Origin of the sequence: Bacillus sp. Au-Bac7 (genome assembly GCF_021341655.1) — a bacterium.
In the GTDB taxonomy this organism is placed as follows: domain Bacteria; phylum Bacillota; class Bacilli; order Bacillales; family Cytobacillaceae; genus Niallia.
Genome location: NZ_JAJTTG010000012.1, coordinates 1 through 57,671, shown reverse-complemented (window position 1 = coordinate 57,671; position 57,671 = coordinate 1). Strand labels below are relative to the sequence as shown.

The following is a 57,671-nucleotide window of genomic DNA, read 5'->3' as shown; positions in this document are numbered from 1 at the left end:
TCCAAGCTTACGAAGAGTATCATTAATGCTTTCCATATTCGTTCACCACCTATTTCCTTAAGTTTTTTATTTCCTCTTCTAATTCTTTTAGAACGTCGTTATCTACATTCTCCGTATTTGCTTTTTCCGGGGCATCCACTTTTGCATCAGCGGTTTTGTCCACTCCAAACCATTCCGGAATTTTCTCTTTCCGAATGACTTTCCTCGCTGCTTTATTATTGCTGGTTGTATTTTTTCCATTTGCCCAATCTGAATACTGCTGATGCTCTCGTTTAGCGAGCTCCATCGCAGCCTTAACAGTTTGGATTTTCTTTCTCACCCATTGGCCAGCGATTTTTTCTACGTAGCCCTTCGTCAGCTTCATATCTGTTTTCAGCATGACATAATGTATCAAAACGTTAATGACACCAGGAGGGAGCTTTTGGGAAAACATAATTTCTTCAATAATTTGAAGGTCTGCTTTTGAGGGTTCCGCTCCGCCTCCAATATCTTTCAAGAACTGCCTTGGTGAAGTATTATCGAGATAATAAAGGAATTCTTCTTCTTTTGATTTTGGGGCTTCTGTCTGTGTCTGCCACTGAACTGGCTGCGTTCTGTCCACTAACAGCGGATATTTTCCTCCATGCTGAAATTGATACCAGTCTCTTGCGGCTATTCTCAGCTCTTCTATATCAATTTCATCGTTTGGATTAATGGCACTCATCACGATATTCTTCATTTCAATCGGATTAATTCCATACAAAAAGGATAATGTTTGAATGGCTTCCTTTACCTTAGTTGTTATCGCCTTTTTGGAAAGGAAGGATTCATTCAATCCTGCAAGAAGAAGATCAAAATCAAAATCGTTGTTCTCGATTTTAATGCTTTTCTGCTCTCTTTTGCCGATAAGGATGGTTTCCTCATCTAACATCTCGCCGCCTTCCCATTCATATGTCGATCGAACGACACTGGAATGATCAGACATGAATACATCCTGAAACGCCTTCGTGACCGGCTTGTACTCTTTCTCATCAAGCTTGCGTTCTTCTGCAAAGAAGTTCTTCAGCCTGTTATATTGGGCTTTCCCTATTTTTCGAAAAAGATAAACATTTAGTATGCCATCAAGAAAAAACTGTTCAGGTGTTAATGGCGGCTGTAACTCATAAATGAAGGAGCGATTTTCTCCTTCCTTTTTCATATATGTCTTAAGAAGTCCGATTCCTTCCAGCTTTGATCTTGCAGCATATATTTCCTTCAAGCCGCAATCCATAAAGTTCATGAGGCTGTGATGGGAATGATCAGTTGACCATAGACGGTTTTCCTCTACCTCTCCCCATAAGGTCATATACAGGCCAAGACAGGATGTCCCGATAAGCGGCTGATACAAAAAGGTGATTACCTTCCGGTCATACTCACTTAATAGTCCGTTTGTCGATACTTGATATCTGTCGATTGGAAGCAAGTCCTGCCAATGCTGTGACATAACCGTCACTCCTTTGCTATTATTGCTTAAAAAGGCTGTAAAGACTTAGCAGGTTAGAGCCTAAAACAAAGTCAAAAAAGAGCCAAAGAATCCTTCAGCTCCTTTTTCATTTTCAAGTGACCGCTCGAAGTGTCACCTGTGCAGCACCGGTTTGCCTTAATTCTTTTTTATCAGCTCTTTCAGTTCCTCTATAAAAACATTTATATCTTTAAATTGACGGTAAACAGATGCAAAGCGGACATATGCCACTTCATCGACTTCCGCCAAACGATCCATGACCATTTCACCGATGTCTTCACTATTAATCTCCGAAACGGCGTTGCTTCTAAGTTCCTTTTCAATTTCTGCCGTAATGTCTTCTAGCTGCTTTAAAGCAACAGGCCTTTTTTCGCATGCCCTAATGAGACCACGCAGAATCTTGTCACGGCTGAACTCTTCTCGAGTTCCTTCTTTTTTCACAACGATCAACGGTATTTCTTCTACTTTTTCGAAAGTAGTAAAGCGGTAACCGCACTCTTCGCATTCTCTTCTTCTGCGGATTGAGCGGCTGTCATCAACAGGTCGTGAATCAAGAACACGGTTATTATTATGTTGACATGAAGGACATCTCATCTATATCAGCTCCGAATTCATTGTTCGCAATGTATTGATTCCCATTAATATTATCTTATAAAAAAGTGCTAGTTTGTACAAGTGATAGAATGAATTAATTATTTCCTGCTTAAAATTTTATGTCCATTTTTTATGGAAACAATGGAAAATGCAGCATATTTCTTCATGAAAAACTGCCCCATTAAAGCTATGGGGCAACGTAACACATTTTTTAAAGGACCTTCCAGTCATGCAAAATCTGAAGAGCTTGAGCTTGGGAATCTTCAACAGTTCCATTATTGTCGATTATTCTATCTGCCAGCACTCGCTTCTCTTCTAAAGGCATTTGCGCTGCAACTCTTAATTGTGCCTGTTCAAGGCTTAGAGCGTTTCTGTCCATCAGCCGCTGTATTTGAGTATCTTTTTCCACATAGACAAGGACTGTTTTCTCAACTGTGGCATCCAGCTTATTTTCAAACAGTAAAGGTATATCAAGAATTACTGCCGGGCTGCCTGCTTTAACGGCCTCCTCTTGCTTGGCGTTCATTCGGTTTCTTACCTCTGGATGTACAATTCCATTAAGCACAGCCCGCTGTTTTTCATCGCTGAAGACGATTTCGCCGAGCCTAGCCCGATTTAGACTGCCGTCTTCGAGCAAAATTCCAGAGCCAAAATGGGCAACGATTTCACGGTATGCCGGCTCCCCCTTTTCTACAGCTAAACGGGCTTCAACATCAGCATCAATAACGACTAAGCCCAGAGAGCTGAAATAGTTGGATATGGTGCTTTTACCGCTGGCGATGCCGCCTGTCAAGCCTATAATTAAAGTCATTTGTTCTCCTGCCTTTTATTCAATGGTTTCTTTTTTACAGCTTAAAAATACCAATAATAATTAAAATAATTCCTGGGATAAAGGAGAATTTCTCCATATAGCTTTTTTTAGACAGCATTCGTCCGCCAAACATTCCTAACGAAACAAAGGATGTACTCATAATGATGACAGCAAGTGTCAAAAAGAATGGAGAGAATCCTAGCATGGATGCTCCTATTCCTGCCCCAAATGCATCTAATGACAGCGCAAACCCAAGGACTATTGCCTCAACTCCTGTTATAGTTCCAGAGTTGTCAAAATCAGCTGACATCGGTTTTCTTAAAATGTTAATCACAATTCCCAATGACTTAATTTCAAAATTCACCAAGTTTTTTTCTGTGGTAATAATTTCTCTTTCTTTATCCGGCCGAAAAAACTGATATAAGATCCAGATTCCTAAAATAATAAGAATTCCGCCGCCGATTTGTTCGGCAAAATCAGAAGAGAACACTTGTGCAATAACATGGCCTAACAGCATCGAAAGCAGCAGTGTGAATCCAGAACAGCAGGCAATGATGAAAATGGATTTAAAAGGAATCTTCATCTTTCGTAAACCATAAGTGAACCCGACACTGAAATTATCAATACTGACAGCAAGCGCTAATAGGATAAGAGAAAGTACTTGTGACATTTTAAAAAAGCTCCTTCCTAACGGATAGTAATATACTATATGGAAGGAGCCCATCCAATGTTAATGCTAATACTGGCTGCTATTTTTGACAATGCGGACAAAAAACAGTCCCTCTGCCTCCAACAATGATTCTTTCTAATTCGGAGCCGCATTTTTTGCAAGCTTCCCCTTTTCTGCCGTAAACAAAAAGTTCAAGCTGGAACATTCCGATTTGCCCTTGTGTATTAACATAAGAGCGTATCGTGCTTCCGCCTTTTTCCACCGCTTCTGACAATGTCGCTATAATTTCTCTGTACAGAGTCTCTGCTTCTAGATCATTGATCGTGCTCGCAATTCGTTCTGGATGAATGCCGCTGCGGAACAATGCCTCATCTACATAAATATTTCCGAGTCCAACGACAATCTTTTGATCAAGCAAGGCTGTTTTGATGCTTCTTGTCGTGCGTCCAAGCCTTTCCTTGAAGTTCCCGATTGTAAATTCAGAGTCAAAAGGCTCCGGACCAAGCTGGGAAAGGGGAAGGGTATGGTGCTCCTCCCCTTTTTTAAATAGATGCATCGTTCCGAATTTGCGGACATCCTTATATCGCAACTGTGAGTCGTCTTCAAAATAAAAAATTACATGTGTATGCTTGTCAACAGGATCGTCCTTTTGGAACAACCCGTACCGTCCTTCCATCCGCAAATGAGAGACAATTGTAAAATCAGTTGTTTCAATGAGAAGGAACTTGCCTCTCCGTTTAATATCTTCAATCCTTTGTCCAACAAGAGCATCGGAAAACTCCTCGACATTTTCCGGTCTTTTTATCATCTTCGCCCACGATACAGCAACCTCTTTGATTACCTTATGCTGTGTGAGCTCCTTTAACGTCCGTCTGACTGTTTCTACTTCTGGTAATTCAGGCAACTTCATTTACCTCTTTTCTATTACTTAGCATCAAACCATGTGTCACCATACGAATAGTCCACCTTCAACGGAACACTAAGTTCCACTGCGTTTTCCATCACGTCTGGCACAATTTCTTTCAGCTTTTCGATTTCATTCTTTGGTGCTTCAAAGATCAATTCATCATGCACCTGCAGCAGCAGTTTTGCTTGCAAGCCTTCTGATTCCAAACGCTTCGCCATTTCAATCATCGCTTTTTTAATAATATCTGCCGCACTGCCCTGTATTGGCGTATTCATCGCAGTTCTTTCTGCAAAGCTGCGCAAATTGAAGTTTCGGCTTGTAATATCAGGCAAGTATCTTCTTCTATGAAGCAATGTGGACACATAGCCTTGCTGCTTTGCGTCTGCCACAATCTCCTCCATATAGTTCTTAACGCCAGGATAGCTCTCCAAATATCTTTCAATAAACTTCCCAGCTTCCTTTCTCGTGATACTCAAGCTCTGTGATAAGCCGTAATCACTGATACCATAAACAATGCCAAAGTTAACTGCTTTAGCGTGTCTTCTCATATTAGAGGTTACTTCATCTGCTTCCACATGGAAAACAGACATTGCTGTTTCTGTATGGATATCATGATCCTCCCTAAAGGCCTCAATCAGCTTCTCATCATTGGCAATATGAGCAAGCACCCGAAGCTCAATTTGGCTATAGTCAGCAGCAAATATAATCCAATCCTTCTCAGAAGGAACGAATGCTTGCCTAATTTTTCTGCCTTCCTCAAGTCTGATTGGAATGTTTTGCAGATTTGGATCAATGGAGCTCAATCGGCCTGTTTGTGTCAACACCTGATTAAAGCGAGTGTGAATTTTGCCGTTGTGAACCACTTTTTGCAATCCTTCAATATATGTGGACTGAAGCTTTCCAAGCTGTCTGTATTCAAGAATTTCCTTAATCACATCATGGGAGCTCGCCAGCTGTTCTAAGACATCTGCTGAAGTGGAATAACCTGTCTTTGTCTTTTTAACGACAGGAAGACCAAGCTTTTCAAACAGGATAACCCCCAGCTGCTTAGGAGAATTGATGTTGAACGTTTCGCCAGCCAATTCATAAATACGCTCTTCAATACTTTTAAGCCTGTCATTGATTTCTGCACCCATCTTTTGAAGTCTTTCTACATCAACCTCTACTCCTGTTGATTCCATATCTGCTAGTACAAGACTAAGTGGCATTTCCAGCTCATAGAATAGTTCCTCTTGACCATTCTTCTTAAGCTCTTCTTCCATTTTGTCCTGAATGGCAGAAAGGGCAAATGTTTTGCGGACAAGATGGTCTGAAAGCATGTCTTCCTCTGGCACCTTTCGTTTAGCTCCTTTACCATAAAACGCTTCATCCGATTGAATATTCGTGAAGCCGTACTTTTTAGAAACAGACGCAACATCCTCGATGGATGCAGATGGATCTGCAAGATACGCCGCAATTAAACAGTCGAATGTGATGCCTTTCAAATGAATGCCCTTATGTCGGAGAGCTACCTCTGATCTTTTCGCGTCATACACTGTCTTCTGCTTTGACTCATCCTCTGCCCATTCCTTAAAGGCTGCTGATTCTAGGGCTGATTCAATCGGCAAATAAAATGCCCCTTTTTCATTCACTAACGAGATTCCGATAATTGGCGCATAATGATAGTTATCTTCTAACACTTCCACATACAGGACGTTCTCGTCGGCAAAAATATCTGCCGTAATCTCCTTCACATGTTCAAATTCAATTTGTTCCAGCTCTGCAGCTTCTTCCACAGGTGCATCTCCAAGCTTGTCCAAAAGAGAATTAAAGCCGAGCTCCTTGAAAAATGGGCGGAGCTTCTCTTCGTTCATGCCCGGAAATTCCAGTTCCCCTAATCCTACAGTTAACGGAGCCTCTCTTGTAATCGTGGCCAGCTCCTTGCTCATTAACGCTTGGTCTTTGAATTCCTCGAGTTTTTCTTTCAGCTTTTTACCACTGACTTGATCGATGGACTGCAGAAGATTTTCAAGTGTTTCAAATTCCTTCAACAGCTTAATCGCCGTCTTTTCTCCGACTCCTGGCACCCCAGGAATATTATCAGAACTATCACCCATTAATCCCTTCATGTCAATAATCCGGTCTGGAGTCAAGCCGTATTTTTCTTGAATATGATCAGGCGTATATGATTCAATATCTGTAATCCCTTTTCTCGTAATGTAAACAGTCGTTTTATCTGAGCTCAGTTGAGTCAAGTCTTTGTCACCTGATATAACAACAACCTCATATCCATCCTGTTCGCCTTGCAAGGAAAGTGTACCGATAATATCATCTGCTTCATAATTCTCCAGCTCATAGTGGCGGATGCCATATGACTGTAAGAGCTCCCTTATATATGGAAACTGCTCCGATAATTCAGGCGGAGTCTTTTGACGACCTCCCTTATATTCACTGAAGGTTTTATGCCGGAATGTTGTTTTGCCAGCATCAAAAGCAACGAGCATATGTGTCGGCTTTTCATCCTCCAATATTTTCATCAGCATCATTGTAAAACCGTAAACTGCATTTGTATGTACACCTTTGTCGTTGTTCAGCAGGGGCAAGGCAAAAAACGCCCTGTATGCAATGCTGTTCCCGTCAATCAGAATCAGTTTTTTCTTCAAATTCAGTTCCTCCATTCCTTATGTTCCTCTATATCAGCCGCCTTTGCTTTAACAGCAAAATAAGTAATATTATTATGGTCTAATCTCTTTTATTTTACCATGAGTAGATAAAGATTGTAAGGAATAGCCCTTGTTCATAGCCTGCTCATGCTAATCCCTTTTATAAGACAGAAAAGCATTTACTACCGTTAAAAAATAGAAAAAGTGCAGAAAACAATTCTGCACTAAAAAGATTATGTATAGATGCACCTAATTAATTGATTTTCAACGATAGGATCTCTTTTAAGTAGATTAACTCTTGTAAATGTAAGAAGCCGAAAGCGGGGTGGCTTTCGGCTTCAGCTCTTAACCTAATGGATAAGGGGGGTCTTCACTAGTATTTTAGCAAACCCTTGTAAATACTTTGCAAACCATATGTAAAAGTAATGTAAACTTGTACAATTAATATGGGAACTTTTTATGCAGCAATATGGTGAAAGTTGTTCCTTCGCCAACTTCACTATCCACCTTTATTAATCCTTTATGGAGTTCAACAAGATGCTTTACAATTGCCAATCCAAGGCCAGTTCCGCCAGAGTTCCTGCTTCTTGCTTTATCGACTCTGTAAAAGCGTTCAAAAATCCTTGGAATTTCACTTCTTTCAATACCTATTCCCGTATCTGCTACAAAAACTAATACATCCCTTTCCTTGTTTTCGACAGAAACGGAAACCTTGCCGCCGCTTGGTGTATAAGAAATCGCATTAGATATCAGATTCATAAACACTTGAATAAGACGGGCCCTGTCACCTTCAATCCAAACTTCCTCACTAGGACGTTGAAAATCAAGAATTAAATTCTTGGCATCCGCTTTATTCGCAAGAAGTTTGCTGACCTCTTCCAAAATATCCAGGATATTAATTGGCTCCTTAACTAATGAGAAGTTATGCTGCTCCAGCTTTGTTAAGTCAAGTAAGTCCTGAATAAGCGATTGCAGCCTGTCACTCTCTTTTAATATGATTTGCAAAAACTCTACTAATGCCTCTCTATTATCCATCGCCCCGTCCAATAGAGTTTCCGAAAATCCTTTAATAGAGGTGATTGGTGTCTTCAGTTCATGAGATACATTGGCGACAAAATCTTTTCTGATTTGTTCGAGTTTTTTCAACTCTGTAATGTCATGGAAGACGAGCAATATGCCCATCCACATATCATTTGTCCCGATTATAGGCACACCATAAACTTGGAAGCTTTTTTTCTCAAAATTAATAGTAAGCTGTAATTGCTTAACAACCTTATGCTCCGTCATAAAAATTTCTTCAACTAAATCAGATATTTCTCTATGTTCTATAACGTGATAGTAAAGCTTGTATAAATAATCAGATGAATTAACAGTAAATAAATCCTTGTAAGCTCTGTTTACTAGATTTATATACCCTCTGCTGTCAATCAGCAACAGCCCGCTCCCAATATTTTCAATAAGAGTTCCAAGCCGGTCCTGCTGAATCTCCTGAGCCTTAACCATCTCTTGCAGGTTTTTTGCCAGCTTATTTAAAGAGGAGCTGAGCATACCTGTCTCATCCATATTATCCTCATATGTACGTGCATGATAATTGCCTTTTGCCAAATCAACCGCTACCTTTGCAGCAGATTCGATTGGTCTCATATAGCGGAACACAAGTGTTAAACCAATAACAAAGATTAAAACAAAAGCAATGAGCAATGCAGCAAGGACATATGTATTCATCTGCTGATAGGCATCCTTCTGTGATGACAAATCAAGACCTAAAAAAAGATAGCCTTGCTTGTCCCCATTAAACTTCAGCTCTTGCCAATAATAATGGAAACTCGTATCTCCGCCAGTAAAGTCATCTTGCGGCTGGCTCGATGCTTTGCTGACGACTGAACTCAGTGATTGTAAAAATTCATCATGCGCCTTTTCTCCCTCATCAATGAGGATATTTCCTTTTGTGTCTGTTACTGTTATTTGGATATCCAAAAGCCTGCTGTATTCTGCCATCTCACTTGCATCTATATCCTCAATAGAATCAGCATTGGCCATTTGAGCTACAAGCAAACTGCTTTCCCTTTCCAGCCTCGTATCAGACGAATTTATGTAAGAAGATTTATTTAACTGGTAAATAAACAAACCCAGCACCAAAAAGACAATGGCGACGACCAGAAGTAAACTGGCCAGCAGCCTGGATTTAAATGTTTTCATTTTATTTTGGTTCCTCTAGTTTATATCCTAATCCACGAATCGTTTTAATGTAGATCGGCTTCTTCGTGTTATGCTCCATTTTTTCACGCAAATGGCTTATATGAACATCAACGATTCTTGTGTCTCCAACAAAATCGTAGTTCCAAACCGCACTTAACAGCTGATCTCTAGTTAGAACACGTCCTTTGTTTCTCGCCAAATACAGAAGCAGTTCAAATTCCTTTGGAGTAAGCTCTAAAAGTTCTTCCTTGAAATATGCTTCATAGTGGTTTGGCATGACTTTAAGCTCCCCAATTTTAAGCGTATCTCTTTCTTCCTTTTCCTGCTCTGATGATTCTGATATTAGCTGAGAGCGTCTTAATACTGCTTTAATACGGGCAATAACTTCCCTTGGGCTGAATGGTTTTGTCATATAATCATCTGCACCGAGCTCCAAGCCAAGAACCTTATCGAACTCATCATCCTTTGCAGTCAGCATAAGAATGGGTGTAAATATTCTTTGCTGCCTCAAGTTTTTGCAGACATCCATCCCGTCCATCTTCGGAAGCATCAAATCAAGGAGGATGACATCAGGATTTGACGTAACCGCAAGATTCAGCCCTTCCTCACCATCCATTGCTGTTATAACATCATAGCCCGCCTGTTGCAGGTTATATTTTAGTAGTGTTACGATAGACTGCTCATCATCAACCACAAGAACTTTCTTCTTCATAAATGCCTCCAAGTTTAAAAAATTCCCCTAAGTCCCCCAAAATTTACATGTCTATTATAGTATAAATCAGCAGCAGACGAACAACAAGCTAAGCTTGCTCTATCCTTCCTACTTCCTGCATATTTTTGGTCCGTATTGGAGAGTAGGTAAAAAAGACCCATCTAGTACTAGATGGGTCTTTTTATAATACATTTTATGTAAGCACATTAAGAACATTTTTCACGGAAATTACTGACTTGTCCAATGCTGCTTTCTCTTCTTTTGTCAGTTCAAGTTCAATTACCTGCTCGATACCGTTTCCGCCAAGTATGGTCGGAACTCCCAAGTATATATTAGAATAGCCGTATTCTCCATCAAGATAAGCAACTGCAGGCAAGACTCTTCTTTGGTTTTTGATTATCGCTTCGCACATTTCGGCAAGTGATGCTGCCGGAGCGTAATAAGCGCTTCCATTTCCGAGCAGATTAACGATTTCAGCACCGCCGTTTCTTGTTCGGTCAATAATCTCATCCAAGCGATGCTTTGGTATCAATGTTTCCAGCGGAATACCACCAGCATAGGAATAACGGATTAAAGGAACCATATCATCTCCGTGGCCGCCAAGAACAAAGCCAGTAATATCCTTAACAGATAAATTCAATTCCATTGCTACAAAGCTTCTGAATCTTGCTGAATCCAGGACACCAGATTGTCCAATGACTCTATTTTTCGCAAAGCCTGACTCCTTGTACACCGTGTATGTCATTGCATCTACCGGGTTGGAAAGGACAATGATAATGCAATCCGGCGAGTACTTGACCACTTCATTTGTGACCGACTTCATAATACTTTGATTTGTTTGCACTAAATCATCTCTGCTCATCCCAGGCTTTCTTGCGATACCCGCCGTGATAACAACTATATCCGAACCTTCTGTATCCTTATAATCTGATGTTCCTTTAATATTTGCATCAAAGCCTTGTACTGGACTCGCCTCAAACATATCAAGCGCTTTTCCCTTTGTTGGATTTTCCATCTTCGGAATATCAAGCAGCACAATATCGCCAAGCTCCTTTTGAGCCAGCAGAAATGCAGTCGTAGCACCAGTAAATCCGCCGCCAATAATGGAAATCTTTTTGCGCAAACTCATGCTAATTCCTCCTTTAAATCTTTTTTATGCAATAAAAGAGGGAAGAGGCCCCTCAACACTCTTCCCTCGAATAGACTAAGCCTTAACAGTCAAGGGCTTGATTTTAGCAGGTATTCTTTTGGAATACTTGGCAAATTCAAACGATGAGCTATTTTAGTCCATATTTTTAATTAATTCATCACCGAATTCAGAACATTTCACTTCAGTCGCTCCGTCCATTAAACGAGCGAAATCGTAAGTTACCACTTTAGAAGCGATAGTCTTTTCAACTGATGAAACAACTAACTGAGCTGCCTCATTCCAGCCTAAATGTTCAAGCAACAGTACACCTGAAAGTAGAACAGATGAAGGATTCACTTTATCTAATCCAGCATATTTTGGCGCAGTTCCATGTGTCGCTTCAAAGATAGCATGACCTGTTTCGTAGTTGATATTCGCTCCTGGAGCAATTCCAATTCCGCCTACTTGTGCTGCAAGCGCGTCAGAAATGTAGTCTCCATTCAAGTTCATTGTAGCAACTACATCGAACTCAGTTGGACGAGTCAGGATTTGCTGCAAGAAGATATCAGCAATGGAATCTTTTACGATGATCTTTCCAGCTGCTTCAGCTTCTGCCTGAGCTTTATTTGCTGCATCTGAGCCTTGCTCTTCTTTAATGCGGTCATATTGCGCCCAAGTGAACACTTTATCTCCGAATTCTTTCTCAGCTAGTTCATAGCCCCAGTTCTTAAAGGCACCTTCTGTAAATTTCATGATATTGCCTTTGTGTACAAGTGTTACAGACTTTCTGCCTTCTTTGATGGCATAGTTAATTGCAGCACGCACTAAACGGCTTGTGCCTTCTTCAGAAACTGGCTTGATTCCTAAACCGGAAGTTTCCGGGAATCTGATTTTGTTAACACCCATTTCATCTTGAAGGAATTTTAGTAGTTTAGCAGCACCTTCAGACCCTTTTTCATACTCGATTCCTGCATAGATATCTTCTGTATTTTCACGGAAGATAACCATGTCTGTATCTTGCGGTCTTTTAACAGGAGAAGGCACGCCTTCAAACCATCTAACAGGTCGCAAGCATACATAAAGGTCAAGCTCTTGACGAAGTGCTACGTTCAACGAACGAATTCCACCGCCGACAGGAGTTGTTAATGGACCTTTTATAGCAATCAAGTATTCTTGTATTTGTTCCAATGTTTCAGAAGGCAGCCATTCACCTGTTTCATTAAATGCCTTCTCTCCAGCCAACACTTCTTTCCAAACAATCTTACGATCACCGCTATATGCTTTTTCTACGGCAGCATCCAGCACTCTTGAAGCTGCAGCCCAGATGTCAGGACCGATTCCGTCACCTTCGATAAATGGTACGATTGGATTTGCTGGTACATTTAATACACCATCAACTACTGAAATTTTTTCACCTTTCATATGTATCCCTCCGTTAAAAAAGTATTTCCTGCAAAAGAAGCGTTACTCCTTTTGCAAGAATGGCTAAAGTAAGTTGCGCATATTGGCTTCGTCTAAGAAGGGCGCTCGGCACGTATGCCGCTTAATCGCACATTCCCCGCTTTAGGAGACTCCTGACTTTGCTTGTTCTATGCTGCAATAAGTATATCATAGACGCGTAAATTTAGCGTTCATGAACTGGAATGTAAACAGCTCTTTCAGGTCCTGTATAATCAGCTCTTGGCCTGATCAAGCGGTTATTTTCGTATTGCTCTAAAATATGGGCAAGCCATCCGGAAACCCTGCTCACAGCAAAAATCGGCGTGAACAAATCATGATCTATTTCCAGGCTGTGATAGACAGACGCAGAAAAGAAATCTACATTCGGAACAAGGCCTTTCTTTTCCTTCAGCAGTTCTTCAATCCTTAAGCTCATTTCAAACAGCTCTGATTGACCCGTCAATTCTGTCAGCTTCCTTGCCATTTCCTTCAAGTGCTTAGCACGCGGATCACCTTTACGGTAAACGCGGTGACCGAAGCCCATGATTTTTTCCTTCTTATCCATTTTGTCAAAAATATAAGCATCAACATTATCAACACTGCCGATTTCTGTCAGCATCTTCATGACTGCTTCGTTAGCACCGCCGTGGAGCGGTCCCTTCAATGCACCAATTGCAGATGTGATGCCTGAATATACATCAGACAATGTTGCCACACAAACCCGTGCTGTAAACGTAGAAGCATTCAGCTCATGGTCTGCATGCAGCACTAATGCTTTATTAAATGCCTCTACCGCAATGCTCTCAGGCTCTTCTCCTGTCAGCATATATAAAAAATTTGCTGCAAAGTTCAAATCTTTTCTCGGTGCAATCGGATCAAGCCCTTTTCTTAATCTTGAGAAGGCTGTAACGATAGTAGGGATTTTGGCTTGTAATCTCAATGCTTTTTGATAGTTTGTGCTTTCATCCATAAAGTCAGCATCCTTATCGTAAACACCCAGAAGGGATACTGCTGAACGGAGTACAGCCATTGGGTGCACATTTGCAAGCGGCAACAGCCTAAGCTGTTCAAGCAGCGGCGCAGGCAGCTCTGCATTATCAGCTAACTCTTGCTTTAAATCATCCAATTCTGCTTCTGTCGGCAATCTTCTGTTCCACAGTAAAAAAACTACTTCTTCAAAACTGGAGTTTTCCGCCAAAACATCAATGTCATAACCAACATACGATAATGAATCATCAATGATAGAGCTGATAGAAGAAGTGGTTGCAATTATTCCTTCTAGACCTCTTGTTACTGCCATAAACTATCTCTCCTTTTCTCCTTACTTCTCTCCAATACATCGCAAAATATAAGTCCCCATATTATTCATGAATGTAGTTACGTATATAATTACAGATTTCTTTAATGAATCTTGCCTCTACATTGAATTTTTAGATTATTCAGACTAAAATTTGATTAAGACTTGTTTGGAGCCATTTAATAAAAAATTAGGTAGCAGCTGAAAAACAGCCTCTAAAAAAAGTTCACTATTTTGTTAGATTAACTGATTATGTACCTAAAAATCAATAAAAATTGTTTTGCGGATTGATAAAACCAGATTTTGAGGGGCCTTTTTCTAACATTTCCACCATAGTATCATTTCTCTTTTCTGTTAAAATAAGACATTGTAAATGCTTACATTTTTCGTCAAAAAAATAAGGAATACCATCTTTATAATACGGGTGTTCCGTAACTACATTTTTATTATACCTAAAAATTCTCCAAATGTCTCATATTTTACACCTATAAACTATCAATATAGTAAAAAATATTACATACTTACCATGCCTTTAGTAAAATATATTCTTTTCACACCGCTAATATTCCGGATTTTTTAGCACGGCATTGGAGACAAGTTGTGACATATAAATTATTTTTCTGCTAAAACAGTAAGTAAAAAAAAGGAAGCACAGCTGCTTTCATCTGTGCCCCCTCACCACTATCTTCCGACAGCTGCTCCATCACTTCTCGGGTCAACACCGCCATAGAAAAACCCTTGCTCATCAATGAGAATTGCGTTCGCATGACCCATAATCCCAGCATAGTCATCAACTCTATTCACTGAATGGCCTAGCTTTTGCAGCTTTTCCAAAACGTCATTTGCCACCCGACCTTCGATTTTCAATTCTTGGGTTTTTTCTCCCCAAGTTCTGCCCCATACAAATCTTGGACCGCTGATTGCAGCTTGTGGGTCCATCCCGTAGTCAAGCATTCTAGTGATCATCACCGTTTGTGTTTGCGGCTGTCCTTCACCGCCTTGTGTGCCGTATAGTACATATGGCTTATCTTCTTTAAAAGCCATCGCCGGCATCAACGTATGAAAAGTCCTTTTATTTGGTTCTAATGCATTAATATGGTCTGCATCAAGGGAAAAGAAGGAGCCTCTGTTTTGCATCGTAATTCCTGTATCTCCGGCAATAATTCCTGATCCAAACTCGAAATATAAGCTTTGAATAAAGGAAACTGCATTGCCGTCTTCGTCCACAACTGCAGCATGCGCAGTATCACTGCCGACAGGCTGTGTCGGCAAATTACATGTATGGTCAAATGATATGGAGGCAGCCAATTCCTTTGCATATTCTTTGCTTAATAATTTTTCTAACGGTATATTATGCCACACAGGATCTGTTAAGTGATTGTTCCGATCCTGGAAGCTTTTTTTCACAGCCTCCACTAATAGATGGTAATATTCGTATGATTCATGTGGGATTGCTGATAAATCGAAATTTTCCAAAATATTAAGTATCATCAGACCAACAAATCCTTGCGAGTTAGGTGGTACTTGGAATATGGTATAGTCCCGATATGTGGACGAAAGAGGTTCAGTCCATTCACCTTGATGTGCAGCAAAATCCTGTTCTGTCAGCAAACCGCCCTTTTTTTGGATACTGGAAATAATTCTCTTTGCTAAATCTCCTTTATAAAAATCATCTCTTCCTTTATCCGCCAAGCTTTGAAGTGTACACCCAAGATTTTTCTGCACAAACTTGCTGAATGTATTGGGCACTTTTCCCTCAGGCAAAAATACTTTTGCCATGTCTTTATCTGACTGTAACAGTTCGATACTCTTTACCGTATTTTCATATTGGTCATTGGAAACAGGGAATCCATTTTCTGCATATTCAATAGCAGGTGCAAGCACTTCCTTGAGTGACATCCTTCCATATTCCCTTAGGACTGCATCCCAGCTGTCTACCATCCCTGGCACTGTAATAACACTTTCTATTCCGCGAAAAGGAATCGCCTCTTTGCCTTTATATTTGTCTCTCGTTACTTTTGAACCGGAACGGCCACTGCCGTTGTAGGAGCGGACCTTCTTTTTTTCTGCATGATAAGCAAGCCAAAAGGAATCACCGCCAAGACCTGTCATGTGAGGATAAACAACTGCAAGGCAAGCACTCACTGCAACAGCAGCATCAAATGCGTTCCCTCCTTGTTGTAATATCCTTTCACCAGCCTGTGAAGCTAAATAATGGGGGCTGACCACCATCGATTTTGTGCCGACAATTACTTTCTTCAAATCAGCTTCTCCTCCCTTTTCAAAGTGGCGATTGATTCAATCGAATTAACATCCGCTTGTTTTTTATCTGTCGTGAACAAAAATAATACTGCACCGATAATTAGCAGCCCCCCTGATAAATAGAAGCCAAATTCAAGACTTCCTGTCTTATCTGCAAAATAGCCTGTTATATATGGTGCAAAAATAGAGGAAAGCATACCGCTGAAGTTGAAAAACCCATAAACTCTCGAATACATGGACTGTGGCGTAATATCTGCCATATAAGAAATCAATACTGGGTCTAGCGCTAATTTCCCAAGCAAACCGTACAGGCATAAACCAACGATTAAGAAGGAGTAATTTTCTGTGTAAGGAATGACAAACTGACAGATTGCCCCTGCCAGGGAAAGCCCGATAATAAGCGGTTTTCTGCTTTTAATTCGATCAGATAAATAACCGAAAAGAATTGCTCCAGGAATGGAGGCCCACGGTACTAAGGAGGAAATAATGCCTGTTTGCGAAGCCTCTATATCTCTTGCTGTCTGCAAATAGTAAGGAAGCCATGTCAGCATTCCGAAAAAGCCATATAAGGAACAGAAAATCAACACATAAACGAATATATGGTTTTTTGTAAAAATGCTTTTTAATTCTACTTTTTCTGCTCCTTGAACAGCCTGTTTTTTCTCTTTATGTGAGTTATCGCGGACAAAAATACCAATTAAGATACCGACGATTATCGTTGGGATGGCAAAGACATAAAAGGGAAACTGCCACCCTTTATTTAAAGTATAGGTAAAGTAGCTTGATGACATAAATCCAAGTGAGATACCAAAGGCCATGCCGCTGTTTATAATCGCAGAAACGAGGCCGCGGTACTTCTTCGGAGTAATGGTGGAGGAGATGCCGTATTGCGAGCCATAATAGGTGCCCTCACCTAATCCAGTAAGTGCGCGCATCAGTAGAAATATCCCAAATGTTGTAGATGCACCACTCAAATATGTTCCGATACCGAAAACGATAAAGCCGATCACTAACACTTTGACACGGCCGAACTTATCTGCCAAAAACCCTGTAGGAATTTGCATGAAGGCATATGCAGCAAAAAAGACGGTCGCCATTAATCCTAACTGCGTTTGATTTAAACTCCATTCCTCGCCGATACTGCCCATGACAGGTGATAAGATATTTCTGTCAGCATACATAAATACCCAGCCTAAAAAGAATAAAAAGATAGTGAGTACAGGACGTGTTTTTTTCATGTAATTGTCTCCTTTTACTAAAATGTTGACACAATCGTACCATGATAAAAACAAAAGGAAATGAATTCTGTCAGATAATCTGACAGTGTTTTTTCGTTTTGAAAATAATTATCTTTAAATAATTTCATTATGTATATTTTAAAAACTTAAAATTTACTATTCGAAAGTTGGCAGCATTTACATGAAAGGATTTCTTACAATATGTAGAGGAGATACAAAAGTGAGAGGAGATGAAACAAAAGAACAATAAAGGGAACCTCAGAACGTGTTCCCTCGCCTATTTCGCTATTTAAACCACTCCATAGCCCTCATCGCCATGTATGCAATCCCTGCTCCTATTAACGGACCAACAGCAACCCCTTTAAACAAGGAAACAGCTAAAATGGTTCCTAATACAAGTGCAGTAGTGATTTGGGGATCTGATGACAGCAAGTTAACCCCGCCTTTGGCAAGCAGTGCGACTGCAATTCCAGATAAGAGGGCAATCCATGCAAAAGGAGATTTAAAAGCGGCAGAAAGATCTCGAAAACCGATTTCACCAGTTGCGATGGGTGCCAGTACAGCTATTGTAATAATGGTAACCCCCCAATTAATCCCCTTTGACTGGATGAAAGAGAAGGATTTTGCATCAAGGCCGATCACCTTTAAAATCAATAATGCTCCGACTGCGAACAGCAGAGATGTGTTTTTGGCAATAAGGGCGATAATGACAAGCAAATATAAAAATAGGTATGATTGACTAAACATATTATGTACTCCTTTCTAAAGCTAAATTACCATTTATTGACCCATCCTTTTCCTTTCCTCTATAATCAATGATATAAGCATAGATGAGCCGTTAACTGATTATACTTTATGGCTGCATTGTTTAAGTTTACATATGAAATGATAACATTTCGGAAAGACTGCTATGTATTTTCCAAAGAATGGAGGACGTCTATTGAACCTGACTTTGATTCACCGTTCACTTCGTCTGCTGTTTGTAATTGCAGTGACGGTACTAGTATTTGTTGGTTTTTTTTATTTATCAAAAATAACCTATCCCTTTATTATCGGTTTTTTGATTGCGTTCCTGATGAATCCACTTGTAAACTTCCTGCAATTTAAGTGTAGATTACCTAGGTCCTTTGCCGTAGTTTTAAGTATTATTATCATTTTATCTGTGTTTGCAGGCCTTATTACACTGTTAATCGCAGAAATTGTCACAGGTGCTGCCTATCTTGCTAATGTCGTACCACAGCATATTAATACACTGATTGAATACATAGAGAACTTTTTTACCGCCCAAATTATCCCGCTTTACAATCAGCTTGCAAGCACATTTAACAGCTTAGGTACTAACCAGCAGGATACCATTATTTCCAATATCAAAAATGTTGGAGAGCAAATCGGGACAAGTGTGGGAGCGTTTATCCAATCGTTTTTCCAAAACATCCCGATTATCTTGTCTTGGTTTCCCAATGCTGCTACTGTGATTATTTTCTCTTTATTGGCCACCTTCTTTATCAGCAAAGACTGGAATCGCCTCATACGAAAACTTTCAAAATTGCTTCCTCCTCGTTTGAGCAGAAGCGGAAAATCCGTGTTTGTCGATTTAAAGAGAGCATTGCTTGGTTTTTTGAAGGCTCAGCTTACATTAGTATCTATCACAACAGTCATCATTTTAATCGGCTTAATCATTCTTAGAGTCGATTACGCAATCACTATTGCCTTAGTAACTGGGATTGTTGATATTATCCCTTATTTAGGCACTGGGCTAGTCTTTGTTCCATGGATTATATACGAAATGATTGCCGGACAAATGCCTTTAGCTGTCGGACTGACAGTATTGTATATAGTAGTTCTTGTGCAAAGACAAATCATGGAACCAAAAATCCTTTCTTCTAGCATCGGTGTTGATCCTCTTGCAACATTAATTGCCTTATTTGTCGGCTTTAAGCTGATCGGTTTTTTAGGATTAATCATCGGTCCAGTCACACTTGTCATTATTAGCACATTGAATAAAGCTGGAGTTTTCGCTGATTTATGGAGCTTCATAAAAGGAGACGAAAAAAAGATATAACAAGCAAACAAGCGGCCTGGAATAAATCCTGGCCGCTTGTTTTTTCCTACATTCATTGTTGAATGATAATCCTGTTCTTTTGCAGCAGTTTTTTCTGCATGTAGTTTAGCAGCAGCTTCTTGCAAAGCTTCCTCGTCGGTGGAAGCAACAGTAAAGCACCTGCAATATCAGACAGAAAGCCTGGCAGCAGCATAAGTATTCCTCCGAGAAGTACACAAAAACCGTTCAATATGGCATCGCCTGGAAGTCTTCCTGAATTTAATTGCTCTTGAACATTTTTTATGGCTTTTACGCCTTCCTTTTTAAGAATAAAAGCTCCCAGCGCACTGGTTACCACCACTAACAGCAAAGTCTCCGGTATGCCGATAAACCGTCCTGACAGCAGAAATGCAGCCAGTTCGACAAGCGGAAGAAACAATAATGCGATAAAAAGATTGCGCAAAATGATGCTCCTCCTTCAAAACCACTTTTCTCTATTATAGCTTTTTCTGCTTGATTAGAAAAATATTTAGTGAATGCATATTCTTCCAAACAAAACAAAACGCCAAAGGTAAAGAACCATTGGCGTTTTTATTATTAACTATTACAGCACACTTGCATGTCCGCTGTAGATTGTTCCAATACGGGAATCAACTGTAATTTCTTGTCCATCTTCGAAGATGCTAGTTGCATTTTCAACACCTACGATTACTGGGATACCAAGATTTAGTCCAACTACAGCAGCATGGCTTGTTAATCCGCCCTCTTCTGTAATCAAAGCACTGCATTTTTCCAAAGCTGGAACCATGTCACGATCTGTTCCTGTAGTTACTAAAACAGAACCTTGCTTCACTTTATCAAGTGCATCCTTCGCATTGTTAGCAACGATAACCTTACCGTAAGCTGTTTTGCGGCCGATACCTTGACCTTTTGCTAAAACGTCTCCAACAACATGAATTTTCATGATGTTTGTAGTTCCTGTTTCACCAACTGGCAGACCAGCTGTAATAACAACTGTGTCACCGTGTGTCACGATAGAGCTGTTAACACTCTCTTGTACTGCTACATCAAGCATTTCATCAGTAGACTCTGATCTTGTGCTTAGACGTGGATAAACACCCCAAACTAGAGCAAGCTGTCTTAAAATATGCGCATCATATGTCACAGCAACAATTGGAGCTTCCGGACGGAATTTAGAAATCATTCTTGCCGTTTGTCCACTTGCAGTTGGTGTGATTACTGCTTTAACATCAAGATTCAAAGCAGTGTGAGCAACAGATTGTCCAATTGAATCAGTGATGTTGTGCTCAATCTCTCTGCTGCGTTTTGAAAGGATCTCTTTATGGTTAAGAGCTGTTTCTGCTCTTGACGCGATATTATGCATTGTTTGAACAGCTTCAACAGGGTATGTTCCAGCAGCTGTTTCTCCAGAAAGCATGATAGCATCTGTACCGTCAAAAATCGCATTTGCTACATCACTTGCTTCCGCTCTTGTTGGACGCGGATTGCGCTGCATGCTGTCAAGCATTTGCGTAGCAGTAATAACCGGCTTACCTAAGATATTACATTTTTTAATCAATAATTTTTGAACCAATGGAACTTCCTCTGCAGGTATTTCCACACCTAAGTCACCGCGTGCTACCATTAAGCCGTCGGAAACTTCCAAGATTTCATCGATGTTATCGACACCTTCTTGGTTTTCGATTTTAGGAATGATATGAACATGAGAAGCGTTATTGTCTTTTAACAACTGCTTGATTTCAAGTACGTCAGATGCACGGCGAACAAATGAAGCTGCGATGAAGTCAATGCCTTGCTCCACTCCGAATAGAATGTCGTTAGCATCTTTTTCTGTGATTCCTGGAAGCTTAACAGAAACGCCAGGCACGTTAACACCTTTTTTGTTTTTCAATGTGCCTGTATTGAGGATTTTTGTATGTATTTCTCCTGCTGCTTTATCAATGCTTGTTACTTCAAGTCCAATTAAGCCATCATCCAAAAGGATTTTGCTTCCTGCTTCGACATCATCGATAAGTCCTTCGTATGTAATGGAGAATTTTTCTGTAGTACCTTCTACTTCTTTCATAGAAACAATGATGTTGTTTCCAGCTACAAGCTCAATAGCACCGTCTTTCATATTATTCGTACGAATTTCCGGGCCTTTTGTATCAAGAAGAATCGCGATGTTTTTACCAGTAACTTCAGATGCTTCACGGATGTTTTTAATACGAGCTCCATGCTCATCAAAATCACCATGAGAGAAGTTTAAACGTGCAACGTTCATACCTGCTTCCATAAGTTGTGTCAGCTTTTCAACACTTTCACTAGCAGGACCGATTGTACATACTATTTTTGTCTTACGCATTATTATTGCCTCCAATTTAAATATTTTTTATTCATGGCAGAGACTCCAAGTAGAAATAATTCTAATTCGAGTCTCCTGTTCTATCATTAGATGGACAATTCTTTTGATAGGCGATATAAGTTCTTGTCGATTGTATGTTTGCGTGATAATGCTTCAATTATATCATAATCTACCAATTGGTTCTTTTCGATACCAACTGCTCGTCCGCCTTTTCCTTCTACAAGAAGCTCGACTGCGTATGCGCCAAGTCTGCTTGCAAGCACACGGTCTGCTGCAGTTGGAGAACCTCCGCGCTGCATATGACCCAATACAGAGACGCGAGTGTCAAACCCGGTGTGCTCTTCAATTTGTCTGCCGATTTCGACACCTGAGCTTACACCTTCAGCAACAATGATAATGCTGTGTTTTTTGCCGCGTTCACTACCTTTTTTCAGACGGTCAACCACTTCTTCAATATGGAAGCCTTCTTCTGGAATAAGGATTGTTTCAGCTCCGCCAGCAAGACCTGCCCAAAGTGCAATGTCTCCAGCGTTTCTTCCCATAACTTCGACAATAAATGTACGCTCATGGGATGTTGCTGTATCGCGGATTTTGTCAATCGCATCAATAACAGTGTTCAAAGCTGTATCAAATCCGATAGTCAGCTCTGTTCCTGGAATATCGTTGTCGATTGTTCCTGGCACGCCGACACATGGATATCCTTGTTCTGTAAGCGCCTTCGCACCCATGTAGGACCCGTCTCCACCGATAACTACAAGACCATCAATACCGTGCTTTTTAAGCTGCTCAATACCTTTTTGTTGACCTTCTTTTGTTTTAAACTCTTCACAACGAGCAGAGAATAAGAATGTTCCGCCGCGGTGAATGATGTCTCCAACAGAACCAACTTCTAGTTTCTTGAAGTTTCCATTGATTAGACCTGCATATCCGCCAATTACTCCGTATACTTCCACGTTATGGAAAATAGCTTTACGCACAACTGCTCTTACTGCTGCATTCATTCCTGGCGCATCTCCGCCGCTAGTTAGTACCCCAATTCTTTTAACCATTACAATCACCTCATACAATTTAATCTACTGCTATGTAGATAAAAACATACATATACTAAATTATATAACATCTTTCTGCAATATCTGTCACAAATATTACACATAAAAAGATAATATTCCCTAAAAAATAGTAATTCCCAAGGCTTTCTTTTCCTTATTATGATAATTTAGCGTTCATTTAATTACATTTGACTATAACAATTCTAACATATCATGAAGGCTCATCTATCTCAACTTTATCTAAAAAAAAAATTAAAGACGGAATTGTCAGCAAAATCTTATTTGCTCCCTCTTTTATCTTTTCCCGAATAAGAAAGCTTAAACCCTCTAGCATGCTATTTAAGAATCTTTGATGATTCCTTTTTTGCCGACATCTGCATTTTCTCATTTTCCGATGATAATTGCTATATTTTCATTCAATATTTTTATATAAAGATTTGCACAAAAAAAAATAAAGCTTAAACAAGAAGCTTATGCTTCCCATTTAAGCTCTTTACGTTAGAATCACTCAGAGATATGTTCTCCGATGCTTTTGAATTTATTGTAACGGTGTTCAACAAGCTCACCTTCTGTCATTGCCCTCAATTCCTTAAGGGATGCAAACAACACCTGTTCAATCTCACCAGCTTGTGCTTCGACATCGTGATGTGCTCCGCCTCTTACCTCTGGAATGATCGTATCAACAATACCCAGCTCCTTCAAATCAGGTGCTGTGATTTTCATCTTTTCTGCAGCTTGCTTTGCCAGATTAGAGTCTTTCCATAGGATGCTTGCTGCACCTTCTGGAGAAATAACGGAATACGTGGAGTTCTCAAGCATATGCATATGGTTACCAACACCTAATGCCAGCGCTCCGCCACTTCCTCCTTCTCCAATTACGATGCAGATAACAGGCACTTTTAAAGAAGCCATCTCAAATAAATTTTTCGCAATAGCTTCACTTTGCCCGCGTTCTTCTGCCGCTTTTCCAGGATAAGCCCCTTTTGTATCAATAAAGCAAACAATCGGCCGTCTAAACTTATCTGCCTGTTTCATTAATCTCAATGCTTTTCTGTATCCCTCAGGATGAGGCATACCAAAGTTTCTGCGGATATTTTCCTTTGTATCCTTCCCTCTTTGGTGGCCTATAACTGTTATCGGAAGACCTTTAAATTTAGCAATACCGGCAACTATTGCTGCATCATCACCAAATGTTCTGTCACCATGCAGCTCGATAAAATCGGTGAAAAGATATGGAATATAGTCAAGAGTTGTCGGTCTGCTTGGGTGTCTTGCAATCTGCACCCTGTCCCAAGGCTTCATGTTCTCATATATATCCTTTTCCAATTTCTCCAATCGTTTTTCCAGTTTTTCAATTTCAGTAGAAAGATCAACATTTGCTTTTTTCGAGAAATCTTCAAGTTCTTTAATCTTGTTTTTCAGTTCAACGACTGGCTTGTCAAATTCTAGTTCTACCATTCTGAATCACCGCCCGCTTGATGCATTTCTAATACTAAATGGAGTTTTTCTTTCATTTCCAGTCTCGGTATAACGGCATCGAGCTGACCATGCTTTAATAAAAACTCAGATGTTTGGAAGTCTTCCGGCAGCTTTTCGCCTATCGTCTGTTCGATAATTCTTCTACCTGCGAATCCGATCAGGGCGCCTGGCTCAGCAAAGTTATAGTCTCCTAACGAAGCAAAACTTGCAGACACTCCACCTGTTGTTGGATGTGTCATCACCGTAATGTACAACCCGCCATTGTCGCTGAATTTCTTCAATGCTGTACTTGTTTTAGCCATTTGCATTAAACTGAGGACACCTTCCTGCATCCTTGCACCGCCTGATGCTGTGAAAATGATGAATGGCACAGAAAGTTCATCTGCTTTTTCTATTGCCAAAGTGATTTTCTCTCCGACAACCGATCCCATGCTTCCCATTCTAAAGGAAGAATCCATGACAGCGACTACTACTTGAAGACCATTTATTTCACCAGTGCCCGTTACAACCGCTTCATTCATATGCGTTTTTTTCTGATCGCCTGCGATTTTTTCCTCGTAGCCTGGGAAATTTAATGGATTGCCTGTTTTCATTTCCTTGTTCACCTCTGTGAACGTGCCTTCATCAAGCAAGCTGTCGAGCCTCTCATAGCCTGTCATTGGCAAGTGGAAGCCACAGTTCAGGCAAACCTTGAGGTTCTTTTGCAATTCCTTTGTATACATGATTTTTTTGCAATTGCTGCATTTTGTCATGACACCTTCTGGAACATCATGTTTAGATGATTCTGAAGGGATGGTTGCATATTTCTTTTTTTTCGATTTCGAAAATATTTCCTTTATCATCAATGTGGAAGCCTCCCCATTTTTTTGCATTTTGCGCTTTATCTAAGACCATATTTTTAATCTTAGCAGCACATTATAGTAAAAAAAGCATACTGATACTTGCCTGACTGGCATTTTTAAAAAGTATCTAAAAATCAGGATAATAAATAAAATAATAGCTAATTTTCTTTAAAGTTGCTTTTTTTCCCTATAGTTCATGATCAGTTCTAGTTCATTTTTGCTTTTTATATTATTTAATAGCAGCAAATAGTCTTCTTTTGTCCAGTAGACATTGGAAAACCCTAAAGAATAATAATAATCCTTTAGAATAGTCCATAAACGAAACAGCAAATAGTTGTCGGCTATATGGACAATCTTGAAAAAGAAATCACTCTCACTGACCTTTTCAGACTCAACCCATTCTGTGATTTCGGCCAGCTCTTTCTCTGTCATTTTTTCCATTGCAATTTGCAAACAATTCAATTGTATAAAGTTCTTTGTTTCTAATACATCCAATTTAGCCTTTTCATCACGCAGTATAAATGTGCTGATTAACTGTACAAGACGATGTCCTTGAAAATCCCGAAGAAAAGTGCCTTCGCCTTTTTTCGTCTCAATAAGCCCTAAAAGCTCTAAAGCCCTCAGCGCCTCTCTTACAGACGACCTTCCTGCATTTAGCCTTTCGGAAAGGGTACGTTCAGAGGGAAGCCTGTCTCCAGGTTTTAAGCCATCCTGCTCAATCATGTCCCTTAATTGATTGACTATGTCCAAATAAAGCTTGGAGCTGTTAGAAGAAGACTCGTTCACCGTTCATCATCACCTGCTTCTTGTTAGCATGTCCTTAAAACTTCTGGTCATCTTTCCTTTTCCCGCCAAAAAAACTTCCTGTTTCTGTAAGAAAACTCGCGAACTTAGTGGTCAGACCAGTTGACTTATTAAACAATATAACAAGATTGCAGAGTTGTAAAGTTAATCAGACAAGATTACGTGATTTGTACCAAGCAATTCTTCAAGCCTTTGAAGGCATTCCTTTACAGGATCGATGAAGAAATCTTCATTCAGCTGAATCGTCTTTCCAGATTGCACATAGTGGATAATAACAGGGGTAGCCCCTTTATAATTGTTAATGATGTCCAATAGTCTTCCTTTTATTTCATCTGTTTCATTTTCCTGGACAATCTTAATAAATAATTTATGTTTGTTTGCTTTCTGTGATTGGACGATTTCCAAAACATTTGCAGCATCTTGGATAACAAATTGTTTGTTTCCGTTCCGTTCATCAACTTTCCCTTCCATAAATACAATTTTTTCCGTTTGAATCAAGTTTTGCAGTTTTTTATAAGCTGCCGGAAAAGCGACTGCCTCCATTTCCCCGCTCTGGTCACTTATGGAAAGGAACGCCATCGGTTCCCCTTTTTTTGTTCGGATTGCTTTCCAGTCCGTTATATATACTATAGTCCTGTATTTTCCTCCTGGAGCCATCTCACCTAAATGATTAGAGCGAAGCAATTGCTTGTATTGCTCATATATGGAAACTGGGTGATTAGATAGATAGAGTCCGAGAACCTTTTTCTCTAATGAAAGCTTATCCTCTGCGTTCATCGGATCTACTTGGACATATTTCGGCTTAAAGAAGAAGCCTTCTTCACCGAACAGATCATCTTGTTCCATGCCATCTGGATGAACAAGTTGAGCATGCTGAATTGCTACATCAATGGTCGCAAGCAATGTTGCCCTGTCCTCTCCAAATTCGTCAAAGCAGCCTGCGTATATAAAGGCTTCTATGATTTTTCTGTTTACTATCTTTGGAGAGGTTCGCAAACAGAAATCAAAAAGATCCTCAAATCTTTTTTGCCTTCTCGCACGGAACACTTCTTTCAAGACAGCTGCTCCGACCCCTTTAACAGCCGCTAAGCTGTATAAAATCTCACTGCCTTCGACCATAAAGGCGAAATGACTCTTATTAATAGAAGGAGGCAAAACCTTAATACCCATTTGCTTTGATTCCTGGATATACTGCATAATTTTCCCTTCATTTCCGACTGCTGACGTCAGAAGAGATGACATGAAAAACAGCGGATAGTTCGCCTTTAAGTAGGCAAGCTGGTAGGCAATCATACTGTATGCTACTGCGTGACTCCTATTAAACCCGTAATCTGCAAATCGGACAATCAGTTCATAAATTTCATCTGCGGCCTTTTGTGTATATCCCTTTGCCAACGCACCATTTACAAAATGAACCCGTTCTGACGCTAGCACATCCCGCTGCTTTTTGCTCACTGCTCTGCGAAGCAAATCTGCTTCGCCTAGAGTAAAACCTGCCATTTTAGAAGCAATTTGCATAATCTGCTCTTGGTAAACAATTACCCCGTATGTTTTCTCTAAGATTACCTGTAAATCAGGGTGGTAATAATCAATTTCTTCTTTGCCGTGCTTCCTGTTAATATATAACGGGATGTTCTCCATTGGACCGGGACGGTAAAGGGCATTAACAGCTACTATGTCTTCAAACTCTGTTGGTTTTAGCTTTTTCAAGACATTTCTCATTCCGTCAGATTCCAACTGAAATATTCCTGTTGTTTCTCCTTGGCTCAAGAGTTCAAACACTGCTGAATCATCTAAAGGAATTTCTTTAATTGCGATTCTTCTATGTGTTTGGCGCTGAATGGTTTCCATGATAGATTGCAGCAAGGATAAATTCCTTAACCCGAGAAAATCCATCTTTAATAATCCCAGTTCCTCCAAATGCTCCATGCTGTACTGTGTTAAATAAACCTCTTCATTGCCTCCTTGAATCGGGACAATCTGTACAAGGGGCTCCTCGCTTAACACTACCCCAGCAGCATGTGTAGACGCATGTCGTGGCAGCCCTTCTATTTTGCAAGCTGTTTCAAAGATTTGTTTATTTTTCGGAGATTCCGCAATAAATGCTTGAAGCTGCTTTGATTCCCGCAGGGACTGCTCCAATGTGATTCCAAGCTTCGAGGGCACTGATTTTGAAAGCTGCTCCAACTCTTTCATCGATAACCCAAAAACCCTGCCAACATCTCTTAATGCAGCTTTTGCTGCAAGTGTCCCAAATGTAATAATTTGTGCTACATGCAGCTCACCATATTTGTTTTTAACATATTCAATAACCTGTTCCCGCTTGTCATCCGGGAAATCAATATCGATATCTGGCATCGTAATCCGTTCAGGATTCAAGAAGCGCTCAAACAGCAAGTCATATTTTATCGGATCAACGTCTGTAATGAACAACACATATGCAACCATCGAGCCTGCAGCAGAACCCCTTCCAGGACCTGTTAGGATTTCGTTGTCTCTTGCATATTTCATAAAGTCCCAGACAATCAGAAAGTAATCGCTGTAGCCCATCCGGTTGATTACATCCAGTTCATAACGAAGGCGTTCCATATGTATTTTCGAAGGATTTGTATATCTAGCTTTCAGCCCTTGCTCGCATAAGTCCAGTAAATACCCGTCGGCTGTTTGTCCGGCTAAAAGAGGGTATTTTGGCAATGCAGCGACCTTCTCTCCAAGCTGGAATTCACATGCTGAAGCAACCGCCCAAGTATTCTCCAACGCCTCCGGCTCCTCGCTGAACAGCTCTACCATCTCCTGCTTGCTTTTCAAATAACGCTCTTCAGATTCCCATTCATCCTGTACTACCTCAGCTAAGGTGATGCCATGTTTAATTGCATTCAAACAGCTTTGCGCAAAACGGTCTCCCTTGCTTGTATACTTGACATCATTTACAGCAATCAGTTTTGTTGCTGAAGACTCTGCTAATTCTTTTAGCTTTTTACTCAAGGCTGTCTCTGCTTCTATCCCGTGCTTTTGTAGCGATAAATAAAAATGACCGGGAGCGAGTATGCTCTTAAATAAAGCCACTGTTTCTTTAGCGTGCTCTAGATCTTCTGCCAGCAGAGACTGCTCTATTTCACCACTATGTCCTGGAGTAAACGCAAACAGCCCGTCAGCATAATGCTTTAGCCATCTGATTGGAATGCCTTGTTTGTTTTTAGTCTGGATGGCACTTGATAATTTTAACAGGTTTTGGAAGCCTTCCCCGTTTTTTGCCAGCAGCACTAGAGGGAAGGCCGTATCTGTGTGCTTTTCACTGATAATATCGACAGTTAAACCGATAATAGGTTTAATATTCTGCTTGATACATTCCTTATAAAAAGCTGCCGTCCCATACATAACATTGCGATCGGTCAAGGCAAGCGCACTGAATCCCCTTTCCTTCGCAGCGGAAACAAGCTGTTTAACGGACGCTGTACTCGACAGCAAGCTGTACGCGCTTGATACTTGCAGATGAACAAAAGACATATAATCACCACTCTTTTACAAAAACTTTCTACTATTATTCTTTATCGCCACAATCATTTAATTGTTCGACTATGGCAACTAATTATCCTTTTATTATAGTTCTATTGCATAAAAAAAGAAAATATGTTCTTACTTTTTCATTGTCTATACGAATTCCTTATAGCAAAGCCTAATTCATTTTAATATGGAAGTTTTTTCGTGTTTCCAAACTCCAGCAATCATAATTCCCCCAGTTTGTCCATATGTATGATTAAGAGAATAATAGGGACTGTGAGGTTGACAAGATGAACCAAGAACCATTTTTCCCGGCATTTATAGAAAGCTATTTTATTGCCCTTGGTGTTGTGCTCGGAGGTGCCCTGTTAGGCGGTTTAGCCGCATTTATGACAGGCAAGCCTCTCTTGACAGAAATAACGAAATTGTCGGATATGATTAGGATTTGGGCGATTGTTACAGCTATAGGCGGCACTTTCGATGCAATCAATACAATTGAAAAGGGTATTTATGACGCCGGAACGAAAGATCTTTTCAAACAGATACTATTGATTGTTTCTGCATTCGGCGGGGCCCATACTGGTGCAACGATCTTACGATGGATAACACAGGAGTATATTTAACATGAGGATACCACCGTTTTATAAAAATGTTTCCCTTCAGCGTTTTTTTGCTGGAATGGTGATAGGAGGCTTTATAAGCTGGTGTGTCTTTCTGTTTATGTTTGGTGTTTGGCAAGAAAGGTACAGCACTGAAATAAAAAATCAAAAAAGCACGATTGCAGACTTAGAAAAAGATAAGGAAATATGGCAGCAGGAGTTTTCCGAGCTGAATAAAAAAGCGGAGGAAAAACTGACAATACAAGGAATAGTCGTGAAAATAAACAGCAAAGACAAGGAAAAATACGATATCAAACCATTTAATGCTTTAGAAATGGAAGATGCTATTAAGGAAGATCTGCGGACAATTGTGGCTAAAGATATGGAGCTTGTATATAAAAGCCGGGCCCTGCTCAAGAAATCTATCGAAAATAAAGTGGTCGAATCAGATCAAAAGCGCTACAGATTCAAAGTCTCTGAGCTTATCATTTATACGACTGTATATGTAGAGCTGAGTGTAACCTTTGCCGATTAGCAGTATGATAAAAAACCCAAGAAATAATTCTTGGGTTTTTATTTTTTATTTACAAAGCTCATCTAAATCACGGATAACGTCTTGTGCAACATCCCAGCTAAATATACTCGCTCCAGATGCGAGGGGATGACCGCCCCCATTGTACTTTTTCGCAAGGACATTAATAATAGGACCTTTAGAGCGGAATCTGACCCTGATTTGATCGTCTTCTTCAATAAAGAACACCCATGCTGTAATACCCTTTACGCTTCCCAGTTCGCCGACAAGTAACGAAGCTTGCGAAGGAACAGCCTCAAAACGGCTTAATACCTCCTTATCAAGCTTCATATATGCTGCTCCGCTTGGAAGCATCGTAAAATTCTGCAGCACATATCCATTTAATTTAACGATATTTGGTTCAAGCTCATACATTTGATTGTACATGTCAGGCCGTGTGAAGTTGTAATTTATTAATTCTCCTGCATAGCTGAAGGTTTTTTCTGTTGTGCTTGGATATAAAAACCTGCCTGTATCTCCGACAATGCCGGCATAAAGCAGTCTTGCTCCTTCATCGTTCAGCTTCAAGCCTTGATCTTTGCCAAATAAATAAAATTCATAAATCATTTCGCTTACAGAGCTTGCCGAAGTATCAACCCAAACAATATCCCCGTATGGATCGTCATTAGGATGATGGTCAATTTTTATCAGCATACGCCCTTTTGTATATCTACTATCACATACTCTTTCTTGATTGGCAGTATCGCAAACAATAACTAAAGCATTCTCATACATGCTGTCCTCAATTACATCAAGTCTTCGTAAAAAATGAAGCGATTCTTCTTCCTTCCCTACTGTATAAACTTTTTTGGCAGGGAAAGATGTTTTGATGATTTCAGCCAAGCCTCCTTGAGATCCATATGCATCTGGATCTGGACGGACATGCCTGTGGATTATAATGGTTTCAAATTGTTTAATTGCATCTAATATGCTTTGTTTCATCTTCTATTTCTCTCCTTTCTAGTGTCTGTCAATTAACTGGCACATCATCATAGCCTTGCCGACAAGCACGCCTTGATTGAACACTTCTACATCGACTTTCCCAAATTTCCGGCCAACTTCCAGGATTTTCGGGACTATTTCAATGGTGCTGTCAATCTGAACTGGTTTTATAAAATAGATTGTTAAGTTTTCCACCACTAAATCGCCTTTTTTATGCCCTCTCAGCACTCGGTTTGCAGCTTCTGCAACAATGGTGGTGAACACTCCATAAGAAATGGTTCCTAAGTGATTTGTCATCTGCGGGGTAACTTCGCAAGTAAAGGAATTTTCTGACTTCGGTTTGCCTTTAGAAACATTGATTTGTTTTGTAATGATATCATCAATTGTTTCGCCAATCTGCGGCTGTCTCTGATTCATCTGCAGCGCTTTTAAGACATCCTGTCTGCTTATGATTCCCTGGAGCCTATTTGCTTCATCAACTACTGGAAGCAGCTCAATCCCTTCCCAAACCATAATGTGGGAGCAAGAGGCTACACTTGTTTTGCCGCCGACTGTAACAGGGCTTTTCGTCATAATCTTTTCAACTGATATTTCCTTTTGTTTACCGATAATATCTTTCGAAGTAACCATGCCTTGTACTTTCATGTTGGCATCAACAACTGGAAACCTGCCATGCATTGTCTCTTCATTATATTTCTGCCACATGGAAACAGGATCATCTGTCTTTAAATAAATCGTCTCTTCCAAAGGAGTCAGAACATCCTCTACAAGCACTATTTCCTTTTTAATCAACTGATCATAGATTGCCCTGTTGATCATGGTAGCAACAGTAAAGGAATCATAGCTTGTTAAAATAATCGGAAGCTGCAGCTCATCAGCAAGCCGCTTCACATGTTCCTCTGTATCAAATCCACCGGTAATTAAAACAGCCGCACCTGCTCTTAATACATGCTCCTGAGCCTTTATTCTGTTCCCAATGATCATTAAATTGCCTGCACCTGTATAGCGCATCATTGCATCTAGTTTCATCGCTCCAATGACAAATCGGTTTAGGGTTTTATGAAGTCCATCCCTTCCGCCAAGAACTTGTCCATCTACAATATTTACTACCTCAGCAAATGTCAGCTTTTCAATATTTTCTTTCTTTTTTCTTTCAATCCTTATCGTTCCAACCCGTTCAATCGTGCTGACATACCCTTTATTCTCAGCCTCCTTAATAGCACGATAGGCTGTTCCTTCGCTTACGCTCAGCGCCTTTGCGATTTGCCTGACGGAAATTTTTTCTCCAACGGGCAGTTCGTCGATATAATTCAGAATCTGTTCATGTTTTGTTGCCACTGTTCACCCTCCTTTTGGGTTTCATTCTCTATGTAGTCAACTCATAAACTTAATGAAAACGGGTAAGTTTAGTGAGTTTAGCTCTTTCGGTTGTCTTCTCTTTTATTATAGAATGTCCACTCGTTCGATTCAATCCAATATGTATATAACAGTGAAATTTTTATCGTCTTAATTATTAGTACAGTTTTGACCATTTAGTTATTTAATACTTGTATGACAAAGAAAAAAGAAAGTAACGAAAGAATTGTTACAAATAATTCATATATCTGTTATAGAATTAGAAGCAAAAAAAGAAGCTTGCCAAATCCCTTCTTCATTATCCACCAATGTTGCCCAATTATGCGAATGGACTCACCTGTGATTGAGAAGCTTTGACAAGCTTAAGTATTTTATTGATAGTAACGGATTTTTCTTTTCTTTTGCAGCTGCTGAAGTGTTTTTTTACTGTTCTGTTGTTTTGCTTTTGGCGTATACAGCAATGCAGTTAAGTTTCCTGCAAGCACAAAGATGGCAAATGCGAGCCAAGTAACAGAAAAGATTCCTGCCAAGCCAGCATCATACGGAGCAAGCCTTGGTACACCATAATATAAAAGAACACCACATAACAGAATGCATAATAAATACCGATTCTTCTTCATATTTTTCCTCCTTTTTTCACTTATAACCATTCTATGCGGACAAGTTTAAAAAAAGTCATTCTTCTTGAATATTTCGCATTACTAAAGGTTTACAAGCAATGGAGTTGTTGATAATCTTAAGAAGCGATAACATATATTAAGATAATGTTTAACTTTATTAAAGGAGGAATTATTCCTTGGAGAAGCAATTAAAGGAACTATCAACATGGATGGAACAAGAGGCAATCGATTTCACCTTCTTGACATCAACAGATAATATTTTTTATTTGAGCGGATTTTACAGTGATCCACATGAAAGACTACTGGCACTGATACTTTTCCCAAAAGAAGAACCGATTCTTGTATGTCCTGCAATGGAGCAAAATGATGCAAGAAATGCAGGCTGGAAGTATGACATAATCGGTTATAGTGACACGGATAATCCATGGGAAACAATTCAGGAAAAAGTCAGCAAAAAATCAGCAGCAAAACGAATTGCTGTTGAAAAAGAACATATGAATATTTCTAGATATGAAGCATTACAGCAATATTTCCCTGCCATTGAGAAATACTCCTTGCCTGCAGAGGAAAAGCTGAATGAAGTGAGAATGGTCAAATCAGAGCAAGAGCTTTCCAAAATCCGCGAAGCTTGCAAGTGGGCAGATTATGCGATTGAGGTTGGCTGCAGCGAGATTGCAGAAGGCAAAACAGAAATGGAAATTTTGGCTGCCATTGAGTATGAATTGAAGAAAAAAGGCATCGGCAAAATGTCCTTCTCCACAATGGTGCTAACAGGCAAAAACGGTGCGTCACCACACGGCACTCCAGGGAATACAAAAATCAAAAAGGGAGATTTAGTTCTGTTTGATTTAGGCGTTGTTGTGGATGGCTATTGTTCCGATATTACAAGAACGGTAGCTTTCGGGGATATAAATGATGAACAGCAAAAGATATATGACACAGTATTGAAAGCCCAGCTCGCTGCTCTTGATGCATCTGTTCCTGGAGCTAAATGTATGGATGTGGACATGGCAGCACGAAATGTGATTAAGGACGCTGGTTATGGAGAGTATTTTCCACATCGCCTTGGACATGGTCTTGGTATAAGTGTTCATGAGTTCCCATCCCTCACATCAACAAATCCACTTACATTAAAAGAGGGTATGGTTTATACAATTGAGCCAGGTATATATGTGCCAAATGTAGCTGGTGTGCGAATCGAAGATGATGTGTATGTAACGAAAGATGGCGTGGAAATCCTGACGAAGTTTCCGAAAGAGCTTCAAGTAATTTCATAATGAATGAAGAAGGGGCTGACTCAAATGACCGTTTAACGGAGTTTTGAGTCAGTTTTTTTGCTTATTTCTCTTCTTGGCTGCGGATAATCAAGCTGTCAATGGCGCCGTCATTATAGGCGTCCATCACTTGTGCCGTAACTTCCAAATGACCATTTTCATCATAATCAAAGTTCGGGTTTCCCTTTATTTCCCTCATGATGGCTGTCCCCTCCTGTTTTGAAATGCTTTTTTATTTTTGCTTATTAAAGTTAATGTTATGCAATAGGAGGGTATATAATTAAATAGAAGAAATAGGAGGGTGTTAATATGGGGTTAACGTATAAGAAAATCATTGTTGCTGTCGACGGTTCGGAGCAAGGAGAAAAAGCCTTTGAAAAGGCTGTATCTATTGCAGCAGAAAATAATGCAAAGCTTATTTTAGCACATGTTATTGACACACGTTCTTTCGCTACAGTTGCAGCATTTGATCAATCTGTTGCTTCGAAAGCAGACGAATTTGCCAAAGAAATAATGGAAAAGTATACAAGGAAGGCAGCCCAAGGCGGTGTAGAAAATGTGGAGAAAGCAATTGAATTCGGATCACCAAGAGCTGTTATTCCAAGGGATATTGCCGAGAAATATGATGCCGATTTGATTATTTGCGGCGCTACTGGTTTGAATACAGTGGAACGTTTTATTATCGGCAGTGTTTCTGAGGGAATTGCCCGCAATGCGCCATGTGATGTGCTTATTGTAAGAAATGGAATATAAGAAAGAGAGAGGCATCCCAACGGATGCCTCTCTTAAATTATGCCTTCGCAAAAGAATCAAGGCATGTTTTTGCTTTTTTAATAGCTTGTTCGACTTGCTGGAATCCAGTTCCGCCTGCACTGTTTCTTCTTTGTACAGCCGTTCTTGGATTGAGCACCTCGTAAATATCTCCTTCAAACAGCGGGCTTGCAGCTTGAAGTTCATCCAGCGGCAAATCTGCCAAAAAGCATTGTTTCTGCACACAGTGCAGCACTAATTTGCCTACAACCTCATGTGCTTCTCTAAACGGCATGCCTTTGTCTGATAAATAGTCGGCCAGTTCTGTTGCATTAGAAAAGTCATTTTTTGTTGCTTGCTCCATTGCATTTGTCTGAACCTTCATCGTCTGAACCATGCCAGCAAAAATCTTCAAAGAACCTGCTACTGTTTTGACAGTATCAAACATTCCTTCTTTGTCTTCTTGCATGTCTTTATTATAAGCAAGAGGAAGTCCCTTTAAGACAGTCAGCAATCCCATTAAATTACCGTAGACTCTGCCTGTTTTTCCTCTGATTAGTTCTGCCATATCCGGATTTTTCTTCTGCGGCATGATGCTGCTTCCTGTTGAGAAGCTGTCATCCAGTTCAATAAATTTAAACTCCTGGCTTGACCAAAGAATGATTTCCTCACTGAATCTAGATAGATGCATCATTAAGATACTGCTCGAAGATAAAAACTCCAAGATAAAATCACGGTCGCTGACAGCATCCATGCTATTCTCATAAATACCTTCAAAATCCAAAAGTTCAGCAGTTCTGTAACGATCGATAGGGAAAGTTGTCCCTGCTAATGCTCCTGCACCAAGCGGCGAGACATTAATGCGGTTCAAGTTTTCCTTGTATCTCGCTTTATCTCGTTCAAACATCCAAAAATAAGCCATCAGATGATGAGCAAAGGATATAGGCTGTGCTCTTTGCAAATGTGTATACCCAGGCATAATCGTTTCGATGTTGGCTTCCGCCTTTTCGAGCAACGCACCTTGAAGCTCCTCTAAAAGAGCAATGATATTCTTTACTTGCTTGCGCAAATACAAATGCATATCTGTTGCAACCTGATCATTACGGCTTCTTCCAGTATGAAGCTTGCCGCCAACAGGACCAACCAGTTCTGTCAGTTGGCTTTCAAGATTAAGATGGATATCTTCCAATTTAACAGAGAACTCAAGCTCTTCCTTGTTTGCTTTTTCTTTTAATAGAAGCAATCCAGCTTTGATTTTTTCCGCTTCCTCTACACTTAGAATTCCTGTTTCAGAAAGCATTGCCACATGGGCAATGCTTCCGTCAATGTCTTCTAAGACTAGCTCTTGATCAAAGGAGATGGATGCGCCGAATTCGTCTACCCATTCTTCTGCAGATTTTGTAAATCTGCCTCCCCATAATTTCTTCACACTGTCACCTTCTTGCTGTTTTCCACAATGCTTTGCACTTTTGTTGGCAGCCCCCATAGTTTAATGAAGCCAACAGCAGCTGCATGATCGAATTCATCATCTGAAGTGTATGTTGCCAGCTTTTCATCATACAAGGAGTTAGGAGATTTTCTTCCTTCAACGATTGCATGACCTTTAAATAGCTTAACACGTACAGTTCCTGTCACATTCTTTTGCGTTTCTTTCAGGAATGCCTGAAGAGCATTTGTTATTGGAGAGAACCATAAGCCTTCATAAATAACTTCCGTGATTTTCTTTTCGATAACTGGCTTGAAGTGAGCAACTTCTTTTACAAGCGTAATGTCTTCGAGCTCTTTATGTGCTTGGATAAGTGTAATAGCACCAGGGCACTCATAAACCTCACGTGATTTAATCCCAACAAGGCGGTTTTCTACATGATCAATACGTCCTACTCCATGCTTACCTGCCAATTTATTCAGCTCAAGGATTAAATCAGACAATTTGTATGAAATGCCGTCAATGCTGACTGGAATACCTTCTTTAAAGTCTATTTCGATAATGTCCGGCGTATCAGGCGCATTTTCTAGACTTACTGTTAAATCATATGCATCTTCCGGCGGTGCCGCCCATGGATCTTCTAAAATTCCGCACTCATTGCTGCGTCCCCATAAGTTTTGGTCAATAGAGAATGGGCTGTCTAAGTTAATTGGAATCGGAATATTTTTCTCTTTCGCATATTCGATTTCTTCTTCACGAGACCAACCCCATTCGCGCACTGGCGCCAACACCTTTAAGTTCGGGTTAAGAGCTTGGATAGAAACCTCAAAACGCACTTGGTCATTTCCTTTTCCTGTGCATCCGTGTGCAACAGCTACTGCATTTTCTTTTTCTGCCACTTCAACAAGTTTTTTTGCAATTAACGGTCTTGAAAGTGCAGAAACTAGCGGATATTTTCCTTCATATAATGTATGTGCCTGCATCGCTATCAAAGCAAAATCCTGTGCAAATTCTTCTTTTGCATCAATTACATATGATTGAACAGCTCCAACTGTTAGAGCCTTTTCTTGAATAAATTTCAAGTCCTTACCTTCTCCAACATCAAGACAGCAAGCAACTACATCAAAACCTTGATCTTGTAGCCATTTGATTGCTACGGATGTATCTAAACCACCTGAATATGCTAATACAACTTTTGGATTCGCCATGAGCGTTTTCCTCCTATATATACGAATAATTATTCATTTATTTATATTTTTATTCAAAAACTATACTAAACACTTTAGCAACTTTTTAAGAGAATTTCAAGCTTTTATTCTATAAAAATACAAAAATATTTATATTTATAATAATGCCTCTATACATACACTCAGGACGTCTAAAAGTATTTGTTGTCACATCAGTATTTTCATTGCCGGTTATAAAAAAAAACCGTAAAAAAAAGGAGGCTCTCCTCCCTTTTATGCAAAATCTTATTCAAATGTTCCTTATTTTTTATGTAGTTCACTGATGACATGGCTGAGCTCTGGAAGTATAAGTTTCTTCATTCCAAGCATTACAGCTCCTGTTGAACCTGGCATTGCAAAGACTGCACGCTCGCCAACCGTCCCGGCAATTGCTCTTGACAGCATAGCTGCTGCTCCAATATCCTCTGTATAGCTAATCATCCTAAAAAGCTCACCAAACCCGCTTATTTCCTTTGTTAACAATGGTGCGACTGCTTCAATTGTGACATCTCTTGGAGAAATCCCCGTTCCCCCGTTCAAAATAATTGCTTGTGCTTCTGTATTTTTCAATAGTTCTGTTTGAATTTCCTTTATTTCATCTTTGACAATCACATAATTAGCTGTATAATGGCCTGCCGCTTCCAACAATTCCATTATTGTCTTTCCGCTTTTATCATCAGCCTCTGTTCTTGTATCACTCACTGTAATTACTTTGCACTTAATATGAGTATAATTCTTATTATTATGAGTATTTATGCTCAAACCTGCTTCCTCTCCTTTATTTTCTGCTTAACTTTGCAGCTTTTCATACAGATACCGGCGCTGGTAAAACTTATAAATAAATTCTGTTATCTTTTTCGTATACTGATAATTGGCCCCCGCACCGATAAACATGCTGACAAAAGGCATTTTCTTATATGTCTTTTTACCAAATAGAAAAATAAAAAACATTTTCATAGTCTGCTGCAACATGACCTCTGCCACTTCCGAACTTGCAACGTTTTCTGTTCCTTCATAAAAATAATTGTTCGGTCGTCCCAGCTCTTCCATTAATTCTGCCCAAGCCTTGCCTTGAAGTCTTTTTGGCAGGCATGCACCATGAAGAACCTTTAATGCAGTCATTATTTCAGTAGGAGTGTTGCCTGGTGAACCAAACAAGGAAGATATTTGCTGACAAAATCTTATATTGATTGCCATCAGTCCCAAAAAGTCAGAAGCTGCCGCTGCAACACCGCCAGTTCCTGTAATACTGCCTTGAAAACAGGCATACAAACGGTGTTTCGCCATTTGCTGCTGCCCAATAAAGTGGAGTTGATCAATTGTTAAAGACTTCATATCCGTTATTTCCGTAATATTCTCATTAAATATTCTAGCGGTTGACAGCATTCGCTCATTTGCATTTTCGTGAAGGCTGGAACTTAAAAGCATCGTATATGCATGAAATAAAGAATTATCAATAACTGCATAAATATCCTGCCACTTGCTTTCTTCTATATATGACATGCTTTTTTTCACATACTTTTCATATAAACTCACCATATCATTCTTTTCATATGAAAGCAGTTCTCTCTCCCACTCAGATAGCTCCTTAAGTACTTCTTCTTCTCTAAATGTCAGCATAATACAGCTCCTTTCAAGTTACCAAAGCCTTTAGTATTTACAGTATATCATTTGGCCAGGCACTAGCATTGTATCCATACATAAAAAAAGACAATCTTTTGCAATTACAAAAGATTGTCTTTCCCTTTTAATACAGCTTACACACTTGCAATTCTTGCAACGTCGCGTGCAATCATAACTTCTTCATTTGTTGGGATTACCATAACTTTTACTGGTGAGTGAGGATAGTTAATAAATGATTCCTCACCAGAAATTTTATTTAGTGATTGATCCCAATAAACTCCCATAAATTCAAGGCCTTTCAACACTCGTGCACGAACAACTTCACTGTTTTCACCGATACCAGCTGTGAAGATGATTGCATCTACACCGTTCATGCCAGAAGCGTAAGAACCAATATATTTATGAATATGCTCAGCAAATACTGTCAATGCCAATTCAGCACGGTCATTTCCAGATTGAGCTTGTTCTGTAATATCACGAAGGTCACTTGAGAATCCGGAAATTCCTAGCAATCCGCTTTTTTTGTTCAATACTTGCAGTACTTCATCTGCAGATTGGTCTGTTTTTTCCATGATATATGGAATCAAGGCAGGGTCGATGTTACCTGAACGAGTCCCCATTGTTACACCAGCAAGCGGTGTGAAGCCCATAGAAGTATCAATTGATTTACCGCCTTCGATTGCAGCGATACTTGCTCCGTTACCTAAGTGACAAGAAATCAAACGAAGCTGGTCAATTGGACGGCCTAGCATTTCTGCAGCGCGTTGTGAAACATATTTATGGCTTGTTCCATGGAAACCGTACTTACGAATACCGTATTTTTCATAGTATTCATAAGGAAGACTGTATAGATAAGAGCTTTCAGGCATTGTTTGGTGGAAAGCAGTATCAAATACAGCAACAGCCGGCACATCTGGAAGAACGTTTTGGAATGCACGGATTCCAGTCAAGTTAGCTGGATTGTGCAGTGGAGCCAATTCAGACAGCTTGTCGATCTTCTCCATAACTTCATCTGTAATTAAAGCAGAATCAGCAAACTCTTCTCCACCATGTACAACGCGGTGTCCGATACCTTCAATTTCATCTAATGACTTAATGATTCCAAGTTCTGTCAACTTATTCAAAAGAATAGTAACTGCTACCTCGTGATCAGGAATGTCTGTCACTTCTTTGATTTTTTCACCATTAACGGAAATATTGAATACTGCCTCATTTAAACCGATTCGTTCAATAAGACCTTTTGTGATTACGTCCTCACTTGGCATTTCAAACAGCTGGAACTTAAGTGAAGAACTTCCTGCGTTGATCGCAATAATTTTTGCCATAAAGTATTTTACTCCCCTTTTATATAACAACATTTTATTGTGCTAATCTGACATTGAACAGCTTCATATAATAACCTTACTGGACAAATATCTCTCAATTTCTCATTTAAACATTGTGTCACAAACATTTCAAGTTATATTGATACAGTTCTTTGTTTTTTTCTTGTTTTTTTGTTATTTTCGTGAATTTGTCCAAAAAACAAGGAAAAACTTTTATATAATAGTGTCAGACTGTATTAGTACAAATGCTGTTTTTTTATAGAACAGGTATACGTGTACTTTTGGCGTTACGGTCTGTTTTTTACTGCTTGTTTTCTGTCAGCCATTGTTCAACCTGGCCGAGTATTTTTTCCATTGCCTGCATATTAGAGAAGCTTGGAATGCTTGCAAGGAGCACTTGTTTCGGTGCCTTTATAGTATCTCCTTTTTTCTGCAATATCAAAATGCTTTTTCCTGCCTGTTTATTTTTAAATAATGTCAATGGAAGCTGCATGATTGCTTGAATATGAACGGCATCCTTTAAATAAGCATGAAGTTTAGGTGCCTGTTCACTTTCAAATAATCCATTTGGAACCATAAAAAATCCAAATCCACCAGGTTTTAAATGATTGATGGACTGCTCGATAAAAAGATGATGGGCATAAGAATGACCGCTGTCTGCCTTAAGCTCATACTCACTTGCACCAACATCATTTGGATAGTATCCTACTGGCAGATCACTTATAACAATGTCCACTGGATCGATGAACAATTTCTCAAGACTGTCCTGATTAAAGAACTCTATTGGCTGTTCCTGAAGATTCGCATTGACATACGCAAGCTGAAGAAGTAAATCATCGATGTCTACCCCAATCGCCTCTGCTTGCTTGTCACCTTGTTGGTTAATGACAGATGTTAACAAATTGCCTGTGCCTACAGCCAAGTCTAGTAGACGCAGTTCTTTTTCTGTATAGAACTTTTGCACAAGATAACCAATAAACATTCCAATTGAATCTGGTGTCATCTGGTGATTAGGCTGTGTGTTTTCTTTCATGCCTTTTAAGATTGCCAACTGAAAGCTTTTACGGATATCCTCTTTGCTGAATGCTGAAAGCGAAATGGTCTCATAGCTTTTAGCAAGTCTTTTCTTTGCAATCTCGCTAATTTCTTCCTGCAAGATTGCTTCCTGGAAGATATTTTCTCCCGTTTCAGCTAACGCTTCTAAATAGGTACAGTGCAGTTCTTCTTGAAGCACTGTAGCTGTTTCATTAAAAATAGTAAATAATTGTTCGACAGGACTTATTTTCATGCCTCTCACCTATCTTTCCTATATGTTAAGTTAATTTTTACTAATCCCGCACAGAAAAAGCCTCGAAACTCTTTCGAGACTTTCTGCGTTATTCCCGATTACTCACAAATCACTTATTATTTTGCAGCCTTTACTGCTTCTATAGCTGCATCATAATTCGGATGATTACTCGCCTCTTCCACATATTCGGCATATGTAACAACGTCGTTTGAATCCACAACAAAAGTAGCTCGTGCAAGCAAACGCAGCTCTTCCATTACTACACCGTACGCTTTGCCGAAGGAAAGATCTTTATGGTCTGATACAGTAATGACATTTTCCAATCCGGCAGCAGCACACCATCTTCTTTGAGCGAAGGGAAGGTCTGCACTTACTGTAATTACTTCTACATTATCAAGTTTTACAGCCTCTTCATTAAAGCGTCTCGTTTGAGCATCACATACACCCGTGTCAATGGATGGGATGACACTGAATAAGCGTACCTTTCCTTTAGAGCTATCCAGCGTAATTTCCGTCATGTCGTTTGCCAACACTTTAAAGTCAGGAGCCTTGTCTCCAACCTTTACCTCATTGCCAATTAATGTGACGGGGTTGTTTTTGAATGTTACTGCAGGCATTAAAGTCACCCTTCCCGTAATTTTAATATGTATATGTGTTTATCATAGCGATACACGGGTCTATTTGCAAAGAAAAGGTCTGCTAAAAAAATAATAGTCTGATTCCACAGGCTAAAAAAGACTGCCTTAAAATGTGGTTTCAGACCTATTATCTATTATTAAAATTCAATATCTTCCTTCTTGCTGGCAGTTTGGCTGGAAGATTGCTGCTGCTGTCCGGAACCTGACTGGCTGTCTCCGTTTTTAGAGAACATTTGCTGAATTTTATCAACAGCTTGCGGAGCAAAATCCAATAGTTTTTCATATAGGTGTGTGCTTTCGTCAAGGTGAACCATTTTTACTCCTTGGCCATTAACAATTAAGAATGCTATTGGCGTAATAGAAACTCCGCCGCCGCTTCCGCCGCCAAATGGGTGTTTGCTTACACCATTGTCATGCAAAGAATGATCTTCAAGAGTAAATTCACTTCCACCTGCTGCAAACCCGAAACCAACCTTTGAAACAGTAAGGATTACACTGCCGTCCGGAGTTTCAACAGGGTCTCCGATAATCGTATTGACATCGATCATTTCCTTTAAGTTTTCCATTGCAGTTGTCATTAAGCCTTGTATTGGATGATCAGACATGTTTATTCCTCCATTTTCGTTATTCATTATTATTTTTGGATGGCCGGCGCTTCATTATTTGCTTTTAAATGAGGCATACCGCCCTTCCAATATTTCACTAGTTTAATTCCTGCAATCATAGCATGCCCTAAGCGAAATCGAATCATACACTTAAATAAAGTTTCTGAAGCATTGCGCTGGAATTGCGGATATATATGTATATGAGGCATATTTTGCATTTTCATATAATTGCTGATGATACCGATAATCGCACCTTTAACCGCCCAAACAGCTCCTGCTATCGCCCCTGTATGGGCAGCATCTCCCAGTCCGATAATGGAGCTCCATTCGATATCCTTTATGCGGACTTTTGACAGTAAATAGCGGAAAATGCGGTGAAAGCCTACAACATGCTGAAGCAGTTCCTTTGTGTTGGAAAAGGTATTAAGTAAATCGTCGCCTGTAAATTGGTTTGTCTTCTTATCACCTTTCTGTTCAGGTCCATCCTCTCCAACCTTCACTTTTGTTTCTTCTTTAACAACAAGAGAAGGAGAGTTATCATCTACTTTAATCAGCGGGAATTTCTTCTTGATTCTTATCAGACCAAAAAACACTCTAATTTCAATAGAGAGATCATCATTGTCTTTTGCATGGTAATATCGTATCCTTACAGTAATTTTCATCAATAAAAGCAGTAAAAACAAAAGAAGAAGGCATAGAATAATGATGCCGATGATGAATATAACTCTCACACTGTGCACATCCTTTCAGCCTTACTATTATTTGCTAATGAATAAAAAAATAAACCTGCCATAAAGGCAGGTTTCTCTTGAACTTATATGCTAACGTCTTTCGTGTACAACAGCAGTATCTGCAAATAAATCATGCAAGCCTTGTTTCTTTGGCAGAAATGCGACTAGAAGATAGAGAATAAAAATACTTGCAGATATAAATCTGCCTATCCACTCCCGGAAAATAACGGTGTCCCACGTTAATTGATCTTTCTTCAAGGGAATTACCTTCAAACCGAAAATCATTTTTCCTAACGTCTGCTTAAAATACTTTGTCATCAATACAAAATACAGGTAGAAAACGAATGCTGTCAGAATATTTACGGCAGAAAACAGGCCCGTGTTTTCCGTAGACAAGTCCATTAAGCGAAATATAGGATAAATTATAATCCGGTGTATGCTAGTAATGATAATGATATCAGCAATATACGCCCAAAACCGCATCCAAAAACCAGCATAATGATGTAAATCATTTTTCGTACTTGCCTGTTCTTCAGCATGTCCAGTGAGTTGATCGGTTCCTGTGTTTGTTATATCCATATCCATTTATCCGACCCCCTATTCTGCATACAAGTACATAAGCCGCGGTGAATTTGCATTAGTTGCGATTGTAAGAATATTGGCCAACTCACGCTCTTCTCCGCTAAGCAAACTTTTTGCTGACATGCCAAACATGGAAGCCAAGCTTCCTGAATCGCTATAGCTCACAACCATTGCATCATTCCACTTATAGTCAGCTTTCATCGCAGCAATGACATCATCCAAGTAACCAAAATCATCTATTAAATTCAAATCCTTTGCCTGTCTGCCGTCATAAATTCGGCCATCGGCAATCTCTCTGACTTTATCCTCTTTTATGCCTCTGCCTTCTGAAATAACCTTTACAAATCCATCATAGGAATTGTTAATCATCGTCTGAAGAATATCTCTTTCTTCATCTGTCATTTCTCTTGTAGAACTCATGATATCTTTATATGGACCGCTTTTGATTGTCACAAATTCAACCCCGTACTTCTCAGCAAGTCCTTCGAAATTATAACCTGACATAATAACACCTAATGATCCTGTCATCGTTTCCTGGCTGGCGTAGATTTTGTCAGCAGGTGCCGAGATATAATACCCTCCCGAAGCCCCCATTGATCCCATTGAAACATATACAGGCTTTTTAGTTTCTTCTTGTATTTCGACGATTTTGTCATGGATTTCTGCACTTTCGACAACTCCTCCGCCTGGGGAGTTCACCCTAAGAATTATCCCTTTAACATCGGAATCATCCTTCACTTTATCAAGCTTTTTCATAAAGGCTTTGTGATTGTATCCCGCAGATGAAAGGATTGATTGAGTATCTCCAGTATCCTGAATCGTCCCATCCACTTCAAGCACAGCTATTTTATTAAACTCATCTCCACTCTCCAACGTAGTTTCTGCAAATTCCTCTTCACTGCTTGCCATCAAATCGGAAAAAACACTGCTGAAATCAGTAGTTAACGCTGTCGACACAAAGCTTGTGATTATTGAAAACACAAAAATGAATCCAGCGATTCCAAGTGCCGCCCATCTTTTTTTATTCATTGCTTATGTATCCCTCCTTCTCCTTACTTTCTACGAATGACTATAATAAATGTTTCAAGATTCTTCTGTTTTATAGTCTGCTTATAAGAATAAGTTCATTCTTATCTAGCAAGAGACTCTATATGCCTTCTTAAATTTCTGCGCTTTTTTTGCCTTTTGCACTGCTTGCATGAGAAAACAGCTTTGTCTTTGATAAAGAATAAATCGATAATGCAGCCCAAATAAACAGGAAGGATAATAAATGGGTTGTTGTAAATGGTTCATCATAAACAAATACACCTAAAATAAGAGTCAAAGTTGGTGTCATATATTGGATGAATCCCAGCATGGATAGTGGTATTCGTTGAGCACCTTTAGCAAAAAATAGGAGCGGAACTGCTGTTAACACACCAGAAAGAATGACTAACAAATCCAATTGTGGTGAAACTGCCAGAAAAGCATGGTCTCCCTTAACAAATAAATAAGCAATATACATTAATGCAATTGGTGTTATAAACAATGTTTCTAATGTGAGCCCTATACTTGAATCAATTGAAATAAGCTTCTTGGCCAAACCATATAATCCAAACGTGAATGCAAGGGACAAAGCTATCCATGGAAAGCTTCCATGGGAAAAGGTTAAAATTATTACTCCAATGGCTGCTAAACCGACAGAAACATACTGTGTTTTTGTCAATTTTTCCTTCAGCACAATCATGCCAAGCAATACGCTGACTAAAGGATTAATATAATAGCCAAGACTAGTTTCAATAATTTGGTCTGCATTAACTGCCCAAATATAGATAAACCAATTGCAGCTAACTAACAAAGAAGCAACAAATAGCATCAAGCCTTGTTTTTTATTAGTTTTGAAACTGGAAAGCACTCCAATCAGTTTTTTCCATTTCTTTGTTACTGTTATTAGCAATACCATAAATACAAAAGACCATAACACTCGATTTGCGAGAATTTCGTCTGCTCCTACCCCTTGCAGATTCTTCCAATAAATCGGAAATAACCCCCAGATTAAGTAAGCGATGGCAGCATACAGCACTCCCGTTTTCATTTGGTTATCCTTCATCTTTATCTCTTCTTTCTATTTTCGAAATATTTCATATTATAATTCTATTCCAGATAATACACAACCCGAAATTTTCCAAAAAAGAAAAAGAGATTAAGTATTCCTTAATCTCTCTCTTCTTTTTGATATACAGTTTCACTTGCAATAATAGTTTGTACAACTTGTACTTTCTGGATATCTTTAGGCTCTATTGTAAATAAATCTTGATCAAGCACCGTGAAATCTGCAAGGTATCCTTTTTCAATTACGCCTCTGTCTTTTTCATGGCAAATAGCATAGGCGCTGCCCTTTGTATACAAGCTTACTGCTTCATATACAGATAATGCTTGTTCCGGCATATAGCCTGCTCCGCTTAGATCTTCTGTATTCGTTCTCGTCACGGCAGCATAAATACCTGCAAGAGGGTCAGCGGATTCAATTGGTGCATCAGAACCGCCTGCACAATGAAGTCCGCTTTTGAGCAATGTTTTCCATGCATAACAATATTTCATATTATCCTTGCCAAGTCGGTCATACACCCATGGAAAATCTGATGTAACAAAGCTAGGCTGAATATCTAGTATAAGGGGAAGGCCTTTCATACGGTTGATTAAGTCTTCACGCAGCATGGTTGCATGAATGAGTCTGTCTCTGCCGTATCCCTTTAACGGATGCTTCTCAATCATTTGTAAAACCATATCAAAAGCGGCATCCCCAATAGCATGCACTGCTACAGGCATATTATTTTCTCTTGCCTTCTTGATTAGCTCCTCTAACTGCTCCATTGTAAAGATGCTGACACCTTGTGTGGACGGATCATCAGCATAAGGTCTGCTTAAAAATGCTGTCCTCCCGCCAAATGCGCCATCTGCAAATATTTTCATGGCGCCAAATTCTACCCAATCTCCCCCAGATTGATAAGTATTTCCGGACTTCACCATCTCATCAAAAACACGATGATGTACAAGCAAATGTGCCCTAAACAGATGCCCCTCTTCTTCTATCACTTCCTTGAAGGCTGTTTGAGTTCCCTCAAAACCGTGATAATAAAATAAATCTTCTGTATGAGCACCTGTCAAACCAAGTCTGTAAGCATCCTTGATGCCTTCACGTAATGCATTTTTAACATATTCATGACTTTTCTCAGGTATGACCTTAGTAATAAGCTCCTGCGCTTTATCCTTCAATACCCCAGTAATGGCACCTGTTTCATCTCTTTCTATTACTCCGCCAAAGGGCTCTTCTGTCTTATTTGTCACGTTTGCTAATTGTAATGCCTTTGAATTCACTGCAATGGCGTGTTTGCAGATTCTGTCCAAAACAACTGGATTATTCGGGATTGCTTTATCAAGTTCTTCTTTAGTGAGTGGAGATTTGTCATCCCAAATATTCTCATTCCAGCCTCCCCCTAAAATCCATTCACCTGCTGTTGCCTTCTTTCCTGCTTTCTTTATAAGCTGCAATGCAGCTTCTTTTGAAATACATGCGGACAGGTCGAGACGAAGCAGTCTTTCCCCATGTCCAATAAGATGCATATGACTGTCCACAAAGCCCGGCAGCATGGCAGCACCTTTTAAATGGACCTGATCCGTTATGTTGCTTCTATATTTTTTTTCAAGCGTCTGTTTATCGCCATAATCGACTATAAGCTGTCCTTCTGTATATACAGCCTCTATCATTTCGCCCTCTTGCTTCATTGTGTATATTGTTCCACCATAAAATAAAGTACCCATTCTTTTCCTCCTAAACAAATAAGCAGCTATGTATATATTTTGCATACATGCTGCTTATTCCTTCTTTGCTTATAGGGTATTTCATAAACCGAAATTTCGGTTATCCATTGTTTTTCTGTTCATTATCCCTTAGTTCCACTCTTCTTGTTTTACCAGAAGCTGTTTTAGGAAGCTCATTGATAAATTCAATCTTACGCGGATATTTATAAGGCGCAGTCATAGTCTTAACATGTGTCTGCAATTCCTTCACTAACTCATCTGTCCCTTCGATACCATCACGAAGCACAATAAATGCTTTTACGACATTTCCTCTGATAGGGTCTGGACTTGCGACAACAGCACACTCTTTTACTGCAGTATGTTTAACTAGTGCATCTTCGACTTCAAATGGCCCGATTGTATAGCCAGAGCTTATGATGATATCATCACTTCTGCCTTCAAACCAGAAATAACCGTCTGCATCCTTTTTCGCTCTGTCGCCAGTAATATAGTATTCGCCTCTGAACTGCTGTCTAGTCCGCTCCGGCTCTTTAAAGTACTCTTTAAATAAAGCAGGTGTGTCTTTATGGACAGCAATATCGCCAACTTCTCCCACTGCACATGGTTTACCATTTTCGTCGACAACTTCAACAATATTTCCAGGTGTTGGTTTGCCCATCGAACCTGGACGAAGTGGAACTCCTTTTGTAATGCCTAACAGCAGCGTATTTTCTGTTTGGCCATATCCATCTCGTACATCAAGATTGAAATGAGCTTTGAATACATCGATTACTTCTCTGTTCAGCGGCTCTCCTGCTGAAACTGCACTTCGTAAGCTAGGAAGCTTGAATGAACCGATATCTTCTACTTTAGCCATCAGGCGATACTCTGTAGGAGTACAGCATAATACATTGATTTCATAGTCTTCGAGCAGCTGTAAATATTTGCGAGGATCGAACTTGCCGTGGTAAACAAATCCGACTGCACCTGATCCTAATACGGAAAGAAGCGGACTCCAAACCCATTTCTGCCAGCCAGGTCCAGCTGTAGCCCAAACTAAGTCGCCACTTTCAATACACAGCCAGTTTGGCGCAGCTGTACGAAGGTGAGCATATGCCCAGCCATGTGTATGTACAACACCTTTTGGATTACCTGTAGTTCCAGACGTATACGAAATAAATGCTGTATCTGATTTTTTTGTTATCGTTAACTCCAACTCATCAGAAGCGTCTGCTGCTGCTTCATCTAAATATCTCCATCCATCTGCTTCTTTGCCGATAACAAATCGTTTCAGGCTGTTGAGCTCTTCTACTTTGTTAAGCTCGTCCAAAAATGGATAATAGCTGATGACAGCTTTCACTTCACCGTGTGTAATCCTGTATTGCAGATCCTTCGCCCGAAGCATTTCTGAGCTTGGAAGGATTGTAAGCCCTAATTTCAGTGCAGCTATGTATACTTGGTACGCTTCAATCAGTCTTGGTACAATGACCAATACAACATCACCTTTTACAAGGCCCGCTTCCTTAAAAACATTGCCCATCTTATTTGCCTGCTGCATAAGTTGGCTGTATGTAATTTCTTGCTTATCTCCGCTTTCATTTTGCCAGCGCAATGCAAGCCTTTCTTTGTTTTGCGCAAACTTTTCAATCTCGGAAACGAAGTTATACATTTCCGGAGCCAATAATTCTTCCCGACCCATTTCATTTCCCCCTAGTGATTAGGTTTAAAAATACTTATGTCATTATACTACTAACTCTTTCATTTTTAAAATATTTCATTTTCGCTAAGGAGATAATTAGTGATTTATAAGCAAAAAGAGATGAGGCAAAGGCCTCATCTCTATCGCCATATTATTTTATTATTGTTGGTATCCGCCACCAAGTTGTTGTTCAGCCATTTGAACTAGACGTTTAGTGATTTCACCACCAACAGAACCGTTAGCGCGAGCAGTTGTTTCTGCACCTAAGTTAACGCCAAATTCTGAAGCGATTTCATATTTCATTTGTTGTAGAGCTTGGTCTGCACCAGGTACTACTAAGTTATTGCTGCTGTTGTTGTTTGCCATGTGTATCACCTCCTTGTTGATAATAGAATGTGTAATACACATGGACTTCATTCATTTTTTCTAATTGGTAATTGTTCACATTATTACCACTACTAGCAAATAGGTTACTTTCTGTTAAAACAAGCTGTCTAACAGACTGTTTTCTTCCTGTTTGCCAGTTAGTATAATTGTTTCTACTTTGTCGACAGCTTCCTTAATCATTGGCTCAAAGTCCACAAAACTCTCATAAAACTCCACCTTCTCTTTTTTCGGTTTTGTTTTTGGGGAAGCAGGAACAAATACTGTACAACAATCCTCATAAGGTCTGATGGAGATGTCATATGTTCCAATAGACTTAGCAATGTCGACAATATCTCCTTTATCAGATGCGACCAATGGTCTGATAATCGGTGTATTTGTAACTGCATTTATCGCATACATGCTTTCAAGGGTCTGGCTGGCAACTTGACCGAGACTTTCCCCTGTAATGATTGCTAATGCTTCTTGCCTTCTTCTGATTTCATCTGTGATTCGCAGCATTAGCCTTCTTGTCGCAGTCATTGTATAGTTTTCTGGTATTTGTTTATGAATTAACTGCTGTATCTCTGTAAAAGGTACAATGTGAAGGACAAACCGCCCATTCATGGAAGCAAGCACATTGCCAATATCGACAACCTTTTGCTTAGCTCTTTCACTAGTGAATGGAGGACTAAAGAAGTGAACCCCTTCAAGTTCAAGCCCTCTCTTCATAGACAAGTAGCCTGCAACAGGACTGTCTAACCCGCCTGATAGCATAAGAACTGCTTTTCCGCTCGCACCAGAAGGCAGTCCACCAGCACCAGCAAAGTTTTCACTCGACAAATACACTGCCTCACTTCTCACTTCGACCTGCAGTGTAATATCGGGATTTTTGACATCTACTTTTATACCAGGAATATTTTTCAAAATATGAGAACCAAAAAAATGGTTCAGTTCATTTGTGTCCAGGGAAAAGGTCTTATCAGATCTTCGCGCACTCACTTTAAACGTATTTCCATCCTTATAGATTGAAGATACAAGCTCTAATGCTGTGTCTTTCAGCAAGTCTAAATCTCGGTCGACCTTAATAGCAGGGCTGAATGACTGAATTCCAAAGATGTTCCTTAATGAATGAACGACAGCTTCTGCTTCCGTCCCATTTAAAATGACATACATACGGTCACGCTGTCCGTCAATTTTGATGTTAGGAAAACTGCTTAAAGCATCTGCAATGGAATGTCTTAATTTATCAACGAATTTTTTTCTGTTTTTTCCTTTAGTAGAAAGCTCTCCATACCGAATTAATATACGATCATACTTCATCTGTTCATTACTCCTCTTAGCCAGTTGATAGTTTCCTTTAATACAGACATTGCTTCCCGAATATCTTTTAACTCATTATCATAAGCCAAGCTGATTCGAAAAGAACTTTCTGCGATATTTTCCGGTACTCCCATAGCCAATAATGTTTTGCTGACTGTGTTTGTCTTTGATGAACACGCACTAGTAGTCGACAGAAAAATACCTTTTTCCTCGAGGGCGTGAATCAATACCTCTGCTTTGATACCACTTGCTGAGAAATTAATAATATGCGGAACACTGTTAACCGGGGAGTGGACAACAACATTATCCATGCTTTCTAACTGATCACGGATGAACTTGTTCTGTTCAAGCATTTTCCCAAACTGATTTTTGTAGTTATCAAGCTGCATTCTTAAAGCTTTCGCTGTTGCTACTGCACCTGCCACATTTTCCGTTCCGCTTCTTACATTGCGCTCCTGTCCTCCGCCGGCAAGCAATGGAGAAATATTAATTCCGTCCTTTGCAAACAGGATACCATTGCCTTTTAGTCCATGAAATTTATGTGCGGACATTGTATATAAATCTATATGATAATCTCTTAATGAAAGAGGCGTTTTTCCTATTGCCTGAACACCATCTACATGAAAATATATCTTAGGATATTCGTTCAATAACTTTCCGATTGCTTCAATCGGTTGGATTGCGCCTGTTTCATTATTAACATGCATGATAGAAACAAGTATTGTATCACTCTGTATATGTTTTTTAATATCCTCAACAGATACAATCCCATCCTCGTTAACAGGAAGGTATGTTACGGAGAAACCGTCTTGCTCCAGCTGTTCCATTACCTTCATTATCGAATCATGCTCTATGCTTGTTGTGATAATATGTTGACCTCTTGACTTAAACCTTCGAGAAATCCCTTTTAGTGCCATATTGTTTCCTTCTGTACCGCCAGAAGTAAAATAAATCTCGCTTTCCTTAACATCTAGCAACGCGGCAATTTGAGCCCTTGCTTGTATCAAAAGCTTCTCTGCTTCCATCCCTATTCGATGCAAAGAAGAAGGATTTCCAAAATAGTTTGCTGCAACTGCTGTATAGGATTCAATCACTTCCGGAAACGGCTTTGTTGTCGCACTATTATCCAAATATATCATAAGCCCCTCCTAACTAAGAACTCCAGCACTTTATGGTATCATAGTAAACATTATTTGAAAATATAATAGAGCTATGCGTTAAAAACAAAAAGATAGTTTGAATTGCACTGCAAAAAAAAGATAGCCTTGCTCGGGCTATCTTCTTTTTTCTATTTCATTTGCTTTTCCCTTAAATCGCCAATCAAAGCTTCCATTCGCTTCATACTGCCAGGTTCAATTTCCTCAACCGCCGCAGCTGCTTGCTCTAACGCTTCCTTATAACGATACTTACGGAAAAGCATTTCCGCTTCTGCAAGCGACTTTTCAGCCTTTGGATATTTACGGCGGTATCTATTACCATATTGGATGACCTTCTCAGCCAACAGAACCGTCTCAACCAGTTCTTCCGTAGCATTCACCAGCGCATGTGTAACATGCTCTGCATTTTCAACCATGCTTTGAACCGTCGGCAAATCAAGTGGCGCCTCCTGCAATACGGTTTTAAGCTTAGCCATAGCTTCCTTTGTCTCTTCTGCAAGCTCATTGTATTCTGCTGTAACACCAGGCAAATTACTGTTCGCAACCATCCGAAGAGCATTTGTCATTTGCTTTGTGAGCTCTGTCATTTTTTCATGTGCAGCTACTTCATCTTTTCTTAAGGCATGAAGCTTGTCAAAGAGGTCCTCCTGTTCCTTTGAAGCACTCTCAAGCTGCTCTTTAAGAACCTTTAGTTCCTCACTTAAAATCGTATGTGCCGCAGACTCTGTCAACAGCTTATGCTCAAGCACCTCATATTGCTTGTATAATAGCTTCAGACGTTTCTCGAGTTTGAACTGCAGCTCTAAATCTTCATCATTCAAATTATAGCTTCTCTGCAGCAAGGATACCTCTACTTGAAGGCGAGAGTTCCCTTCCCTGATTTCTTCAAGGATTGCCTTAGCAGGATCTAAGTTTTTGTTCCAGTAGTTTCTTGCAATTACTTCTTTTTCAAGCAAGTCATACAGAAGATCCAGTTTTTCCTGTACTTCTGCAATAACATTTTGCACCTGCTCTATCTTTCCTTCTACAAGCAGCTTGTTGCTTTCTTCCAGTTCCACTTCAATTTCCTTCACTTCTGTTTCAAGCTGGATATGTTCAAGAATGAAGCCTTGTTCCAGCATATCTGCATATCCATCTTTTAAATCATTCAGCTGTTCAGGAAGCTTCGTTTGGCACTCAATAAGCAACGGAGGCACATTATCAATCAAGTAGCGAATATCGCCAGTGAGCTTTTCGATTGCATGAATAATTTCCCTTGCTTCCAAATAATCGCCATTATTCGTTTTTTCTTCATACTCTTTTAGCTTTACAGTAGTTTCCTGCAGCATTTCTTCTATTTTGCTTTCTGTTTCTCCGAAAGAGTGCCTATGTGCTAGCAATGTCTTTTTGCTTTCTCGATAGGATTCCTTTAAAGCATCAATTTCAGTTCTGTTCTTTTCTTCGCTTCCAATTAAATTATTAAGCTCCTCAAGCATTGTTTCGATGCTGCTCTCCATGCTCTCCAATTTAACGCGGATTTTTTTCTGAAGCTCTTTTGCTTTTCTGAACTTATATTTATCAATCGACTCTTCTGTATCAAACAAAAGCTCTTCGAGTTCCGGCAACTGATCTGTCACGATACCATCCCAATCAGCTCTCCATTTTTCAAAGAGTTCCTCCGTTTGCCCAATCATATTAAGCTTTTTCACTTTCGAAAGCTCATTCAACACAGGCCGATTCATTATATCGATTTTCCAGCTTTCCAGCTCATCCACTGTTCCATAATATTTTCTTCTAATAAAATATCCTGCTGCAAATAGGCAGATTAAAATGCCTACTCCTCCGATTATGTAGTTCATTTGAAGCCCCCTGTTCATACACCGACCAAATTTATTTCAACATACTTTTATATGTAAAGGTTATATATTTGTATTTATGATACCATGTAAACGACAATTTTTGACTAATATTTTATTTTTTTTTTAAAGAAAATTGTTATTTTCCAAGACAGTTTTTCTTTATGTGAATTTACGTAAGGCAAACAATAGTTCTCCCCGTATCTTGCCGGCACTTACTCCCTAGTGAAATTCAGTCCGATTTCCGTCTGTTTTTAAGCATTTATAGAATATTTTTAAAAAAAGCATTCCTGTATATCGGAACAATAAAGGTATAATAAATATAGCCATACTGGGAAAGGGTGAGAGTCATGTACAAAAGAGATGGTCATATTCATACACCATATTGTCCGCATGGGACAAAGGACGGATTAAAAGAATACATAAAAAGAGCTATAGACCTAGGATTTAAAGAGATAACGTTCACGGAACATGCCCCGTTACCGAAGGGGTTTGAGGATGCAGCCCCGACAAAAGACAGCAGCATGACAATGGAGCAGCTGCCTTCTTATGTCGAAGATGTCTTAGAAGTAAAGGCGGAATTCAGCAGGGAACTGATCATTAATCTTGGTCTAGAGATTGATTATATTGAAGGCTATGAGAATGGAACGATGGAGTTCTTGCTAGAGTGGGGGAAATTTTTAGATGACAGTGTATTGAGTGTGCATTTTTTAAAAAATCCACACGGAAAATATGATTGCCTTGATTACAGCCCCGAAATATTTGCTAGTATGATTGAGAAATATGGACATGTTGATTGTATCTATGAATGCTATTTCCAAACACTCTCTAAATCGATATTAGCTGATTTAGGTCCATTTAAACCGAAAAGAATCGGACATATGACGCTTGTCCATAAGTTTCAAAAGCAATTCCCTCCGGTTCAGGATTTTTCACTTGCTATAAAGGAAATACTTCATCTTGTGAAACAAAAGGAGCTTGAGCTGGATTATAATGCAGCAGGATTATTTAAGCCATTATGCGAGGAGACATACCCTCCCATTTGGGCGATAGAGGAAGCAGTGCGTCTGCAAATCCCGCTTATATATGGATCAGATGCCCACCAAGCCAAGGATTTAGGACAAGGGCAACATCTATTAATTGGGAACGGCTAAGCGCTGCGGAAAGCAAATTACTTCATCAATCCATTTATCGATTTCCTCTAGGTATTTTTTGATGAAATATGGTTCATTTAAATAAATATGAAGAACCTCTTGAATATACGATGCATTTAGAAAAGGCATAGAAAGGAAGCTTTTTAACTGAATGATGCTGTATGGAACAGATTGTTTTTTAAATTCCTTTTTTTCTATGCCACTTTCCAAAATGCTTGATAAATAATAGCGTTCCTTTACATAATAAGTAGACAATATTTCCCTGACAACTTGGGAATCAATAGATACTTCTCGGAGTACGAACCTTGTTAACTGTAAATTCTTCCATTGAAATTCAATGATTTCTTTTACGACTGTCTTCAGCTTTTCCGACATGCTGCTATAATTATGGCGGAAAACCTCCTCCAGGACAGCCATATAATTCTCAAAATAATTAGTGAAGCAATACTCAAGCAAACCATTCTTACCATTAAAGTAGTAGGAAATATTTGCAATATTTACATTGGCATGGCCTGCGATGTCTCTGATAGATGTACCATTGTAGCCTTTTCTGTTGAATAATGTAATCGCAGATTCGACTATTGCTTCCTTTGAATTTCTTTTCACCCATATCGCCTCTTTTCTCTTGCTATTCAAAGTAATATATGTTTGAATAATAATTATTTTTGTGCAGCATAAATGATAGAAGAAAAGCCTCTATATAAATTTCTTGATTATATTGGCCAATCCTTTAAAAGAAAGTCGACAAAACTTTTTCATATTCGCTCTAATCTGCTAAAATAATGAGAATAATAGAAGGAAAGTTAGGTGATTTGCTTGTTTAACGTCGAAACATACAAAGGCAATCGAGAACAGCAATACGAATTGGTAATTAAACAGCTGAAAGCTCTTCTTGAAGGCGAATCAAATACAATTGCAAACTTATCAAATGCAGCTGCTCTTTTGAATCAATTTTTGGATCGTGTCAATTGGGTAGGCTTTTATTTAACAGAGGATAATAAGGAGCTTGTACTCGGCCCGTTCCAAGGTTTGCCTGCATGTGTTCGTATTCCTTTCGGAAGAGGTGTTTGCGGAACTTCTGCCGAGAAGAAGGAGACAGTATTAGTGGAAGATGTTCATCAATTCCCGGGACATATTGCTTGTGATGCTGCTTCCCAATCAGAAATTGTCGTGCCATTGGTGAAAGAAGACGGCACATTATTAGGTGTTCTCGATATTGATTCACCTGAAAAATCCCGCTTTGATGAAACAGACAAGAAGTATTTAGAATTATTTGTTTCTGCCCTAATGGATTTTGTAAATTAATTTGTTCTAGTTCATACGAAAAACACCCCGAAACGTT

The 57,671-nt window shown here is 39.5% G+C and carries 52 protein-coding genes (1 of these 52 running past the window's edge); 7 read left to right on the top strand and 45 right to left on the bottom strand.

Annotation, left to right across the window (positions count from 1 at the left end; translation table 11 throughout):
* The 15 genes from dnaI to LXM54_RS22210 all read right to left on the bottom strand — a co-directional run.
* Nucleotides 1-36 carry the start of a primosomal protein DnaI gene (gene dnaI, locus LXM54_RS22280; RefSeq protein ID WP_233317480.1) on the bottom strand. It extends 894 nt beyond the left edge of the window, so the window shows 36 of its 930 coding nt (coding positions 1-36); it begins with the start codon at nucleotides 34-36; its stop codon lies beyond the left edge, outside the window.
* A 13-nt stretch (nucleotides 37-49) separates the two neighbouring features.
* Nucleotides 50-1,462: a replication initiation and membrane attachment family protein gene (locus tag LXM54_RS22275; RefSeq protein WP_233317477.1), complete on the bottom strand. Its 1,413-nt coding sequence runs from the start codon at nucleotides 1,460-1,462 to the stop codon at nucleotides 50-52.
* A gap of 156 nt (nucleotides 1,463-1,618) precedes the next feature.
* The gene (gene nrdR / locus LXM54_RS22270; RefSeq protein WP_233317475.1) at nucleotides 1,619-2,074 is read right to left on the bottom strand and encodes a transcriptional regulator NrdR; all 456 of its coding nucleotides are present in this window, start codon (nucleotides 2,072-2,074) and stop codon (nucleotides 1,619-1,621) included.
* Between the two features lie 211 nt (nucleotides 2,075-2,285).
* On the bottom strand, nucleotides 2,286-2,885 hold the full coding sequence (gene coaE, locus LXM54_RS22265) for a dephospho-CoA kinase (protein ID WP_233317465.1): 600 nt from the start codon (nucleotides 2,883-2,885) through the stop codon (nucleotides 2,286-2,288).
* 34 nt (nucleotides 2,886-2,919) lie between these two features.
* On the bottom strand, nucleotides 2,920-3,555 hold the full coding sequence (ytaF, locus tag LXM54_RS22260; protein ID WP_233317463.1) for a sporulation membrane protein YtaF: 636 nt from the start codon (nucleotides 3,553-3,555) through the stop codon (nucleotides 2,920-2,922).
* A gap of 79 nt (nucleotides 3,556-3,634) precedes the next feature.
* Nucleotides 3,635-4,459, bottom strand: coding sequence for a DNA-formamidopyrimidine glycosylase (gene mutM, locus LXM54_RS22255; protein WP_233317461.1), 825 nt, complete (start codon nucleotides 4,457-4,459; stop codon nucleotides 3,635-3,637).
* 20 nt (nucleotides 4,460-4,479) lie between these two features.
* The gene (gene polA, locus LXM54_RS22250; RefSeq protein ID WP_233317458.1) at nucleotides 4,480-7,104 is read right to left on the bottom strand and encodes a DNA polymerase I; all 2,625 of its coding nucleotides are present in this window, start codon (nucleotides 7,102-7,104) and stop codon (nucleotides 4,480-4,482) included.
* 441 nt (nucleotides 7,105-7,545) lie between these two features.
* Nucleotides 7,546-9,303 carry a two-component system histidine kinase PnpS gene (gene pnpS / locus LXM54_RS22245; protein ID WP_233317456.1) on the bottom strand — a complete coding sequence of 586 codons (1,758 nt, stop codon included), beginning with the start codon at nucleotides 9,301-9,303 and terminating at the stop codon, nucleotides 7,546-7,548.
* A 1-nt stretch (nucleotide 9,304) separates the two neighbouring features.
* Nucleotides 9,305-10,015 (bottom strand): response regulator transcription factor, encoded by a 711-nt coding sequence (locus LXM54_RS22240; protein ID WP_233317454.1) that lies wholly within the window; start codon nucleotides 10,013-10,015, stop codon nucleotides 9,305-9,307.
* Between the two features lie 193 nt (nucleotides 10,016-10,208).
* A complete protein-coding gene (gene mdh / locus LXM54_RS22235) occupies nucleotides 10,209-11,144 on the bottom strand; it encodes a malate dehydrogenase (RefSeq protein WP_233317452.1) in 936 nt (311 codons plus the stop codon).
* A 153-nt stretch (nucleotides 11,145-11,297) separates the two neighbouring features.
* Nucleotides 11,298-12,566 carry an NADP-dependent isocitrate dehydrogenase gene (icd, locus tag LXM54_RS22230; RefSeq protein WP_233317450.1) on the bottom strand — a complete coding sequence of 423 codons (1,269 nt, stop codon included), beginning with the start codon at nucleotides 12,564-12,566 and terminating at the stop codon, nucleotides 11,298-11,300.
* Between the two features lie 202 nt (nucleotides 12,567-12,768).
* Nucleotides 12,769-13,884, bottom strand: a complete 1,116-nt coding sequence (citZ, locus tag LXM54_RS22225; protein ID WP_233317447.1) for a citrate synthase — start codon at nucleotides 13,882-13,884, stop codon at nucleotides 12,769-12,771.
* A 678-nt stretch (nucleotides 13,885-14,562) separates the two neighbouring features.
* Nucleotides 14,563-16,143, bottom strand: a complete 1,581-nt coding sequence (gene ggt, locus LXM54_RS22220; RefSeq protein ID WP_233317445.1) for a gamma-glutamyltransferase — start codon at nucleotides 16,141-16,143, stop codon at nucleotides 14,563-14,565.
* Entirely contained in the window at nucleotides 16,140-17,381 is a 1,242-nt protein-coding gene (locus LXM54_RS22215) for an MFS transporter (RefSeq protein WP_233317443.1), read from the bottom strand. The genes ggt and LXM54_RS22215 overlap by 4 nt, the downstream gene beginning before the upstream one ends.
* Nucleotides 17,382-17,666: 285 nt before the next feature.
* Nucleotides 17,667-18,128: a DUF441 domain-containing protein gene (locus LXM54_RS22210; RefSeq protein WP_233317441.1), complete on the bottom strand. Its 462-nt coding sequence runs from the start codon at nucleotides 18,126-18,128 to the stop codon at nucleotides 17,667-17,669.
* Between the two features lie 193 nt (nucleotides 18,129-18,321).
* Here LXM54_RS22210 and ytvI point away from each other — a divergent pair, with 193 nt between their 5' ends.
* The gene (ytvI, locus tag LXM54_RS22205) at nucleotides 18,322-19,443 is read left to right on the top strand and encodes a sporulation integral membrane protein YtvI (RefSeq protein WP_233317439.1); all 1,122 of its coding nucleotides are present in this window, start codon (nucleotides 18,322-18,324) and stop codon (nucleotides 19,441-19,443) included.
* 52 nt (nucleotides 19,444-19,495) lie between these two features.
* Here ytvI and LXM54_RS22200 read toward each other — a convergent pair whose 3' ends face one another.
* The 7 genes from LXM54_RS22200 to dnaE all read right to left on the bottom strand — a co-directional run bounded on the left by LXM54_RS22200 (nucleotide 19,496) and on the right by dnaE (nucleotide 29,468).
* Entirely contained in the window at nucleotides 19,496-19,885 is a 390-nt protein-coding gene (locus LXM54_RS22200) for an FxsA family protein (protein ID WP_233317437.1), read from the bottom strand.
* Between the two features lie 141 nt (nucleotides 19,886-20,026).
* Nucleotides 20,027-21,787 (bottom strand): pyruvate kinase, encoded by a 1,761-nt coding sequence (gene pyk, locus LXM54_RS22195; RefSeq protein WP_233317434.1) that lies wholly within the window; start codon nucleotides 21,785-21,787, stop codon nucleotides 20,027-20,029.
* 86 nt (nucleotides 21,788-21,873) lie between these two features.
* Nucleotides 21,874-22,836 carry a 6-phosphofructokinase gene (gene pfkA, locus LXM54_RS22190; protein WP_233317432.1) on the bottom strand — a complete coding sequence of 321 codons (963 nt, stop codon included), beginning with the start codon at nucleotides 22,834-22,836 and terminating at the stop codon, nucleotides 21,874-21,876.
* A 504-nt stretch (nucleotides 22,837-23,340) separates the two neighbouring features.
* A complete protein-coding gene (gene accA, locus LXM54_RS22185) occupies nucleotides 23,341-24,294 on the bottom strand; it encodes an acetyl-CoA carboxylase carboxyl transferase subunit alpha (protein ID WP_233317429.1) in 954 nt (317 codons plus the stop codon).
* Complete coding sequence (gene accD / locus LXM54_RS22180) at nucleotides 24,288-25,157, bottom strand: acetyl-CoA carboxylase, carboxyltransferase subunit beta (RefSeq protein ID WP_233317561.1); 870 nt, start codon at nucleotides 25,155-25,157, stop codon at nucleotides 24,288-24,290. Before accD ends, accA begins: the two co-directional genes overlap by 7 nt.
* Before the next feature lie 168 nt (nucleotides 25,158-25,325).
* Complete coding sequence (locus LXM54_RS22175) at nucleotides 25,326-25,943, bottom strand: FadR/GntR family transcriptional regulator (protein WP_233317427.1); 618 nt, start codon at nucleotides 25,941-25,943, stop codon at nucleotides 25,326-25,328.
* Nucleotides 25,944-26,105: 162 nt separating this feature from the next.
* Nucleotides 26,106-29,468 carry a DNA polymerase III subunit alpha gene (gene dnaE / locus LXM54_RS22170; RefSeq protein ID WP_233317426.1) on the bottom strand — a complete coding sequence of 1,121 codons (3,363 nt, stop codon included), beginning with the start codon at nucleotides 29,466-29,468 and terminating at the stop codon, nucleotides 26,106-26,108.
* A gap of 284 nt (nucleotides 29,469-29,752) precedes the next feature.
* Between dnaE and LXM54_RS22165 the strand changes: the two genes are divergently transcribed.
* Together LXM54_RS22165 and ytrI are read left to right on the top strand one after the other, a co-directional pair.
* Complete coding sequence (locus LXM54_RS22165; RefSeq protein WP_233317424.1) at nucleotides 29,753-30,085, top strand: YtrH family sporulation protein; 333 nt, start codon at nucleotides 29,753-29,755, stop codon at nucleotides 30,083-30,085.
* 1 nt (nucleotide 30,086) lies between these two features.
* A complete protein-coding gene (ytrI, locus tag LXM54_RS22160; RefSeq protein WP_233317423.1) occupies nucleotides 30,087-30,596 on the top strand; it encodes a sporulation membrane protein YtrI in 510 nt (169 codons plus the stop codon).
* Nucleotides 30,597-30,641: 45 nt separating this feature from the next.
* Here ytrI and LXM54_RS22155 read toward each other — a convergent pair whose 3' ends face one another.
* From LXM54_RS22155 to LXM54_RS22145, 3 genes are all read right to left on the bottom strand, one after another.
* Nucleotides 30,642-31,574: a DHH family phosphoesterase gene (locus LXM54_RS22155; protein ID WP_233317422.1), complete on the bottom strand. Its 933-nt coding sequence runs from the start codon at nucleotides 31,572-31,574 to the stop codon at nucleotides 30,642-30,644.
* A gap of 18 nt (nucleotides 31,575-31,592) precedes the next feature.
* Complete coding sequence (locus LXM54_RS22150) at nucleotides 31,593-32,912, bottom strand: DRTGG domain-containing protein (RefSeq protein ID WP_233317421.1); 1,320 nt, start codon at nucleotides 32,910-32,912, stop codon at nucleotides 31,593-31,595.
* A 389-nt stretch (nucleotides 32,913-33,301) separates the two neighbouring features.
* Nucleotides 33,302-33,550, bottom strand: coding sequence for a hypothetical protein (locus tag LXM54_RS22145; protein WP_233317420.1), 249 nt, complete (start codon nucleotides 33,548-33,550; stop codon nucleotides 33,302-33,304).
* 176 nt (nucleotides 33,551-33,726) lie between these two features.
* On the opposite strand from LXM54_RS22145, the gene LXM54_RS22140 reads away from it, so the two are divergent.
* Nucleotides 33,727-34,827, top strand: a complete 1,101-nt coding sequence (locus tag LXM54_RS22140; RefSeq protein ID WP_233317419.1) for a M24 family metallopeptidase — start codon at nucleotides 33,727-33,729, stop codon at nucleotides 34,825-34,827.
* Nucleotides 34,828-34,888: 61 nt separating this feature from the next.
* Here the strand turns inward: LXM54_RS22140 and LXM54_RS28090 are convergent, their stop codons facing one another.
* Entirely contained in the window at nucleotides 34,889-35,023 is a 135-nt protein-coding gene (locus LXM54_RS28090) for a hypothetical protein (RefSeq protein ID WP_267913463.1), read from the bottom strand.
* A gap of 110 nt (nucleotides 35,024-35,133) precedes the next feature.
* Here LXM54_RS28090 and LXM54_RS22135 point away from each other — a divergent pair, with 110 nt between their 5' ends.
* Nucleotides 35,134-35,577, top strand: a complete 444-nt coding sequence (locus LXM54_RS22135; protein ID WP_233317418.1) for a universal stress protein — start codon at nucleotides 35,134-35,136, stop codon at nucleotides 35,575-35,577.
* 37 nt (nucleotides 35,578-35,614) lie between these two features.
* On the opposite strand, the gene argH is transcribed toward LXM54_RS22135, so the two are convergent.
* From argH to ezrA, 18 genes are all read right to left on the bottom strand, one after another.
* Nucleotides 35,615-37,003, bottom strand: a complete 1,389-nt coding sequence (gene argH, locus LXM54_RS22130) for an argininosuccinate lyase (RefSeq protein ID WP_233317417.1) — start codon at nucleotides 37,001-37,003, stop codon at nucleotides 35,615-35,617.
* A complete protein-coding gene (locus LXM54_RS22125) occupies nucleotides 37,000-38,208 on the bottom strand; it encodes an argininosuccinate synthase (protein WP_233317416.1) in 1,209 nt (402 codons plus the stop codon). Before LXM54_RS22125 ends, argH begins: the two co-directional genes overlap by 4 nt.
* Before the next feature lie 279 nt (nucleotides 38,209-38,487).
* Nucleotides 38,488-38,988, bottom strand: coding sequence for a MogA/MoaB family molybdenum cofactor biosynthesis protein (locus tag LXM54_RS22120; RefSeq protein ID WP_233317415.1), 501 nt, complete (start codon nucleotides 38,986-38,988; stop codon nucleotides 38,488-38,490).
* Nucleotides 38,989-39,015: 27 nt separating this feature from the next.
* The gene (locus LXM54_RS22115) at nucleotides 39,016-39,846 is read right to left on the bottom strand and encodes an EcsC family protein (RefSeq protein WP_233317414.1); all 831 of its coding nucleotides are present in this window, start codon (nucleotides 39,844-39,846) and stop codon (nucleotides 39,016-39,018) included.
* A 137-nt stretch (nucleotides 39,847-39,983) separates the two neighbouring features.
* The gene (locus LXM54_RS22110; protein ID WP_233317413.1) at nucleotides 39,984-41,174 is read right to left on the bottom strand and encodes an acetate kinase; all 1,191 of its coding nucleotides are present in this window, start codon (nucleotides 41,172-41,174) and stop codon (nucleotides 39,984-39,986) included.
* Nucleotides 41,175-41,475: 301 nt separating this feature from the next.
* Entirely contained in the window at nucleotides 41,476-42,462 is a 987-nt protein-coding gene (locus LXM54_RS22105; protein WP_233317412.1) for a class I SAM-dependent methyltransferase, read from the bottom strand.
* Between the two features lie 116 nt (nucleotides 42,463-42,578).
* Nucleotides 42,579-43,079, bottom strand: a complete 501-nt coding sequence (gene tpx, locus LXM54_RS22100; protein WP_233317411.1) for a thiol peroxidase — start codon at nucleotides 43,077-43,079, stop codon at nucleotides 42,579-42,581.
* Between the two features lie 158 nt (nucleotides 43,080-43,237).
* Nucleotides 43,238-43,705: a GerW family sporulation protein gene (gene ytfJ, locus LXM54_RS22095; RefSeq protein ID WP_233317410.1), complete on the bottom strand. Its 468-nt coding sequence runs from the start codon at nucleotides 43,703-43,705 to the stop codon at nucleotides 43,238-43,240.
* A gap of 29 nt (nucleotides 43,706-43,734) precedes the next feature.
* The gene (locus tag LXM54_RS22090; RefSeq protein ID WP_233317409.1) at nucleotides 43,735-44,436 is read right to left on the bottom strand and encodes a DUF2953 domain-containing protein; all 702 of its coding nucleotides are present in this window, start codon (nucleotides 44,434-44,436) and stop codon (nucleotides 43,735-43,737) included.
* A 90-nt stretch (nucleotides 44,437-44,526) separates the two neighbouring features.
* Nucleotides 44,527-45,015 carry an RDD family protein gene (locus tag LXM54_RS22085; RefSeq protein ID WP_233317559.1) on the bottom strand — a complete coding sequence of 163 codons (489 nt, stop codon included), beginning with the start codon at nucleotides 45,013-45,015 and terminating at the stop codon, nucleotides 44,527-44,529.
* Nucleotides 45,016-45,033: 18 nt separating this feature from the next.
* Entirely contained in the window at nucleotides 45,034-46,047 is a 1,014-nt protein-coding gene (sppA, locus tag LXM54_RS22080; protein WP_233317408.1) for a signal peptide peptidase SppA, read from the bottom strand.
* A 130-nt stretch (nucleotides 46,048-46,177) separates the two neighbouring features.
* On the bottom strand, nucleotides 46,178-47,107 hold the full coding sequence (gene rarD, locus LXM54_RS22075; protein ID WP_233317407.1) for an EamA family transporter RarD: 930 nt from the start codon (nucleotides 47,105-47,107) through the stop codon (nucleotides 46,178-46,180).
* Between the two features lie 104 nt (nucleotides 47,108-47,211).
* Nucleotides 47,212-48,819, bottom strand: coding sequence for an amidohydrolase (locus LXM54_RS22070; RefSeq protein ID WP_233317406.1), 1,608 nt, complete (start codon nucleotides 48,817-48,819; stop codon nucleotides 47,212-47,214).
* A 100-nt stretch (nucleotides 48,820-48,919) separates the two neighbouring features.
* Nucleotides 48,920-50,497 carry an acyl-CoA synthetase MbcS gene (mbcS, locus tag LXM54_RS22065; protein WP_233317405.1) on the bottom strand — a complete coding sequence of 526 codons (1,578 nt, stop codon included), beginning with the start codon at nucleotides 50,495-50,497 and terminating at the stop codon, nucleotides 48,920-48,922.
* Between the two features lie 159 nt (nucleotides 50,498-50,656).
* Nucleotides 50,657-50,863: an alpha/beta-type small acid-soluble spore protein gene (locus LXM54_RS22060; RefSeq protein ID WP_233317404.1), complete on the bottom strand. Its 207-nt coding sequence runs from the start codon at nucleotides 50,861-50,863 to the stop codon at nucleotides 50,657-50,659.
* Between the two features lie 114 nt (nucleotides 50,864-50,977).
* Entirely contained in the window at nucleotides 50,978-52,183 is a 1,206-nt protein-coding gene (thiI, locus tag LXM54_RS22055) for a tRNA uracil 4-sulfurtransferase ThiI (RefSeq protein ID WP_233317403.1), read from the bottom strand.
* Complete coding sequence (locus tag LXM54_RS22050) at nucleotides 52,180-53,322, bottom strand: cysteine desulfurase family protein (protein WP_233317402.1); 1,143 nt, start codon at nucleotides 53,320-53,322, stop codon at nucleotides 52,180-52,182. Before LXM54_RS22050 ends, thiI begins: the two co-directional genes overlap by 4 nt.
* 149 nt (nucleotides 53,323-53,471) lie before the next feature.
* Nucleotides 53,472-55,178: a septation ring formation regulator EzrA gene (gene ezrA / locus LXM54_RS22045; protein WP_233317401.1), complete on the bottom strand. Its 1,707-nt coding sequence runs from the start codon at nucleotides 55,176-55,178 to the stop codon at nucleotides 53,472-53,474.
* Between the two features lie 347 nt (nucleotides 55,179-55,525).
* Between ezrA and hisJ the strand changes: the two genes are divergently transcribed.
* Entirely contained in the window at nucleotides 55,526-56,329 is an 804-nt protein-coding gene (hisJ, locus tag LXM54_RS22040) for a histidinol-phosphatase HisJ (RefSeq protein ID WP_233317400.1), read from the top strand.
* On the opposite strand, the gene refZ is transcribed toward hisJ, so the two are convergent.
* The gene (gene refZ / locus LXM54_RS22035; RefSeq protein ID WP_233317399.1) at nucleotides 56,312-56,935 is read right to left on the bottom strand and encodes a forespore capture DNA-binding protein RefZ; all 624 of its coding nucleotides are present in this window, start codon (nucleotides 56,933-56,935) and stop codon (nucleotides 56,312-56,314) included. The two genes, hisJ and refZ, sit on opposite strands and share 18 nt — an antisense overlap.
* Before the next feature lie 210 nt (nucleotides 56,936-57,145).
* On the opposite strand from refZ, the gene LXM54_RS22030 reads away from it, so the two are divergent.
* Nucleotides 57,146-57,634 carry a GAF domain-containing protein gene (locus LXM54_RS22030; RefSeq protein ID WP_233317398.1) on the top strand — a complete coding sequence of 163 codons (489 nt, stop codon included), beginning with the start codon at nucleotides 57,146-57,148 and terminating at the stop codon, nucleotides 57,632-57,634.
* The last annotated feature ends 37 nt before the right edge of the window (nucleotides 57,635-57,671 follow it).

Bases quoted from the DNA above. Each gene is read 5' to 3' on its own strand.
- LXM54_RS22275 (WP_233317477.1), bottom strand. From the start codon at position 1,462: ATGTCACAGCATTGGCAGGACTTGCTTCCAATCGACAGATATCAAGTA.
- nrdR (WP_233317475.1), bottom strand. From the start codon at position 2,074: ATGAGATGTCCTTCATGTCAACATAATAATAACCGTGTTCTTGATTCA.
- coaE (WP_233317465.1), bottom strand. From the start codon at position 2,885: ATGACTTTAATTATAGGCTTGACAGGCGGCATCGCCAGCGGTAAAAGC.
- ytaF (WP_233317463.1), bottom strand. From the start codon at position 3,555: ATGTCACAAGTACTTTCTCTTATCCTATTAGCGCTTGCTGTCAGTATT.
- pnpS (WP_233317456.1), bottom strand. From the start codon at position 9,303: ATGAAAACATTTAAATCCAGGCTGCTGGCCAGTTTACTTCTGGTCGTC.
- LXM54_RS22240 (WP_233317454.1), bottom strand. From the start codon at position 10,015: ATGAAGAAGAAAGTTCTTGTGGTTGATGATGAGCAGTCTATCGTAACA.
- mdh (WP_233317452.1), bottom strand. From the start codon at position 11,144: ATGAGTTTGCGCAAAAAGATTTCCATTATTGGCGGCGGATTTACTGGT.
- icd (WP_233317450.1), bottom strand. From the start codon at position 12,566: ATGAAAGGTGAAAAAATTTCAGTAGTTGATGGTGTATTAAATGTACCA.
- citZ (WP_233317447.1), bottom strand. From the start codon at position 13,884: ATGGCAGTAACAAGAGGTCTAGAAGGAATAATTGCAACCACTTCTTCT.
- LXM54_RS22215 (WP_233317443.1), bottom strand. From the start codon at position 17,381: ATGAAAAAAACACGTCCTGTACTCACTATCTTTTTATTCTTTTTAGGC.
- LXM54_RS22210 (WP_233317441.1), bottom strand. From the start codon at position 18,128: ATGTTTAGTCAATCATACCTATTTTTATATTTGCTTGTCATTATCGCC.
- pyk (WP_233317434.1), bottom strand. From the start codon at position 21,787: ATGCGTAAGACAAAAATAGTATGTACAATCGGTCCTGCTAGTGAAAGT.
- pfkA (WP_233317432.1), bottom strand. From the start codon at position 22,836: ATGGTTAAAAGAATTGGGGTACTAACTAGCGGCGGAGATGCGCCAGGA.
- accA (WP_233317429.1), bottom strand. From the start codon at position 24,294: ATGGTAGAACTAGAATTTGACAAGCCAGTCGTTGAACTGAAAAACAAG.
- accD (WP_233317561.1), bottom strand. From the start codon at position 25,157: ATGATAAAGGAAATATTTTCGAAATCGAAAAAAAAGAAATATGCAACC.
- dnaE (WP_233317426.1), bottom strand. From the start codon at position 29,468: ATGTCTTTTGTTCATCTGCAAGTATCAAGCGCGTACAGCTTGCTGTCG.
- LXM54_RS22165 (WP_233317424.1), top strand. From the start codon at position 29,753: ATGAACCAAGAACCATTTTTCCCGGCATTTATAGAAAGCTATTTTATT.
- ytrI (WP_233317423.1), top strand. From the start codon at position 30,087: ATGAGGATACCACCGTTTTATAAAAATGTTTCCCTTCAGCGTTTTTTT.
- LXM54_RS22155 (WP_233317422.1), bottom strand. From the start codon at position 31,574: ATGAAACAAAGCATATTAGATGCAATTAAACAATTTGAAACCATTATA.
- LXM54_RS22145 (WP_233317420.1), bottom strand. From the start codon at position 33,550: ATGAAGAAGAATCGGTATTTATTATGCATTCTGTTATGTGGTGTTCTT.
- LXM54_RS28090 (WP_267913463.1), bottom strand. From the start codon at position 35,023: ATGAGGGAAATAAAGGGAAACCCGAACTTTGATTATGATGAAAATGGT.
- LXM54_RS22135 (WP_233317418.1), top strand. From the start codon at position 35,134: ATGGGGTTAACGTATAAGAAAATCATTGTTGCTGTCGACGGTTCGGAG.
- LXM54_RS22125 (WP_233317416.1), bottom strand. From the start codon at position 38,208: ATGGCGAATCCAAAAGTTGTATTAGCATATTCAGGTGGTTTAGATACA.
- LXM54_RS22115 (WP_233317414.1), bottom strand. From the start codon at position 39,846: ATGCTGACATTTAGAGAAGAAGAAGTACTTAAGGAGCTATCTGAGTGG.
- LXM54_RS22110 (WP_233317413.1), bottom strand. From the start codon at position 41,174: ATGGCAAAAATTATTGCGATCAACGCAGGAAGTTCTTCACTTAAGTTC.
- LXM54_RS22105 (WP_233317412.1), bottom strand. From the start codon at position 42,462: ATGAAAATAAGTCCTGTCGAACAATTATTTACTATTTTTAATGAAACA.
- tpx (WP_233317411.1), bottom strand. From the start codon at position 43,079: ATGCCTGCAGTAACATTCAAAAACAACCCCGTCACATTAATTGGCAAT.
- ytfJ (WP_233317410.1), bottom strand. From the start codon at position 43,705: ATGTCTGATCATCCAATACAAGGCTTAATGACAACTGCAATGGAAAAC.
- LXM54_RS22085 (WP_233317559.1), bottom strand. From the start codon at position 45,015: ATGGATATAACAAACACAGGAACCGATCAACTCACTGGACATGCTGAA.
- sppA (WP_233317408.1), bottom strand. From the start codon at position 46,047: ATGAATAAAAAAAGATGGGCGGCACTTGGAATCGCTGGATTCATTTTT.
- rarD (WP_233317407.1), bottom strand. From the start codon at position 47,107: ATGAAGGATAACCAAATGAAAACGGGAGTGCTGTATGCTGCCATCGCT.
- LXM54_RS22070 (WP_233317406.1), bottom strand. From the start codon at position 48,819: ATGGGTACTTTATTTTATGGTGGAACAATATACACAATGAAGCAAGAG.
- mbcS (WP_233317405.1), bottom strand. From the start codon at position 50,497: ATGGGTCGGGAAGAATTATTGGCTCCGGAAATGTATAACTTCGTTTCC.
- LXM54_RS22060 (WP_233317404.1), bottom strand. From the start codon at position 50,863: ATGGCAAACAACAACAGCAGCAATAACTTAGTAGTACCTGGTGCAGAC.
- thiI (WP_233317403.1), bottom strand. From the start codon at position 52,183: ATGAAGTATGATCGTATATTAATTCGGTATGGAGAGCTTTCTACTAAA.
- LXM54_RS22050 (WP_233317402.1), bottom strand. From the start codon at position 53,322: ATGATATATTTGGATAATAGTGCGACAACAAAGCCGTTTCCGGAAGTG.
- ezrA (WP_233317401.1), bottom strand. From the start codon at position 55,178: ATGAACTACATAATCGGAGGAGTAGGCATTTTAATCTGCCTATTTGCA.
- hisJ (WP_233317400.1), top strand. From the start codon at position 55,526: ATGTACAAAAGAGATGGTCATATTCATACACCATATTGTCCGCATGGG.